At 37.1% G+C, this 57,671-nt stretch carries 51 protein-coding genes and 1 riboswitch; of the genes, 31 read left to right on the plus strand and 20 right to left on the minus strand.

Going from position 1 to position 57,671, the window contains the following annotated elements:
• Nucleotides 1–45 precede the first annotated feature (45 nt).
• Entirely contained in the window at nt 46–741 is a 696-nt protein-coding gene (locus ACEN4I_RS06990) for a transposase (protein WP_407102564.1), read from the minus strand.
• Between the two features lie 959 nt (nt 742–1,700).
• On the opposite strand from ACEN4I_RS06990, the gene ACEN4I_RS06995 reads away from it, so the two are divergent.
• The 8 genes from ACEN4I_RS06995 to ACEN4I_RS07030 all read left to right on the plus strand — a co-directional run bounded on the left by ACEN4I_RS06995 (nt 1,701) and on the right by ACEN4I_RS07030 (nt 10,466).
• Complete coding sequence (locus tag ACEN4I_RS06995; protein WP_407102565.1) at nt 1,701–2,642, plus strand: MsnO8 family LLM class oxidoreductase; 942 nt, start codon at nt 1,701–1,703, stop codon at nt 2,640–2,642.
• Nucleotides 2,643–2,698: 56 nt separating this feature from the next.
• Nucleotides 2,699–3,697, plus strand: coding sequence for an L-glyceraldehyde 3-phosphate reductase (mgrA, locus tag ACEN4I_RS07000; protein WP_407102603.1), 999 nt, complete (start codon nt 2,699–2,701; stop codon nt 3,695–3,697).
• 68 nt (nt 3,698–3,765) lie between these two features.
• Entirely contained in the window at nt 3,766–4,146 is a 381-nt protein-coding gene (locus ACEN4I_RS07005) for a VOC family protein (protein WP_407097551.1), read from the plus strand.
• A gap of 230 nt (nt 4,147–4,376) precedes the next feature.
• Nucleotides 4,377–4,754 (plus strand): VOC family protein, encoded by a 378-nt coding sequence (locus tag ACEN4I_RS07010; protein WP_407097550.1) that lies wholly within the window; start codon nt 4,377–4,379, stop codon nt 4,752–4,754.
• Between the two features lie 92 nt (nt 4,755–4,846).
• Complete coding sequence (locus ACEN4I_RS07015) at nt 4,847–6,454, plus strand: gamma-glutamyltransferase family protein (RefSeq protein WP_407102566.1); 1,608 nt, start codon at nt 4,847–4,849, stop codon at nt 6,452–6,454.
• Between the two features lie 229 nt (nt 6,455–6,683).
• Complete coding sequence (locus ACEN4I_RS07020) at nt 6,684–8,951, plus strand: alpha-galactosidase (protein WP_407102567.1); 2,268 nt, start codon at nt 6,684–6,686, stop codon at nt 8,949–8,951.
• Nucleotides 8,942–9,853, plus strand: coding sequence for an ROK family protein (locus ACEN4I_RS07025; protein WP_407102568.1), 912 nt, complete (start codon nt 8,942–8,944; stop codon nt 9,851–9,853). Before ACEN4I_RS07020 ends, ACEN4I_RS07025 begins: the two co-directional genes overlap by 10 nt.
• A complete protein-coding gene (locus ACEN4I_RS07030; protein ID WP_407102569.1) occupies nt 9,834–10,466 on the plus strand; it encodes an SGNH/GDSL hydrolase family protein in 633 nt (210 codons plus the stop codon). The genes ACEN4I_RS07025 and ACEN4I_RS07030 overlap by 20 nt, the downstream gene beginning before the upstream one ends.
• An 86-nt stretch (nt 10,467–10,552) precedes the next feature.
• Here ACEN4I_RS07030 and ACEN4I_RS07035 read toward each other — a convergent pair whose 3' ends face one another.
• Complete coding sequence (locus ACEN4I_RS07035) at nt 10,553–11,107, minus strand: ROK family protein (protein ID WP_407102604.1); 555 nt, start codon at nt 11,105–11,107, stop codon at nt 10,553–10,555.
• Between ACEN4I_RS07035 and ACEN4I_RS07040 the strand changes: the two genes are divergently transcribed.
• Nucleotides 10,997–11,986 carry a beta-galactosidase gene (locus ACEN4I_RS07040; RefSeq protein ID WP_407102570.1) on the plus strand — a complete coding sequence of 330 codons (990 nt, stop codon included), beginning with the start codon at nt 10,997–10,999 and terminating at the stop codon, nt 11,984–11,986. The genes ACEN4I_RS07035 and ACEN4I_RS07040 overlap by 111 nt on opposite strands.
• Before the next feature lie 1,395 nt (nt 11,987–13,381).
• Here the strand turns inward: ACEN4I_RS07040 and ACEN4I_RS07045 are convergent.
• Nucleotides 13,382–14,881 carry a M protein trans-acting positive regulator PRD domain-containing protein gene (locus ACEN4I_RS07045; RefSeq protein ID WP_407102571.1) on the minus strand — a complete coding sequence of 500 codons (1,500 nt, stop codon included), beginning with the start codon at nt 14,879–14,881 and terminating at the stop codon, nt 13,382–13,384.
• 178 nt (nt 14,882–15,059) lie between these two features.
• Nucleotides 15,060–15,818, minus strand: coding sequence for a GNAT family N-acetyltransferase (locus tag ACEN4I_RS07050; RefSeq protein ID WP_407097545.1), 759 nt, complete (start codon nt 15,816–15,818; stop codon nt 15,060–15,062).
• A gap of 379 nt (nt 15,819–16,197) precedes the next feature.
• On the opposite strand from ACEN4I_RS07050, the gene ACEN4I_RS07055 reads away from it, so the two are divergent.
• Both ACEN4I_RS07055 and ACEN4I_RS07060 read left to right on the plus strand, forming a co-directional pair.
• Nucleotides 16,198–17,499, plus strand: a complete 1,302-nt coding sequence (locus ACEN4I_RS07055; RefSeq protein WP_407102572.1) for an ectonucleotide pyrophosphatase/phosphodiesterase — start codon at nt 16,198–16,200, stop codon at nt 17,497–17,499.
• A 37-nt stretch (nt 17,500–17,536) separates the two neighbouring features.
• Nucleotides 17,537–18,748, plus strand: a complete 1,212-nt coding sequence (locus ACEN4I_RS07060; protein ID WP_407102605.1) for an MFS transporter — start codon at nt 17,537–17,539, stop codon at nt 18,746–18,748.
• Between the two features lie 157 nt (nt 18,749–18,905).
• Here ACEN4I_RS07060 and spxA read toward each other — a convergent pair whose 3' ends face one another.
• Together spxA and ACEN4I_RS07070 are read right to left on the minus strand one after the other, a co-directional pair.
• Nucleotides 18,906–19,313 carry a transcriptional regulator SpxA gene (spxA, locus tag ACEN4I_RS07065; RefSeq protein ID WP_407097543.1) on the minus strand — a complete coding sequence of 136 codons (408 nt, stop codon included), beginning with the start codon at nt 19,311–19,313 and terminating at the stop codon, nt 18,906–18,908.
• A 437-nt stretch (nt 19,314–19,750) separates the two neighbouring features.
• Nucleotides 19,751–20,296: a hypothetical protein gene (locus ACEN4I_RS07070; protein WP_407102573.1), complete on the minus strand. Its 546-nt coding sequence runs from the start codon at nt 20,294–20,296 to the stop codon at nt 19,751–19,753.
• 283 nt (nt 20,297–20,579) lie between these two features.
• Between ACEN4I_RS07070 and ACEN4I_RS07075 the strand changes: the two genes are divergently transcribed.
• From ACEN4I_RS07075 to ACEN4I_RS07095, 5 genes are all read left to right on the plus strand, one after another.
• Nucleotides 20,580–20,969 (plus strand): DUF6508 domain-containing protein, encoded by a 390-nt coding sequence (locus ACEN4I_RS07075; protein ID WP_407097541.1) that lies wholly within the window; start codon nt 20,580–20,582, stop codon nt 20,967–20,969.
• 83 nt (nt 20,970–21,052) lie between these two features.
• Nucleotides 21,053–21,361 carry a phasin family protein gene (locus ACEN4I_RS07080; protein ID WP_407102574.1) on the plus strand — a complete coding sequence of 103 codons (309 nt, stop codon included), beginning with the start codon at nt 21,053–21,055 and terminating at the stop codon, nt 21,359–21,361.
• A 10-nt stretch (nt 21,362–21,371) separates the two neighbouring features.
• Nucleotides 21,372–22,967 (plus strand): ABC1 kinase family protein, encoded by a 1,596-nt coding sequence (locus tag ACEN4I_RS07085; protein WP_407097539.1) that lies wholly within the window; start codon nt 21,372–21,374, stop codon nt 22,965–22,967.
• 182 nt (nt 22,968–23,149) lie between these two features.
• Complete coding sequence (locus ACEN4I_RS07090; protein ID WP_407102575.1) at nt 23,150–24,079, plus strand: RluA family pseudouridine synthase; 930 nt, start codon at nt 23,150–23,152, stop codon at nt 24,077–24,079.
• Nucleotides 24,080–24,144: 65 nt separating this feature from the next.
• Complete coding sequence (locus tag ACEN4I_RS07095; protein ID WP_407097537.1) at nt 24,145–25,122, plus strand: DUF1002 domain-containing protein; 978 nt, start codon at nt 24,145–24,147, stop codon at nt 25,120–25,122.
• Nucleotides 25,123–25,266: 144 nt separating this feature from the next.
• Here the strand turns inward: ACEN4I_RS07095 and ACEN4I_RS07100 are convergent, their stop codons facing one another.
• Entirely contained in the window at nt 25,267–25,821 is a 555-nt protein-coding gene (locus ACEN4I_RS07100) for an NADPH-dependent FMN reductase (protein ID WP_407097536.1), read from the minus strand.
• 245 nt (nt 25,822–26,066) lie between these two features.
• Between ACEN4I_RS07100 and ACEN4I_RS07105 the strand changes: the two genes are divergently transcribed.
• The 7 genes from ACEN4I_RS07105 (at nt 26,067) to ACEN4I_RS07135 (ending at nt 31,986) form a co-directional block, all read left to right on the plus strand.
• Nucleotides 26,067–26,768 carry a Crp/Fnr family transcriptional regulator gene (locus tag ACEN4I_RS07105; protein WP_407097535.1) on the plus strand — a complete coding sequence of 234 codons (702 nt, stop codon included), beginning with the start codon at nt 26,067–26,069 and terminating at the stop codon, nt 26,766–26,768.
• A gap of 68 nt (nt 26,769–26,836) precedes the next feature.
• Nucleotides 26,837–27,433 (plus strand): cob(I)yrinic acid a,c-diamide adenosyltransferase, encoded by a 597-nt coding sequence (locus tag ACEN4I_RS07110; RefSeq protein WP_407102577.1) that lies wholly within the window; start codon nt 26,837–26,839, stop codon nt 27,431–27,433.
• A riboswitch (adenosylcobalamin (AdoCbl) riboswitch) is annotated at nt 27,413–27,557 on the plus strand. It overlaps the preceding gene by 21 nt.
• Before the next feature lie 90 nt (nt 27,558–27,647).
• Complete coding sequence (locus tag ACEN4I_RS07115; protein WP_407102578.1) at nt 27,648–28,058, plus strand: DUF4430 domain-containing protein; 411 nt, start codon at nt 27,648–27,650, stop codon at nt 28,056–28,058.
• Nucleotides 28,048–28,581 (plus strand): ECF transporter S component, encoded by a 534-nt coding sequence (locus ACEN4I_RS07120; protein ID WP_407102579.1) that lies wholly within the window; start codon nt 28,048–28,050, stop codon nt 28,579–28,581. The genes ACEN4I_RS07115 and ACEN4I_RS07120 overlap by 11 nt, the downstream gene beginning before the upstream one ends.
• Before the next feature lie 237 nt (nt 28,582–28,818).
• Nucleotides 28,819–30,165 carry an extracellular solute-binding protein gene (locus ACEN4I_RS07125; RefSeq protein WP_407102580.1) on the plus strand — a complete coding sequence of 449 codons (1,347 nt, stop codon included), beginning with the start codon at nt 28,819–28,821 and terminating at the stop codon, nt 30,163–30,165.
• A 198-nt stretch (nt 30,166–30,363) separates the two neighbouring features.
• Nucleotides 30,364–31,149, plus strand: coding sequence for a carbohydrate ABC transporter permease (locus tag ACEN4I_RS07130; protein WP_407102581.1), 786 nt, complete (start codon nt 30,364–30,366; stop codon nt 31,147–31,149).
• 9 nt (nt 31,150–31,158) lie between these two features.
• Nucleotides 31,159–31,986 carry a carbohydrate ABC transporter permease gene (locus ACEN4I_RS07135; RefSeq protein WP_407127662.1) on the plus strand — a complete coding sequence of 276 codons (828 nt, stop codon included), beginning with the start codon at nt 31,159–31,161 and terminating at the stop codon, nt 31,984–31,986.
• A 58-nt stretch (nt 31,987–32,044) separates the two neighbouring features.
• Here ACEN4I_RS07135 and ACEN4I_RS07140 read toward each other — a convergent pair whose 3' ends face one another.
• From ACEN4I_RS07140 to ACEN4I_RS07150, 3 genes are read right to left on the minus strand one after another with little or no spacing between them, the layout of a single operon-like run.
• Nucleotides 32,045–32,692, minus strand: a complete 648-nt coding sequence (locus tag ACEN4I_RS07140; RefSeq protein ID WP_407102583.1) for a hypothetical protein — start codon at nt 32,690–32,692, stop codon at nt 32,045–32,047.
• On the minus strand, nt 32,692–33,681 hold the full coding sequence (gene floA / locus ACEN4I_RS07145; RefSeq protein WP_407097643.1) for a flotillin-like protein FloA: 990 nt from the start codon (nt 33,679–33,681) through the stop codon (nt 32,692–32,694). The genes ACEN4I_RS07140 and floA overlap by 1 nt, the downstream gene beginning before the upstream one ends.
• Nucleotides 33,674–34,285, minus strand: coding sequence for an NfeD family protein (locus ACEN4I_RS07150; protein ID WP_407097642.1), 612 nt, complete (start codon nt 34,283–34,285; stop codon nt 33,674–33,676). The genes floA and ACEN4I_RS07150 overlap by 8 nt, the downstream gene beginning before the upstream one ends.
• 349 nt (nt 34,286–34,634) lie before the next feature.
• On the opposite strand from ACEN4I_RS07150, the gene glgB reads away from it, so the two are divergent.
• The 5 genes from glgB to ACEN4I_RS07175 all read left to right on the plus strand — a co-directional run bounded on the left by glgB (nt 34,635) and on the right by ACEN4I_RS07175 (nt 42,957).
• A complete protein-coding gene (glgB, locus tag ACEN4I_RS07155; RefSeq protein WP_407097641.1) occupies nt 34,635–36,560 on the plus strand; it encodes a 1,4-alpha-glucan branching protein GlgB in 1,926 nt (641 codons plus the stop codon).
• A 106-nt stretch (nt 36,561–36,666) separates the two neighbouring features.
• Nucleotides 36,667–37,818, plus strand: coding sequence for a glucose-1-phosphate adenylyltransferase (locus ACEN4I_RS07160; protein ID WP_407097640.1), 1,152 nt, complete (start codon nt 36,667–36,669; stop codon nt 37,816–37,818).
• Nucleotides 37,802–38,971 carry a glucose-1-phosphate adenylyltransferase subunit GlgD gene (glgD, locus tag ACEN4I_RS07165; RefSeq protein WP_407102584.1) on the plus strand — a complete coding sequence of 390 codons (1,170 nt, stop codon included), beginning with the start codon at nt 37,802–37,804 and terminating at the stop codon, nt 38,969–38,971. Before ACEN4I_RS07160 ends, glgD begins: the two co-directional genes overlap by 17 nt.
• 2 nt (nt 38,972–38,973) lie before the next feature.
• The gene (gene glgA, locus ACEN4I_RS07170; protein WP_407102585.1) at nt 38,974–40,416 is read left to right on the plus strand and encodes a glycogen synthase GlgA; all 1,443 of its coding nucleotides are present in this window, start codon (nt 38,974–38,976) and stop codon (nt 40,414–40,416) included.
• 108 nt (nt 40,417–40,524) lie between these two features.
• Entirely contained in the window at nt 40,525–42,957 is a 2,433-nt protein-coding gene (locus tag ACEN4I_RS07175) for a glycogen/starch/alpha-glucan phosphorylase (RefSeq protein ID WP_407097637.1), read from the plus strand.
• 222 nt (nt 42,958–43,179) lie between these two features.
• Here the strand turns inward: ACEN4I_RS07175 and ACEN4I_RS07180 are convergent, their stop codons facing one another.
• The 3 genes from ACEN4I_RS07180 to ACEN4I_RS07190 all read right to left on the minus strand — a co-directional run bounded on the left by ACEN4I_RS07180 (nt 43,180) and on the right by ACEN4I_RS07190 (nt 45,150).
• Nucleotides 43,180–43,809: a DsbA family protein gene (locus ACEN4I_RS07180; RefSeq protein WP_407102586.1), complete on the minus strand. Its 630-nt coding sequence runs from the start codon at nt 43,807–43,809 to the stop codon at nt 43,180–43,182.
• A gap of 177 nt (nt 43,810–43,986) precedes the next feature.
• Entirely contained in the window at nt 43,987–44,682 is a 696-nt protein-coding gene (locus tag ACEN4I_RS07185) for a hydrolase (RefSeq protein ID WP_407097677.1), read from the minus strand.
• A 90-nt stretch (nt 44,683–44,772) separates the two neighbouring features.
• The gene (locus ACEN4I_RS07190; protein ID WP_407102587.1) at nt 44,773–45,150 is read right to left on the minus strand and encodes a DUF4828 domain-containing protein; all 378 of its coding nucleotides are present in this window, start codon (nt 45,148–45,150) and stop codon (nt 44,773–44,775) included.
• 220 nt (nt 45,151–45,370) lie between these two features.
• Between ACEN4I_RS07190 and ACEN4I_RS07195 the strand changes: the two genes are divergently transcribed.
• Complete coding sequence (locus ACEN4I_RS07195; protein ID WP_407097675.1) at nt 45,371–46,729, plus strand: aspartate kinase; 1,359 nt, start codon at nt 45,371–45,373, stop codon at nt 46,727–46,729.
• 60 nt (nt 46,730–46,789) lie between these two features.
• On the opposite strand, the gene ACEN4I_RS07200 is transcribed toward ACEN4I_RS07195, so the two are convergent.
• Together ACEN4I_RS07200 and ACEN4I_RS07205 are read right to left on the minus strand one after the other, a co-directional pair.
• Nucleotides 46,790–47,611 (minus strand): undecaprenyl-diphosphate phosphatase, encoded by an 822-nt coding sequence (locus ACEN4I_RS07200; protein WP_407097679.1) that lies wholly within the window; start codon nt 47,609–47,611, stop codon nt 46,790–46,792.
• A gap of 197 nt (nt 47,612–47,808) precedes the next feature.
• Entirely contained in the window at nt 47,809–48,996 is a 1,188-nt protein-coding gene (locus ACEN4I_RS07205; protein ID WP_407102588.1) for a polymer-forming cytoskeletal protein, read from the minus strand.
• An 836-nt stretch (nt 48,997–49,832) separates the two neighbouring features.
• Here ACEN4I_RS07205 and ACEN4I_RS07210 point away from each other — a divergent pair.
• Entirely contained in the window at nt 49,833–50,327 is a 495-nt protein-coding gene (locus tag ACEN4I_RS07210) for a hypothetical protein (RefSeq protein WP_407102589.1), read from the plus strand.
• Between the two features lie 33 nt (nt 50,328–50,360).
• Entirely contained in the window at nt 50,361–50,876 is a 516-nt protein-coding gene (locus tag ACEN4I_RS07215; protein WP_407097672.1) for a PTS glucose transporter subunit IIA, read from the plus strand.
• Nucleotides 50,877–50,937: 61 nt separating this feature from the next.
• Here ACEN4I_RS07215 and ACEN4I_RS07220 read toward each other — a convergent pair whose 3' ends face one another.
• The 5 genes from ACEN4I_RS07220 to ACEN4I_RS07240 form a co-directional block, all read right to left on the minus strand.
• Nucleotides 50,938–51,561 (minus strand): flavin reductase family protein, encoded by a 624-nt coding sequence (locus ACEN4I_RS07220; protein ID WP_407102590.1) that lies wholly within the window; start codon nt 51,559–51,561, stop codon nt 50,938–50,940.
• 465 nt (nt 51,562–52,026) lie between these two features.
• Nucleotides 52,027–53,019, minus strand: coding sequence for a ring-cleaving dioxygenase (locus tag ACEN4I_RS07225; RefSeq protein ID WP_407102591.1), 993 nt, complete (start codon nt 53,017–53,019; stop codon nt 52,027–52,029).
• Between the two features lies 1 nt (nt 53,020).
• Nucleotides 53,021–53,923: a VOC family protein gene (locus ACEN4I_RS07230; protein WP_407102592.1), complete on the minus strand. Its 903-nt coding sequence runs from the start codon at nt 53,921–53,923 to the stop codon at nt 53,021–53,023.
• 205 nt (nt 53,924–54,128) lie between these two features.
• Nucleotides 54,129–55,163, minus strand: a complete 1,035-nt coding sequence (locus tag ACEN4I_RS07235; protein ID WP_407102594.1) for a lactonase family protein — start codon at nt 55,161–55,163, stop codon at nt 54,129–54,131.
• Nucleotides 55,164–55,407: 244 nt separating this feature from the next.
• Entirely contained in the window at nt 55,408–57,516 is a 2,109-nt protein-coding gene (locus ACEN4I_RS07240; protein WP_407102595.1) for a CDP-glycerol glycerophosphotransferase family protein, read from the minus strand.
• Nucleotides 57,517–57,671 lie beyond the last annotated feature (155 nt).

Genomic DNA, 57,671 nt, shown 5'->3' on the forward strand with positions numbered 1-57,671 from the left:
CTTGATGGAGCTCAAACACGACAATGTATTGTGTCTCTTGACGACTTAGCGAAAATGGTCGTACCTTTGATTGAGCTCTAACAACTTTTTTTCAATATCTTTCTGCATTTCAAGATATTCATTTCGTACTTCAAGTTCTTTAATACGAAATTTCAACCGTTCAGTATCCGTTAATTCATTCTCTGGTTTATTTTGACCACGAAGATCTTTAAGTCCGTCGGACCCTTTAAGTTGGTATTTTTTAACCCATGAATAGATTTGTTGGTAAGATACACCATACTTTTCAATAGCCCCCTGATAGTCATTATCTCTGGCAATAGTAAATTGTGTGATTTCCAATCGTTCTTCAAATGTTGTTTTACGTCCTTTAGTCATAGTGGTCTTAGATCTCCCCATACTCGTTGATTTTAGTTCTTTTCCACTATTATATAGGTTAATCCATCGTTGTAGAACTGAAAAACTGGAAATATGATATTTTTTCACCGTACTATTCTTAGAGTAACCTCGAAAAACCACGTCTTCAACCGCCATTTTTTTCAGGTTTTTCGAGTACCTTTTCCACGTCTTCGATTCCACTAGTCCTTCAAAACCATCAGCTTTATATTTGCGGATCCATGTCTGAATTACAGAACCGTGAAGGTTCATTTCTTTACTGACAAATCTTAATGAAGAACAACCGTCAAGTATTGGTTTAATGATGGCTAATTTTTCGTCTGCGCTTAATTTAACTCGTTTAGACAATAAAAAACACTCCCTACAAAATAGTTTAGAAATTTTTGTTATTTCTAGTGTCTACTTTGTAGGGAGTGTATCAGAAGTTGTGTTCCCTTTAAGGTAAGATTATCTTCAAAAAGGAACGCAAATTAAAATTGCGTTCCTTTTTTGAATTAATTTTTAACTAACTGGCACGCAAATGGACTTTTGCTGCTTCAGCAGCAGTAGAAGTGTAAGGATCACTATTCCTTGTTTACGTGCGCTGTAGATAGAGTCATTCTATGTTACATAATAGGTAGCTGTTAACGCACAGCTGAGCGAGATAGTCGGATCACCTTAACCTTTCTTTTTGTAGTAAACTCCCAAAAGATTAATGACAATCCCCTCCTTTAAGTAGAATGAAATTGGATGAAGAAGCAAGTAGACCGCCTAATATAATTCGGAGGTTTATTGCGTTGAGCTGAAGCAGTCAAATAGAAAAGTTGAAACAGCTCATTTAAGCGATCAGTAAGGTTTGTCATTTAATCACTCCTTCATCTGATGTAAGTAGTGTTAAAAAAGCAGCCTTCAGCACATTAGCCAAAGACTGCAGTATGGTTTATCTTAAATATCTGTTGTTTCTGTTTACAGAGTCACGAACTCGCACTTGCACACGAACAGCTTTTCTTTTCATCATAGAAAAGCGAGCATGCAGGAAAAATACTGAGGTAAACAACATCATGAATCCTGAACTGAAAATTAGGGTATTTGCGTTCATTTCACTCATCCTCTCTCAACGACGCTTTGTCCTGCTGCACTTAAATGATAAATCAAGTGACTTTTATTACATCTTCATTATCGCTTATTGAATAGAATAGTTCAACAAATATACCCTTAGTTTCCTATTTTTTTAGAGCCTCTTGTAAGGGAAGGGAAAATAAAATGATATGTAAACGGATTCTTTAGTGCTATAATGAAATAGAATTTTAGTATGATGAGGTGGCTGAATGAAATACAGTGTTTTAGATTTTTCTACCAAAGAAACAACGGTCTCAACTAGAAAAAGCCTGAATGACAGAGTAAAACTGGCGAGACTTGCAGAGTCGTTAAATTACACCCGCTTTTGGATTTCGGAAAACGATTCTAATCCCGTCATAGTCGGAAGTACGCCGGAATTGGTCATGTCTCATTTAGCTCTTGCGACCAATGACATTCGTATTGGCTCTGCGGGAATTATGGTTCCTTATTACAATGGAGAAAAAATTGCGGATACTTTCAAAACGATGGCTATTGTAAGAAATAGTCGGATAGACGTTGGGATAGGACAAGTTGCTGGCAGCGGACAATGGTTTTCGAAAGCTTTAAATGAAAATAAGACAGAATTTTCCCGATTTGCAAATGAAATGAATGAACTCAAAAGATTGTTGGGCTCTTCCATTACAATGAAAGAAAAAAGTTCTTATGCAGCCTTGATGCAAACGGGGAGCCCGGAAATTTTCATTCTAAACAGTCATCCACAGAGTGTTGGCCTAACAGCAAATATAGGAGCGGGATTTTTTGCGGCTCATTATTTGAATCCGAGCATTGAATTGAAAGAGGCTGCCAAAAAATACAGAGAACAGTTTGTGAAAAGCGAATTAGTGGAAAAGGCGACAGTGATACTGGGAGTTTTCATTGCAATTGGAGAAAGTTCAGAGGAAAATGAACAATTGAAAAAGGAATTTGCTCAATGGAACCAATTGAATCAAGATTCATCCGTAATTTCTCCTCTTCAAGAAGCTATTATTGGTTCCGCGGAACAGGTAGTAGAAAAGGTGAGTCAAATGGCTGAAGAGTATCAGGCGGATGAAGTGATGTTGATCCCCAATATAGATAATAATGCACGTAGAGAAAAAACGATTCAATTGTTTGCCGATGCACTGTCGAAAAAAAGAAAGGCTTATTTTTAACGTACTTGTATAAAGAGATTGACAACAACACAATAGAATAAGGAGTGGGACATGTGATATATCAAGCAGCAGAAAATCGTTACGATAAGATGATTTACAATCGAGTAGGAAAGAGCGGGTTAAAATTACCGGCTATTTCATTGGGAATGTGGCACAACTTTGGTGATGTAGATTTATTTGATAAAAGCCAAGCGATTGTGCGGAGAGCTTTTGATTTAGGTATCACGCATTTTGATTTAGCGAATAATTATGGTCCGCCAGCAGGAAGTGCTGAAGAAAACTTTGGACGAATCTACGAAAAAGATTTAAAACCGTACCGTGATGAATTGATCATTTCCAGTAAAGCTGGTTATTACATGTGGCCAGGCCCATATGGAGAATTCGGCTCAAAGAAAAATGTGACGGCTAGTATAGATCAAAGTTTGAAACGGATGGGATTGGAGTATGTCGATATCTTTTATTCACACCGTCCTGATCCAGAAACACCTTTTGAAGAAACAGCTCAAGCATTGGATTTGATGGTCCGTCAAGGAAAAACATTATATGTAGGAATCTCCAACTACTCTGCTGAACAGACTGCTGAGATAACGAGTATTTTCAAAGAATTAAAGACACCGTTCATTATTCACCAGCCTTCTTACAACATGTATAACCGATGGATAGAAGAGGGGCTGCAAGATATTTTAACTGAAAATGGAACAGGTAGTATAGCGTATAGCCCGTTAGCGCAAGGATTATTAACAGATCGTTACTTAAATGGTGTTCCAGAAGACTCACGTGCTAGTCGGACATCAAGTCCATTTTTAAATACTGACCAGGTCCACAAAAAAATTACGCAATCGCAAGCATTGAATGAAGTTGCTAAACGTCGTGGACAAACGTTAGCAGAAATGGCCATTGCTTGGATCTTACGAGACGGCAAAGTAACCAGTGTCTTAGTGGGGGCAAGTCGCGTTTCGCAACTGGAAGATAATGTTAAGGCTCTAGATAATCTAACCTTTACTAAAGAGGAATTAAGTGAAATTGATGGTATTCTAGCAGAAAATAAAGGATAATTGAATGAGCAACCAAGTCTCCTCAGTCTAGTTGATTGAGGAGCCTTTTTACTAAGGAGGAAAAAAATATGCATTTTTCACACATTCATCATGTAGCGATCATTGCTTCTGATTATGAAGTATCCAAGCGTTTTTATACTGAATTACTGGGGTTGGAAATCATTCGCGAAAACTATCGAGCAGAAAGAGATTCTTACAAATTAGATCTCAAAATTGGAGATAGCGAAATCGAGTTGTTCTCTTTTCCAAATCCGCCCAAAAGATCCAGTGGTCCTGAAGCAACAGGACTCAGACATTTGTGTTTTTATATCGAAAATATTGAAGAAACAGTTGCAGAGCTGAATCAAAAAGGCATCGAAACAGAAGCGATTCGAGTAGATGAATTCACAGGCGGAAAATTTACTTTCTTTAGGGATCCAGATGGTTTGCCTTTAGAATTGCATGAGTAGTCTTTTTTTCTGTTACACTAAAAGAAATAACATCATGAAGGAGAGAGTCGTTTTTGGAGTTCAGTATTTTAGATTATGTTCCCAAAGATGAAGGCATGTCCGCTAGTGTTCGACTGTTGGTAGAAATGATAGTGCTAGGTTAAAGAGAACGCGTTTTTTGAATCTTTTCGTGAGTTACGTTAAAATAGAAAAAGAAACAATAAGATCACTGAATAGAGGAGAATGTTGAAATGGCTACTAAAATGATTCACACTTGTTACCGAGTACAAGATTTGGAAAAATCGGTAGAGTTCTATACAACTATTTTAGGCATGAAAGAAATGCGTCGCTTAGATTACCCTGAATTTAAGTTTACACTGGTTTACCTAGCATTTGAAGAAGGCGGCTATGAACTAGAATTAACGTATAATTACAGCGCTGAAGCGTACGACTTAGGAAACGGCTATGGACATATTGCCATCGGTGTAGACGATTTAAATGCTGTACATGAAGAATACAAAGCTAAAAATTGCGACATCACGGACATCAAAGGACTGTCTGATGGAGCAGCAACGTACTTCTTCATCATGGATCCAGACGGTTATAAAATTGAAGTTGTCCAAAATTAACGTTAAAAAATGAATTATACAAGAAAAGACAAATTCACTAGAGGTATGACTAGCCTCCAGTGAATTTCTCTTTTTACATAGGGGGATATTAAATGCAATTTGATTCAAGCTCGTTTCACTATTCATCTAGAAGAGAATTGGTTTATGGAAAAAAAGGCATGGTTTCGACGACACATCCGTTAGCTTCTCAAGCAGGATTAGAGATGTTGAAAAAAGGCGGAAACGCGATTGATGCGATTTTGGCTGCAGCAGCAACACTAACTGTCGTCGAACCTTCTGCAAATGGAATCGGTGGAGATAGTTTTGCCATTATTTGGTACAAAGGGGAAATGTATGGCTTGAATTCAAGTGGATCAGCTCCTGGCTTGATGCTGCACGAAACTTTAAAGCAAAAAGGAACGGAAATTGCTCGCTATGGTCTGGATCCAGTCACTGTACCCGGCGTTCCGAGCGGCTGGGCTGCTTTAGCAGAAAAATTCGGTAATCTCTCTTTAAGCGAGGTGTTGGAACCGGCAGCGGTGATTGCAGAGGAAGGACATCCTGTTACCAGTAAGATTGCTGAAGCGTGGGAGAGAACCTATCATATTTTCTCCAAACAGCTGGAAAAATATCCAGTGCTGCAAACGTGGTTTGAGACGTTTTGTCCGAATGGGCAACCCATCAAAGCCGGCGAAATGTGGTCTTCAAAAGGGCATGCTAAAACGCTGCGAGAAATAGGGGCTACGAATGCGGAAGCTTTTTATCAGGGGTGGATAGCGGATGAAATCGATGCTTTTTCTAAAAAGCACGAAGGCTATTTACGCAAAGAAGATTTAGCGAACCACCAAGTTGAATGGATAGAGCCTATTTCGACAAATTATAAAGGGTACGATGTTTGGGAGATGCCACCAAACGGACAAGGAATTGTAGTATTGATGGCTTTAAATATTTTAGAGCAATTGGAGTTAAAAGACAAAGAGAATCCAGATACCTATCACAAACAAATTGAAGCGATCAAGTTGGCATTTAGTGACGGCTTACGTTATATTGCAGATTCTAGAACAATGGAAACTAAAATTGAAGCCATGTTATCAAAAGAGTATGCCAAAAATCGAGCAGATTTAGTAAATGATACTGCCATTTTGCCAGAGCCGGGTAAATTTGATAACCCTGGTACGGTTTATTTAGCTGCGGCGGATGAGGAAGGAAATATGATTTCTTATATCCAAAGCAATTACGCTGGTTTCGGTTCGGGAGCCGTTGTGCCTGGTTTAGGAATCAGTTTGCACAATCGAGGCAACCAGTTCTCGTTGGATGAAAATCATCCCAATGTGTTGCTCCCTGGGAAAAGACCGTTTCATACCATTATTCCTGGATTTCTGACAAGAGATGGAGCAGCAATCGGACCATTTGGGGTCATGGGTGGAGGCATGCAGCCTCAAGCTCATCTGCAAGTGTTGAGCAGTATGATCGATTTTCAGTTGAATCCTCAAGATGCATTAGATGCTCCTCGTTGGCAATGGCTGGAAGAGAAGAAGATTCTAGTGGAACCTCACTTTCCTTATCCCGTGATTCAAGAATTGCTGAAGAGAGGCCACCAGGTACAAATCGCGACCAGCAGCGGTTCATTTGGAAGAGGTCAAGTCATTTTGCGACAGGAAAATGGCGTACTGGTCGGTGGAACAGAATCTAGAGCAGATGGGCATATCGCAGTTTGGTAGCGGAAAAAAGAGCAGCTTGTTTTGTACAAAAGAAGAAGTTAGAATCGAAAAGAACTTCTTCTTTTACTGTGCTGTTTAAGAAATGACTATTAGTCTATACATATTATCTAAAAATATATCTTTACTAAAAATTGGATGTGTAATATAATTTGGGCGAAAAGGGTCGCAAAAAAATGTAAGCGATTTATAAAATGGAGTTAAAAATAGTAGAAAAAGAGAGGTATTCTAATTGAAAGAATTTCAATTCATTCACATCAACGAAGCAGCAAACGAATTTCACTTGAGCAACCAAGCTGTCAGCTACATTTTTAGAGTAGATCCAACCACTCATCAATTGGAACAATTATACTTTGGTAAAAAAATTCAACACAGAAAATCCTTTTTCTATCTTGTTGAACGGGAAAACCGTCCAGCGAATAACTTGTATGAAGGGAATCATACCTCTTCTTTAGAACACATCAAACAAGAATACCCAAGCTTCGGAACGACCGATTTTAGATACCCGGCTCATCAAATTAAATGGCCGTCTGGAGATCAAGTTACTCATCTTGAATATGCATCTTACACAATATCAAAAGGAAAACCAACTTTAGAAGGTCTTCCAGCTACATATGTCGACAGTAAAGAAGAAGCCGAAACTCTCACCATTATCTTGAAAGATATTTATTCAGAATTAGAAGTGCAGTTGAACTACACCATCTTTTCTGCATTTTCTGCTATCACCAGAAGCGCTTGTTTTATTAATCGCGGAACAACAACAATCCAATTGGAAAATGCGATGAGTGCCAGCGTTGATTTTCCTGATGCTGACTTTGAATTGCTGCATTTGAATGGAGCTTGGGCCAGAGAAACGCATGTGGAGCGAAAAGCGCTTCATACAGGATTGCAATCTGTTTCCAGTGCACGTGGAGCCAGCAGTCATGCACATAATCCTTTTATGGCTTTAGTACGACCTGAGACGACCGAATTAAATGGGGAAGTCTACGGGTTCAGTTTGATCTACAGCGGCAATTTTACAGCTCAGGTAGAAGTCGATACGTATCATGTAACGAGAGCCATGTTGGGAATCAATCCTTTCCGATTCAACTGGCAATTAAATGAAGGCGATTTCTTCCAAACCCCTGAAGCAGTGTTAGTTTATTCTGATGCAGGTTTAAATGGCATGAGCCAGACTTATCACGAGTTATATCGGACACGTTTAGCGAGAGGCCGGTGGCGCGATAAAGAGCGGCCAATTCTGATTAATAACTGGGAAGCAACTTATTTTGATTTCAACGAGGAAAAGATCCTTGAAATTGCTCGAAATGGAGCTGAATTGGGCATGGAATTATTTGTGCTGGATGACGGTTGGTTCGGGAAACGTGATGATGATACCAGTTCATTAGGGGATTGGGTAGAAGACAAAACTAAATTGCCTAATGGAATCAAAGGATTGTCTGAAAAAATCCATCAATTGGGATTGAAGTTTGGATTATGGTTCGAACCCGAAATGGTGAGCAAAAATACACCTCTCCATGATGAACACTCAGACTGGGTCATTGGCGTTCCAGGGAAAAATATTTCTCACGGCAGAAACCAATTTGTTCTTGATTTTTCCAGACCTGAAGTGGTCGATTCAATCTTCCAGCAAATGGACGCAATCCTGCACGATGCGCAAGTTGATTACATCAAATGGGATATGAACCGCTATATTTCAGAAGCTTATTCAGACGCTTTGCCGCCAGAACAACAAGGAGAAGTTTATCATCGGTATATTCTAGGTGTATACGAGTTGTATGAGCGATTGATTACTAAATATCCGGATATTTTGTTTGAATCTTGTGCAGGCGGAGGAGCGCGTAATGATCCGGGTATGCTGTATTATGCGCCGCAAGCTTGGGCTAGTGATGATACAGATGCTGTAGAACGTTTGAAGATCCAATACGGAACTTCGATGGTGTATCCTTTGTCCAGTATCGGAAGCCATGTTTCGGCAGTCCCTAATCATCAAGTCGGACGAGTGACTTCAATGGATATAAGGTCAAACGTAGCTTATTTTGGGACATTTGGTTACGAAATGGACATCACAACATTGAGTGATGCTGATAAAGAATCTATTCGTCATCATATTCAATTCTTCAAAAAACATCGCGCATTAGTCCAACAAGGGACATTTTATCGTTTAGAGAGTCCATTTGACGGGAACACTGTTGCTTGGATGCTGGTTTCAAAAGACCAATCTGAAGCATTGGTAGGTTATTACCAAATTTTAGCGACGCCAAATCCAGCTTATGAACGCTTGAAATTAACAGGTTTGAATCCGGAAACAATGTATATTGTAGAGCCGATAAATCAAAGCCGGTATGGAGATGATTTGATGGCTGTCGGATTATTATTTGCAGATGATGTGACTAACGGTATAGAGCCTACTTGGAAATTCAATCGTCATGGCGACTTTACCAGCAATATGTTTTATTTGAAAAGTAACGATTCATTGGAGGACAAGAAATGGGAATAGCAGCTTTTGATATTGGAGGGACTTCTGTCAAGTATGGAATCTGGGAAAATGATGCGTTGAGTCATAAAGGCAGTTTTAAGTCGCCTCGTACTTGGGATGGAATGAAAGCAGAATTGCAGCGCGTAAAAGAAGAAATGGCTGAAAAATACGTTATTGATGGTGTAACGTTTAGTGCTCCAGGGGCGGTCAATCAAATTGGAAGAGTCATTGAGGGAGCCAGTGCATTACCGTATTTACACCACTTTCCAATTTATGAGGAATTGGAAGATTTGTTAGGGAACAAGGTAGCGATCGAAAATGATGCTAACTGTGCGGCTTTAGCAGAAGTGTGGCGAGGCTCCGCTAAAGGCTTGAAGAATGTATTAATGGTAGTGGTTGGAACTGGAATTGGAGGATCGGTGATCGTAGATGGTGAGGTTCAACATGGGGCTCATTTATTTGGCGGAGAATTCGGCTACACATTGTTAACGGAGACTCAAACATTCAGCCAGTTGGGGACGGCTGTAAAAATGGCTGGACGCTATGCAGAACGCAAGGGAATACCGAAAGCGGAGATCAGCGGGGAGGAAGTTTTTCAATTAGCAGAAGCTGGAGATGAAATAGCAATGGAAGAGACAGAAACATTTTATCGCTCTTTAGCCCGCGGCATATTCAATTTGCAGTACAGTTACGATCCGGACTTAGTATTGCTGGGAGGCGGAGTATCCAATAAACCGGATATTATCGATCAATTAAATAAACGATTTGAAGACATTTTAACTCAAGTTCAAATAGCACCTTTTATGCCTCAAGTAGAAACGTGCTTGTTTAAAAGTGATGCCAATTTAGTCGGTGCGGTGTACAATTATTTGCAAAAAACTACTGGAAAGATGGAGAGAACAGATGAAATTAAAGCAAACTGAGCGTATTTTATTTTTTGGAGATAGTATTACAGATGTCGGACGGGACCGTGATGATTTTCATGACTTAGGCAAAGGATACCCGTTGATGGTGGCAGGCAGGTTGCAAGCTGAATACCCTGCATTAAAGTTGTCCTTTTTAAACCGCGGTATCAGTGGCGACAAGGTAGCAGATTTGAAGAAACGATTAGAAGAAGACTGTATTTCGTTAAACCCAACAGTCGTATCGATTTTGATCGGAATAAACGATACGTGGCACCAAGAAGGATCGGCAGAATTTGGGTCAGCTGTACTAATGGAGCAATTCGAACAAGATTATCGAGAAGTATTGAGTGCCATCAAAGAAAAAACAGGTGCTCAAATTGTGGTAATGGAACCTTTTGTATTGCCTTATCCCGCAGACCGAGCAAGTTGGAGAGTGGACTTGGATCAACGAATTCAAATCACTCGTAAATTAGCTGAAGAATTCCAAGCAGATTTTGTAGCGTTGGATGGTCCGTTGAATGCTTACGGCATTAAACACAGTTTCCAATATTTAACAGGAGAAGACGGAGTTCATCCTACTGTTGCAGGCCATGGAGTGATAACCGAAAAATGGTTGGAAAACATAGAATAAACAGCAAAGTAATCAGTTAACGAAATACAAAAAGAAACCAAAGAGGGATTTCCTGCTTTGGTTTCTTTTTGTGTATGCTTTAAAAATCAATTTGTAAGAGAAACAGAATTTGGAATCAATGGAAATGTCGGCAAATGAAAAAATTGTTGGATGCTTAAAGCAGCTCCGCCTAAAAGAATCGCTTCTTCCCCCAACAATGAATTTTCAATAGGGGTTTTTAAACTAAATGAACTAACGATATTTTTTCTGATCAAAGGTAAAAGAGCAGGAATCTCGTTAATCAATGTAGAGTTCAAATACACTTTTTCTGGACCGTAACTTGCGATCGCGTTATTGATGCCGATACTGATATGAAAAGCAAACTCTTCGATCAATTGAACCGTTTCAGCGTCCCCAGATTTATAAAAGGCAATGAGATCAGCTAAAGAAAATGTCGGATCGTTTTTTAACTGCTGAAGAGCAGCAAGAACGGCTCGTTGAGAACTGTATTGTTCCAAACACCCCTTGTTTCCGCAAGGACAGTCTTTGCCATGAGGATAAAGGATCGTATGCCCAATTTCTCCACTGCGTCCATCTCGACCGTGATACAGCTCATTATTGATGATACCCGTGTTTTTCGTGAAGTGGCAGAATTGGGAAATGAACTAGCACATTTAGGCAATCAGTTGATTGGTGCTGAGACCAAAGCTAGAATAGGCATTATTTTTGATTGGGATAATTATTGGGCATTGGAATACACTAGTGGACCGACAGTTGATTTGTATTATGTGGATCAAATCCAGAGGTATTATGAAACGTTATACCATAATCAAGTGGCGGTAGATATTATTCCAGTAGATGCTGATTTTGAGCAATACGATATGATCTTAGCTCCTGTTCTTTATATGGTCAAAAAAGGAACAGCTGAGAAGTTGGAACAATTTGTAGCAAAGGGAGGAACGTTCCTGACGTCTTTCATGAGTGGAATTGTAGACCAAAGCGATAATGTCCATCTTGGAGGATATCCAGGACCATTAAGAAAGTTATTGGGAATTTGGGTGGAAGAAATCGATGCCTTGGCTCCTGAAAAGCGCAATACAGTTGAATTTGGGAGTAGAGATTGGAACAAACCGTCTTATGAATGTTCAATGTTGTGTGACTTGCTGCATTTAGAAGGGGCAGAGGCAATAGCTGAGTACAAGAGTGATTTTTATAAAGGCATGCCTGCAGTGACGAAAAACTCTTTTGGAAAAGGAGAAGCTTGGTATTTGGCAACACTTCCTGAAAAAGAGATGCTTCAAGAAATTATTGATCACTTATTGAAAGAAAAAAATATTGTTGGTTTCGGAGTTCAGCCTGAGGGAATTGAAATCACCAGCCGCGTGAAAGACGGCAAAGAATTTATTTTTGTGATGAACCACACGGATGAAGCACAAACTGTAGCAAATAATTTTGTAGGATATGAGGATATTTTGTCCTCAGCTGAAGGAACAGAAGAGTTGCTGCTGGAACCTTTTGGAGTGCGTATTTATACGAAATAAACAATAGGAGACAAGAACTGGTATCGGTTCTTGTCTCTTATTTTGGCTCTTCATCTTCTAGCGTTGGTAAAGAACTCTCCTGCGACCAATGAGAGTTAGAGTAAAATCTGATTTGTGGGAGTGATTTTTTATGTCAAAGTATAGTAAAGTGAAGAATAGGGTTTGAACATCAAGGAAAAAATTGCTATGATGAAAAATGGAGTTTGAACATCAAGGGGAAAATTGTCTTGATGAAGAATGTAGTTTAAACATCAAGGGGAAAATTACCATGATGAAAAATGGAGTTTGAACATCAAGAGAAAAATTGCCATGATGAAGAATGGAGTTTGAACATCAAGGAGAAAATTGTCTTGATGAAGAATGTAGTTTAAACATCAAGGGGAAAATTGCCTTGATGAAAAATGGAGTTTGAACATCAAGAGAAAAATTGCCATGATGAAGAATGGAGTTTGAACATCAAGGGTAAACCCGCCATGATGAAAAATGGAGTTTGAACATCAAGGGGAAAATTGCCTTGATGAAGAATGTAGTTTAAACATCAAGGGGAAAATTGCCTTGATGAAGAATGTAGTTTAAACATCAAGGGGAAAATTGCCATGATGAAAAATGGAGTTTGAACATCAAGAGAAAAATTGCCATGATGAAAAACGAAGATCTCTTTCACACTATTACTCTAGTAATTTCTCAATAGGATACATCTTAATTTTTACTTACCAACGTCAAATATTGCAGACACCCTATTTTCAGTTTTTTATGAATTGTTCGTACAAAGACTGAACCCGACCTCGGAAAAATTGCATTAAGAGATCTAAGAAAAAAGCGAGAATGAGGGTATTGATGACTAAACGTAGCATTAAAGACAAACCCGCCTATTGATACGTATAAGATATTTAGGACAATTCGGATTATTTGAAGGAAAAGCGTTCGTATGAGTTTTCTTCTATAATGAGGTGCTTAATGAACTCCTTATAGCTTAAACTGTTGCCAAATAGTAATCGGATACAACTTATTGCAGGAGATTTTATCTAAGGTGATAAGAAAACTAAGGACCAAACAGATTCATCAGGAACGAAAAAACAACTTGTAATTTTCCCCACCAGGTGGTATGATTCTATACATGCGATGAGTTGACCAGCAATCAGGTGATTTTGTCATTTCGCTGCGGCGACTAGTGATTGCTAAGAAATAGGCAGGGCACAAGTGCGTAAGCACACTGCGGGATGCAGGTGTTTGGATCCCTCTGTTTTGTGGAATTCATGGAACCTATTGAATGTAAATTCAATACTGTCGGAAAAGCTCGAGATATTGCTTCTTAGGAAGCGATTATCTCGAGCTTTTTTTGTTTTTTTATGTAACCGTTAGATTTTAAAAATGTAGATTTCCCATACGGCACAGCTATTCTTCTAATAGAACAGTATCTACTTTTCTGATTACATCAATAGCCAACTTAAGATCTCGCAAATTTTGTTCTGTAGGGATATTTTGGATGCAAAACACTTTTTTATCTAAAAGATAGTCAATAGAAGTGGTAGAAATCAAGATATCATAGTCCATATTTTTTAACAGCTTTAATGATAATCTAGGTTCCATATAAAGTTCTGAAACAACATCACCGCCATATTGAATGTTGATAAGGTCACGCAACATTTTTGCATGTTCTAAATCATACGTACTAATAATCAGTAATTTGGCTTTTCTGCGTTGCTTGTGTAACGCAACGAGTAAATTATTCCAGTGGATGACTAGGGTATATATTAATTCATCTATTGAATGACGACTGAAAATCAAATCCATTTCCTGTTGGTAATGACGAATCTGCTTTGTTGCTGAATGAATAAAAGTTGGAACATCTTTTTCAAGTGAACGGACAAAATATTCTTTTTGATCAAAAAGAATATAAGGTGTTTTTCGTATATGTTTATTTGGCCTCGAAACAATCTTCGAAAGGTTATAAAGATCAAGCAGAAGATGTTCTTTATTGGGGATGGGTACTTTAAATTGGTTGGAGAGGCTATCTAACATATCTGATAGTAGAGCGATTGACTTTTTTAACACTGGATCTGTTTCTGCTTCTTTGATGAGCTGGTCATATGTAAAAGCAAAACTATTCGTCAAAAATACAGCAAAAACTTGTTCAATAAACTCCGGCTGAAAAGAAATGTTCATTATATTTTCAAGAGGCTTCAAAATAAAACGAAATTTTGTTAAATCAGGGATATATTTTGCCAAGTTATTTGGTTTTATATCCATATAGTGTCCCTTTTGCGTTCGAATCAAACTAACAGCGATCCAGTGTTTTACACGTTCAAAATCTGAAAAATTCAAGGGAGTATGGATGAATTTAGCTGAGAGCACTATGAAATTCTCGAATATTTTTCTATCCATAGTAGGGTATGGCCAGTCAACATGAGTGCATTTCTCCATAAAATAGGAAATATAAAATGAACGTATAGTGGATTCTGGCCCCTCTAACCGGCAAGGATTCGTTAGGATTTTAAGGGGATAATCTTCAAACACGAGATTGATTTTTTTGATTGTCCTGGCTAGTGTAGAAGAACTGATGTATAAGAATTCAGCCATTTCATCAAGAGATTTTGTCTCATCATGAAATAAACTTTCAAGAAATAAAAAATGAGTACTCTCTTTTAAGATGAGACGATAAACCATTTCAATACTCATATTTGTAGGTAAAAATAAGCAAACCCCTCTGTAAGAAGTTTGAAGATAGTCTTTAGCTAACAATTCTTTTAAAGAGAGCACATCTTGTTTGAGTGTTTTCTCAGAGCAATGCAACGTCTTAGCAAGAACGGGGATCGGCATCCAATCTTCATTAGCATAAAGGGTTTCGAAAAGCTTCAGTTTTCGTTCTTCATATTTTTCTAAAATTTCACGCATGGGTATCCCTCCAAAGTTGTCGCTTACTATTGAAGATGCAGGTTGAATCAATGAGTCATTTATTATACCATTTGTTTTTATTTTTAATTACTGTATAAAAGAAACTAAGAAGATTAAAAAAATAGGAACGGTTCAAGTCAGCATCTTTTGGATATATCGTCTTGAACGAGTAATTTTTTTATTGAGGCGCAGAGAATTCTTTTAAGGCACCTACTTGATAACTTAAATAAGTATAATTTTGTTTTACATACATATCTTTTGGAGTATCTTCCGCGTCAGCAACTAAAATAACCGTCCGGGATCCTGCCATGTCCATGACAAAATGTTGGATTTCTGTGCCGATGCCTTGACGTTGGTAGTCCTCTAACACAAAAAAGTTATCTATTTCTACAGTATCTTCCCCTAACAGCAAATCAACTCCGCCAACAGCTTGCTGACCTAGATAGGCGATGACTTGCTGCACCTTTGGATCATCAAAATCTTGTTCATAGAGTTCTTGTTTTTGACGAGCAAAGGTTTCACTGATTTGAATATCTTGAGTGCGATTGAGCTGCTTGAACACTTCTAGAGTATCTTCTGTAACAAGTCCAACAGTAACAGCAGAGTTTCTTTTTGTAGCTAAGAAATCTTTCGGATCGATAGCGTATAATTCTAAAATTTCTATTCCGTAACCATTACTGGATAGGTAATCAATAATGGGCTCTGTAAATCCATAGTCTTCTGGCCAATAGAATTTCACATGGTCCATTTTCATATCTTCATGGAATTCCAACAGTATTTTTTCAATTAATCGGAATTCTTCTAAAGTGGGCTGGTACTTTAAACGCATAAAATTATAATCATACATGAATAGTGCATCGTGATTGTGGTACAGCTTATAAAATTCATTTTCTTCAATTAACGTTGTTTTTGAAGTGATGTTATCAAAAGTAATCATAGTAGACCCTCATCCATTTATATTTTGTTATGTTTAGTATACCGCCACATGAGAAGTAGATAAAGACATAATTAGACGGCACAAAAAAATAAAGACGAATTAACCGTCTTTATTCAATCAATAAAAAAAAGATTTATTGTGGATTAGTTGCTGCATCGATAACTTCTTGTGGAATTGTCATATCGTTCGTTTCATTCAATTACCGTATTCATGCTCAATGTTCATCACTGAATCATGACCTTCTTGAACGCCGGATAAATGACTGTTCAATTCTTCAATAATTGAAGTCTTTCCTTAACAGAAACAAAATAATTAGTCGCTTTCTTTAATAGAGAAGCTTATGGCATAATATAAGAAAACAGGTTAGTGGAGGGAAAATATGAAGAAACAACGAATGTACATCATTTCTTTAGATGCTTTTGGTGCAAATGACTTAACATACGCTAGAACATTGCCTAATTTTAAAATGCTGTTGGAAAGAAGCGCACTAGTGGAGAAAGTAGAAACGGTGTACCCTTCTTTAACTTATATGGCTCATACATCAATTATGACGGGAGTTTATCCCAATAAACATGGGATTACGAATAATACATATGTGCAACCTGGTCGTAAGTCTCCAGATTGGCACTGGTACGCAAAAGATATTCAAGTTCCAACCCTTTTTGATGCAGCACACGAAAAAGGTTATAAGACAGCCAGTTTTCTTTGGCCAGTAACAGGAAGAAGCAAATCGATCGATTACAATTTAACGGAGATTTTTCCGAATCGTCCTTGGCAGAATCAAGTCTTGGTCTCTCTCTATTCTTCTACGCCCAAATTTATTTTCGAGTTGGAGCGGAAATTTGGTCGGTTGAGAAACGGGATTCAGCAACCAGAACTGGATGAATTCTTAACTGCCAGTATACTAGAGACTATCGACACAAAGAACCCTGATTTAATGGCGATCCATTATGTTGAATTAGACAGCATGCGCCATCATTTCGGCGTACATTCCCCTGAAGCACAACAAGCGATTCGGAATATGGATAAGCATTTAGGGCAGATCATTGAAGTGATGAAGCGAAAAGATATTTTTGAAGAGACCGTCATAGCGATTTTAGGAGACCACTATCAGATAGACACCCATACAGTGATTCATTTAAACAGCTATTTCCAACAATTAGGTTGGATCAAGACGGGAGAAAAGAAACAGCTTCTCGATTGGGAGGTTATGGCTAAAGGAGCAGATGGAGCGACTTACATTTATACAAAACCAGGAACCGATTTAGAAAAAGTTAGTCAAGCACTTGAAGAGTTTCCAAAGGGAATCGAAACGATCTACACTCAAGCGCAAGCTGATCAATTGGGTGCCGACGGATCTTGCAGTTTTTTAGTCGAAGCCGAAAGAGGGTACTATTTTGTAGACGATCTGGGATCTTTAATTGAACCAACGGAAGGCAGCGACTACCATAGAGCAACACATGGGTTTTCACCTACTAAAGAGAGTTATGAAACCATGTTGTTTCTTTCAGGACCAGGAATCGATTCAACAGCACTAGTGCCATTTGCACGTTTAGTGGATGAAGGTCCTACTTTCTTATATGCGATGGGATATGAATTCAATCATCCTACAGATGGAAGAATATTAACTGAGTTGTTTCTAGAAGGGAAAGGGGAGGTTAATCGTGCAAGAAACCAGTAAGAAGTTTACGTTTACTAAGCCGGAAAAAAGCTGGATTATGCAGGACTGGGCAAATTCTGTTTATTCAATTATGGTCACAACAGCCGTTTTTCCTTTGTACTATAAAGCTATTGCGGAGGGAGCAGGTGTTTCAGAAGCTGATTCAACCGCTTATTTAGGTTATGCGAACGCCATTGCTACACTGATTGTCTCCCTTTTATCGCCTATTTTGGGGGCGCTGGCAGACTATAAAGGGTTTCGGAATCCTTTATTTACTTTTGGGACATTGTTGGGGATTCTATCCACATTAGGTTTTGTCTTTGCTCCAGAAGGTCAGTGGGGAGTGCTGCTCGTATTGTATGCTGTTTCTTCTATTGGTTTCAGTGCAGCAAATATTTTTTATGATGCTTCTATTATGGATGCTACCACATTAAATCGAATGGATCGAGTGAGTAGTGCAGGGTTTGGTTTTGGTTATATAGGTAGTTCGATTCCCTTTATTGTATTTATTCTATTCCAATTGACCGGCATATTACCGATTTCTCAAACAGCATTGATAAAAGGCGGATTTTTTATGACAGCTGTGTGGTGGTTTATGTTCACGATTCCGTATTGGAAAAATGTGGAGCAAAAACATTATATTGAAAGACAGCCTCATGTGGTGCGCAATAGTTTTAAACGACTATGGGACACATTTAAAAATATCAAAGAATATAAAAATGCTTTTCTATTTTTACTGGCTTATTTCTTTTATATCGACGGTGTAGGGACTATCATTAAAATGGCTACTGCAGTGGGTGCGGATATAGGGATTGCGGGTAATTCTTTGATTGTTATTTTATTGGTCGTTCAAATTGTAGCCTTTCCATTTTCAATCATATATGGAAGGCTGTCTAAAATATTGGGAAATAAAAAAATGCTTTATGTTGGGATTGCCACCTACATCTTTATTTGTATTTTTGCTTTAACATTAGATTCGTTAACTAAATTCATCATCCTGGCTGTTCTAGTTGGAACGGCTCAAGGTGGGGTACAAGCTCTAAGTCGTTCTATGTTTGGACAATTGATTCCAGGAGAAAAATCAAATGAATTTTTCGGTTTCTACAATATTTTCGGCAAATTCGCTGCAGTTATGGGGCCTTTCCTGATGGGGATAATCACCCAACATACGGGCAATTCTTTAAATGGTGTTTTTGCATTGATCATTCTCTTTATTATTGGAGGAGTACTGCTGTACTTTGTAAAAGATCCAAGAATCGCCCAAGAATAAAAGTACATGATAAACGTCTTTTCATTTATTGACACAATAGCCACTCAAAAGTTAGGTGTTTTTCACCTAATATTTGAGTGGCTGTTGTGGTAGTATGGGCTGACTTTTGCAGCGCGTCTAAAAAAAGTGCAAGGACGATTTATCCCCGCACTTTTGTTTAATTTGCTTCTAAAGCTAATTCTTGTTGTATGCGTTGGAATTCTACTTTACGGACGTCTCTTGGTAAGAAACAACGGATCTCATCTGAATTGTATCCCACCTGAAGTCGTCTTTCATCAGTTAAAATAGGTCTTCGTATAAGTTCCGGATTTTTATGTATCAAATCCAAAAGACATTCCAGCGACAATTCCTCAATATCAACCGTTAAATTTTGATAAGCATGGGAACGATAAGAAATAATTTCTTCTGTTCCTTCTTCGGTTAATCTTAAAATATTTTTTAATTCATCAATAGAAAGCGGACTGGCAATAATGTTTTTTTCAATATATGGAAGATGTTGTTCATCTAACCATGCTTTTGCTTTTCTACATGAAGTACAACTTGGGGTAACATAAAGATTAATCATATTTATCTCTCCTTTTACTATGTAGCAATTAGGGATAAAGCGATTTCACACTTAATGATAACTAGTTTATTAGAAAAAAGCAAGAAAAACGACTTTTTTATTTATTTTTTCTCATAATGAGTGTAGAAATGTTGACTTTCGATGGTTGTATAGGTAATGAAATTAGGTGAATAGATTGTGGTTGTTAGTGGATTTAAAAAATTAAGAGAAATACGGATTTGTTCTTAAGATGATGTTCAAGGGAAAGCTAAAAGGCGGTAGGGTGTATGGGAATAATAGTGATGGTTGTGGGATATGTCTAAGAGAAGGATGAACAGAAAAAATCGAAGATGCAACAAAAGGTGTCTTTATAAAGGTTAAGATCATTTTATCTTATTTAATACAAAAACACAATGGGGAAATCGTCATTGTGTTTTTGCTGAGTTAAGAACAATTATTTATTTCCAGACATCCAAGTATTTCTTTTTATATTTAGGTTCGTCAACCGATTCAATGAGTTCAAGAGAAAGATTCTTCAAGTTTTCATCAGATTGAACAAGGTATAGTTTTTTTAAATCCTCGATAATGTCAAATCTTGTTAAGGTATAGTTCTTTTCAACAACACAATCTCTAAAACGATTAGTTAAATATTGTAAAACAAGACCCTTTTGTTCTTTACCCGCTAAAGCAATTTTCCAAATGGATTGTAGGGCATGATGAGCAGTAACAAATTTTTCGTCATAAGTTACTTTCCACACATCAGAAAAATCTGTGAGCATACGATTTTCGGGATCACTAATGGCCAAACTAGCTAAAAACTGAGCCGCTCTGGATCTTCGATGATTGTTTTTATGCTTCAAATCACTTTTTAGATTCTCCCATACTTCGTAAGCCCAATCTACAGGTTCTTCAGTTATTTTGAGAATAGCGTGATAAACTGACAATTGTTTTTCTTTGTCAGTAGACGATAAGTCTTTAAAGTAAGATTGAATGGTTGTATCCATATTTGTTTCCTCCTCATAGAGATTAGAATGGTAGAGATGTATATAGAAGATAGATAGCGTTGTTTCTTCTCTTCTGTAGGATAACATGTTTTTCTTCCAGATTGATCACTAATTAAAAAAAGTTGATGTAATAGAATGAAAAAAGCAGAGTTGTTGTAATAGGAACCTAAAACTATAAGGAATAAGTGTATTTTTTTTACTTCGTTAAAATTCGCGTTATAATGAATGCAATGAAAATAACCCTATTTCATTGCATTCATTTAGAAGGAAAGGAAGTGTAGAGATGGCGGACACAGAATCGCTCTTTGAGTATCTTTCTTATTTTAAGGAGACCGATCAATTATTCGCAGAAGAGATTCCGCAAGAAGAAATAGAAGGGGAAGTCATCCCGGGTTTCATTAAATACGATAGCAGAATCATTGATTTTGCAAAGAAGTATAGAGACTTATCTCTAGAAAAAGGAGATTATACGGATTATATTCATGATTTTTTGGTCTCTGAGCCTTCTAGTGAAGAATGGGAAAATTTCATTGCACATGCAGACTTGGAAACCATTCAATCTTTCCTAACATATTTTATTCGAAAAGAGCATTTTAAAAACGGTAAAATGAAATGGGCTGTTGAAAATGGTGTGATGTATCAATTACTTTATCGTTTAAAAAATGTTCTTTAAAACGCTTTCTCAATTTAGTGATATAATATATCTAAAGAATTGATTCATTAAAAAGCAGTTCAATTTGAAAGGAGAAGATAGAGATGAATGATTTGAAAAAAATGATATTAGCAGGTATTGGCGGAGCTTCAATGTCTTATGACAAAGCAGAAGAAATGGTTGAAAAATTAGCCACTAGAGGTCAGATCACTGTTGATCAAGGAAAGAAATTGAGTGAAGAATTGATTCGCAAAGGCAAAGGGAAAATGAAAGACGACACTCTTGATAAAGATGAGATACAAGCAATCTTACTTCAAATGAATGTGGCTCAACGAAAAGACATTGAAGATTTAGAGTTAAAGATTGCTGCTCTAAATGCTCAAATGGATGAATTGATAGAGAATAACAAATAGGGGTGATTTTGTGCCTTCAAGTGGAGAAAGATTACGTGAAATAGTGAGCATTCTGGGCAAGTATGGTTTTGGTCATTTATACAATACGCGCGTGCGCTCACAAAAAAAAGAACAAGACCCTAAAAATTTACGAAAAGCATTTGAGGAACTGGGTCCCGGATTTATCAAAATCGGCCAAATTTTGTCTACCCGTAGAGATATTTTGCCGATGGAATACATTGCGGAGCTATCCAAACTGCAAGATGAAGCACCTTCTTTCCCATTTGAAGAAGCAAAGGCGATTTTTGTGGAAGAATTTGGTCAAGATATTGAAACAGTTTTTGAAACCATTGATGTAAAACCGTTAGCTAGTGCTTCGGTAGCTCAAGTCCATCGAGGAAAATTAAAAACCGGCGAAGAAGTTGTGCTGAAAGTTCAACGACCAGATATCGAGACCAGTCTGTTGCAGGACATTGAATTATTCATCCGCATCGTTGACCGGGCTCCAAATGTGTTCAAAGATTTCTTGGTGAATCCCAAAGAAGCCTTTGAAGAAATACGGCAGACATCTAAACGAGAGTTGGATTTTCGCAATGAAGCCAATGCTATCATGCAATTTCGGGAGTTGAACAAAGAAATTGCTTGTGTCAGTGTTCCAAAATTGTATTTACCGTACCATTCAAAACGTGTCATTGTGGAAGAATATATTGAAGGGTATAAAATTTTAGACTCTGAAGGGTTAACAGCAGCTGGGTATGTACAGGAAGATATTGCCCAAAAATTGTTGCTGTCATTTTTATCGCAAGTTTTTCGAGACGGTTTTTTCCATGCAGATCCTCACCCAGGTAATTTGATTATTAAAGAAGGCCAAATTTATTTTATTGATTTTGGGATCATGGGCTACCTTTCTGTTGAAAATAGAGAAAGTTTAAATCATTTGTTAAAAGCGATCGTCTTTAAAGACTTAAATCAGTTGATGAACACTCTTTTAAAAATGGGGGTACAACGGAAACGAATCGATCGTTCGCGTTTTTACGAAGATTTGAGTTATCTGGTTGAAACCTATTTAGCAGCTAATTTCAGCAGTATTCAATTTGGGACACTGATTGCAGATGTTTTAGATGTTACACGCAAACACGGATTATCTATGCCGAGTGAATTCACGTTATTGGTTCGCGCATTGACGGTATTGGAAGGACTGATAACAGAATTAGCTCCCAACTTGAATATCGTACAAATTGCAAAAGGGTATTTGATCGAAAGCGATAACTTTAAACTGTTTGAGCCCATAAGCAAAGAAAAATTATTATTATCTTCGCTGCAAATGACAAAAAGTCTAGTGGGTTTGCCTAATCAAATAAGCACATTGTTTGAGAATTTGAACAATGGTCGAACGAAAGTAAAATTAGACTTGATTAATATGGACGATAAATGGACCGGTTTAAACAAGATGGTTAACCGCGTTGTTTTTGCCCTTATTGTTTCTGCACTAATATTGGCGTCAGCATTGATTATCTTTGCAGCTGAAGGAACTGGCACATCGTGGTTAGGGATTATATTTTTCCTGGGAGCGGGTTTTTTAGGAATGTGGTTGCTGATTTCTATTATCCGATCAGAGAGGTTATGACAGGCTATTTGCCAGATGGATTTTATCTGGTCAATAGCTTGTTTTTGTCTTCTTTAAATTTGTGTTTAGTGTGATCGGAAAGTCATTTTCTAAAATGAACGGAATCAAAAGATGTCTTTTTGGATACCTCGCTAAACTCCCATAATTGTGTATAATAAAGAATGAGAGTGAGGAATTAAAAAATGAAAAAGACATCTAAGAACACAAAGAATATAAAGAACACAACAAAGAGCAAACAAACGCCAATGCAATTTGTCATTAAAGAAGAAAAAGAATTATTGGATTTTCTATTGGAGAACAAAGTGAAAAGCAGCCGAAACTCCATCAAATCTGTTTTGAGTAGAGGCCAAATAACGGTAGACGGTAAAACTGTGAAACAATTCAATTATCCTTTGAAGCCTGGTCAAACCGTTAAAATAGCGGACAATAAAACAGCTCAAATCCAAAGTGAATTGATGGGAATTTCTATTTTGCATGAAGATGAGGATATTATTGTGATCGATAAAGAAGCTGGCGTTTTATCTATTGCGGCTGGCCGTCAACAAGAAATGACAGCTCATAGACAATTAAAGATTTATGTCCAACAAAAAAATTCAGCTAACCGTATTTATGTTGTTCATCGTTTGGATAGAGACACTTCTGGAGTCATGATCTTTGCTAAAAGTGAAGAAATCAAACAAAGATTGCAAGACAATTGGAAGACGATGGTTAAAGAAAGAATCTACACTACGTTAGTTGAAGGAGAAGTCAAAGATGAAACAGGAACAATCGAATCTTGGCTGACGGAAAGTCCTAAATCGTATAAAGTTCATTCGAGCCCTAGAGACAATGGCGGGCAACATGCAGTTACTCACTACAAAAAAATTAAATCCAATGGTGTGACCAGTTTATTGGAAGTACAGCTAGAAACCGGAAGAAAAAATCAAATTCGCGTTCACATGTCTGACATTGGGCATCCTGTGGTAGGAGATAGAAAATATGGTTCTACTACAAATTATTTGAAACGGTTAGGATTGCATGCTACAACAATTGCTTTTCATCATCCAACTTCGAGAAAATTAGTCCGATTTACTTCACCGGTACCAAAAGTATTTAATACCAAAATAAAATAATCAGTCTAAAGTTGGAAGAAATAATTCCAGCAGTTCGCTAAACTAAACCAAGGAGGTTAGAAAACATGAAACATACATTAAAAAAACTTGGAATGGGTCTACTTGTAACCACGGGATTGATTAGTGGCACATTAGCCGCATCGGTTCCAGTACAAGCTGCTGAAACTGGTATAGATACAACAGTAGTTAATGAAAAATGGGGTAAGCCAACCTTTGTTTATGGTGGAGGTTTGTCTGAATCTGAAGTAGCAGAAACAGAAGAGTTGATTGGGATAGAGAACCCTGAAAATGTGGCTAGTGTCAATGTCACAGGAGAAGAATTAGTAGAGTATTTAGGATCCGGTTCTGCGAATACTTCCAGTTTGATTTCATCTGTATTAGTAGAAAAAGAAGATGAAGGACATGGAGTTGTAGTCAATATTCAAACACCTGAAAATATCACACAAATCACTCAAGAACAATATGCCAATGCAGCTATCACAGCAGGCGTTGCAGATGCCACGATCGTTGTTGCTAGTATTCGACCAGCTACAGGAGAAAGTGCGCTATCTGGTATTTATAAAGCTTTTGATGTCAACGGTGAAGATTTAGACCAAGAGCGCATGGAAGTAGCGCAAGATGAGTTGGAAACGACCAATGAGATTGCTCAAGAGAATGCAGAAAATGCGGACTTTGATACTTCCAAATTAGATCAAGCTATTATCGAAATTAAACAATCTCTAGCGGAATTAAAAGAACAACAAGGTGAGTTAGCTACAAAGGAAGACATTGAACGTATTATCAATGAAGCATTAGCTAACAACAATTTAGAAAATGTAGTTACACAAGAACAGATTGACCGCTTAATGAGTCTATTTGAAAAATATCAACAAACAGCAGCGATTGATTCAGAAGCTGTAAAAGAACAATTAAACAATTTATCAGAACTCGTTCAAAACAAGATTGGTGATTTTATGGATGATGCAGAGGCAAGCGGCATATTAGATCGAATCAGCAGCTTCTTTCAACAAATCTGGCAAGCTATTACGGGTCTATTTAACTAGAAAATAGGGAGATGTTTGTCATGGCTAGGGTTCGCAGATCTACTATAAGATGCGAAGTACTTTATCTTGACCATGTCTCGAGTAGAATAAAAAAGCTGTTTCGGTTTGAATCCGAAACAGCTTTTTTATCATTTTACAGACAGATTATAAGTTCACGTCAATTTTGATGAAGTTTTTGAAACGTCCAATGATTGCATTGATAAATTGAGCAGTCAATTCATCCGTCAATTTGCCGTTTTCGTCAAATTTTTCGTGAACAGCGCCAACAAATACATCATTACCACCAGCAGCTGGCATAACGTATGCAGCAACTCCTAATGTATCTAAGATATCACGTAAGTGAATTTGAGCTTTAACTGTTCCTAGGTTACCCATTGAAGCACCCATAATCAAAACTTTTTTGCCTTCCATTTCTCTGCCTGCACGAGAAACCCAGTCTAAAGCATTTTTCAATACTGCTGGAATAGAAGCATTGTATTCAGGAGTAGCAATAACTACTGCATCAGCATCTTTTACTAAAGCTTGGAAGTCACGAACTTCTTGACCTGGATCAGCTTCGATTTCTTCATTGAAGAAAGGCAAGTTGCCGATTTCTGCAACCTCGATACCTAATTCTGGATATGTTGTTGCTAAGTGGTTTACTAATTTTAAATTGTATGAATCTTTTCTTAAGCTACCTACTAATGCTACTGTTTTCACTAAAACGACCTCTTTCTTAAGCTGATTTAAGTACATTAATAATATACCATCATTGTATTACTTTTAACAAGAGTTAATACTATCCTAAAAGAAGAAAACATAATAAAAGTAATTAGAAAAGTTGGATGGATAAAAAATAAAACTTGATAAAGATCAAGTTTTAATCAAAAAAGGACGAGTATACTAACAGAGTAAAAGAAATGAGTTATACTAATCTTAAGTACATAGAAAAGAGGGACTCTATTATGAATTCAAATTGTCATGACCATTTGTTTGGAACTCACAAAGCTTGTATTCAATTAGTACCGATATTTAATCATTTAGAAGATGAACAAATGGATGAAATTATGCAAACTACTCAATCAGTATCATTTAAAAAAGGAAGTATGGTTTATCGCGCAGAGGAAGAATCCGATACATTATACATTGTAAATAAAGGGAGAATCCGTATTTATCGTTTGGCTGAATCTGGGAAGGAACAAGTGGTCCGTATTTTGGAACCAGGAGATTTTACTGGTGAAATGGCTTTGTTCAGTCCCGAAAACACGAAACACGAGTCCTATGCTGAAGCTATGGTGGATACAAAAATATGTCAGATCAGACGCTCTGATCTGCAGGAATACTTGTTGAAATATCCTTCCATTTCTTTAAAAATTTTAAATGAATTGTCCCAGCGATTGGAGAAGTCTGAAGAACAAACGACACGATTTGCTACCGAAAAAGTGGAAACCCGTCTTGCTTTATTCTTAGCAGAATGCCTTGATTCAGAAACGGATACCACGGAATTTGTCTTACCTATGACTAAAAAAGACTTAGCTTCTTATTTAGGAACGACTCCAGAAACCATCAGCCGTAAATTAAGCGATTTAGAGGATTCGGGTTTGATCAAGCAGAAACCGAAAAAGAAAATCCAAGTTTTAAATTTAGACGGATTGTTGTTAGTCTAAAAATTATTGATTTACTTTAATGGAATTCTGTTTTATAGTGAAATAGTAAACAAGGAAAGGAGAATAAGATGCAGATATATACGAAACGCGGCGATTTTGGAAATACCAATCTCATTGGCGGCCGAACGATTCCTAAGGATTCGATACGTGTAGAAAGCTACGGTACTATTGATGAGTTGAATTCATTAATGGGGTATATTGTTAGTCAACTGGATGATACTGACATTAAACAAGAACTCATCAAACTCCAATATGATTTATTCGACTGCGGAACAGATTTAGCTACTCCAGATGGACTGAAAGAATATAAAGTCCAAAAAGAACTAGTGGAGTGGATCGAATCGAGAATTGACATCTATGCAGAAGAACCACCTGCGATTGAAAAGTTTATTATCCCTGGCGGACACCCGGTTTCCAGTTTACTGCAAGTTGCACGAACAGTTACTCGAAGAGCGGAAAGAATCATTGTTGCATTAAGTAGAGAAACAACTATCAATCCAATTGTGCCGATTTTCATCAATCGTTTGTCCGACTATTTCTTTGCTATTGCTCGAGTGGTCAATCATCGTAAAGGAATTGAAGAACCGTTTTACGAAAGAGGAGGAGTCGTTTTTCATACAGATTTGAAAAAAGAGGCTATTCCTAAAACTAAATACAACTCTTGAAAAATGGAAGTTGGTGTAAATCCAACACGGTCCCGCCACTGTGAAAAGCGAACAGCTTTAAGTCAGGTCTTTTTTTCAATTGTTTATACACAATGAGGCTTCGAGGCAAAGCACTCTATTGTTCAATTAGAAGTTCTAATAAGACATTTGCGCCTTGTTGGGGCATTTTTTTTTTTGTCTTTAAAACTAATGGAATTTATCAGGAGGAATAAAAATGGTTAAATCATTCAAATTAATGCTTTTAGTATCATCAGCTGTTTTGGTCACTGCTTGTGGGAGTAACAATCAAGAAACTGAATCATCATCTGCAACATCTAGTGAAGTCAGCTCAGTTGAAACAGCTATTACTGTCTCATTTACCTTTGAAGAAGACGATAAGGAAATAGCTGATTTAGCACAAGAATTTGACATTGAAGAAGGCCAAACGGTATTGGAAGCTTTGAAAGAGAATTTTAAAGTGGTCGAAGAGGGTGGTTTAGTCAGTTCTATTGAAGAGCATGAGCAAGATGAGACAGAAAGCAAATACTGGTTGTACACAGTCAATGATGAACAACCAACTGTTGGAGCAGCCGATTATGTGCTCAAAGACGGAGATGAAGTGAAGTGGAGCTTGAATGGCTATTAAACGCTCTTCAAAAAGGTATCAAGTTCAACATATAGCGTTGTTGGGTATACTGACAACTTTATGCTATATCAGCCGCTTGCTGTTTCAGTTTTTGCCAAATGTACAACCTGTAACAGTCATCTTACTGCTGATTACTCTTACTTTAGGAACAAGGGATGGACTGATTGTAGCTATTTTGAGTATTTTGATATCAAATATTAACCTAGGTTTAGGTGTCTGGACAATAGCACAGATTGCCTCTTTTACCGTTATTATCTTGTTAACAGGATCTCTTACAATTCTAGTTCCTCGTATTCTGTTTGTAGGGATGATTCTTTACGCCGGATTGACTGGATATATCTATGGTTTTGTCATTTCAGCAGTACAAGCACCATTTTTTGGCATCCAAAATTTTTGGGCCTATTATCTAGCGGGTTTGCCGTTTGACACCATGCACGCATTAGGGAATAGTGGGTTCTATTTTATACTAGCTCCTATTTTGGTTCCTATTATGAACAAATTTCTAAAGAAGTATTATCGTTAAAATAGAAATAGGATGTTCTTTAAAGGAAGTTGAGGCGTCTCTATCTCAACTTCCTTTTTTACATTTTGTGAAATGAAATGAAAACTGAACAGGTTGAAAGACTAAATATCAACCGTATTAGTTGAAAACAATAAAGATGTAAAGATATACTTTGAATAAGAAATGAAAACGTTTTACTGATTTACAGATCGGTAAAACAAATTTCTAAACAATTATATTAAATTGGAGGAGAATAGGATGAAGAAAAAATTTGTCTTTTCTGGTTTAGCCATTCCTTTAGTGTTTGGTCTAGTAGCTTGCGGTAATAACGATAATGCCGAAGACACAGACGGAGCAAGTGGGCAGCAAGTCTTAAAGGTGAGTTATCCGTCTTGGTGGGAGGATTGGTTTGCGGACTTAGAAGCTGATTTTGAAGCCACGCATGACGATGTCGATGTGGAATTGATACCATTATTTGATGACACAACTACTCGCCAAGCATTAATGATGCAATCGGCAGAAACTTCCCCAGACGTAGCTGTAGAAGATACTTTTATCTTGAATTCAGATGTAAATGCTGGGTATTTGGAATCTATGGACGATGTGGTAAATGGATGGGAGGATTGGGATTTAATAGAAGAGACTGTTAAACAAGGGGTTACTGCTGAAGATGGACAAATTTATGGAGTCCCTTTTAGTACTGATGTCCAAGGTCTCTGGTACAACAAAAATATTTTTGAAGAAGCAGGTTTGCCTGTTCCATTTGAACCTGCATCTTGGGAAGAAATTTTAACGGCTGCTGAGACTATTAAAGGCAGTAATAGTGAAACCATACCGTTATTTATGTATTCTACCAAGGCAAATGGAGAAGCAACAGCAATGAGAACTTTCCAACAATTGTATTTTGGTACAGGATCTGAATTGTACAATTGGGATGAAGGAAAATGGGTCGTAGATGAACAGGCTTTATTAGACACGTTTACTTTTATTGATAACGTTTATCAGAATGACTTAGGACCAGAGTTAAGCGTAGCCTCAAATAGCCAGATTTCTACTGTATTAGCAGAAGATTTGATGATAAATGATGGAGTTGCCATGGTAATGGATGGTAATTGGGTAGCAGCAAGTTGGCGCGAAGGGAGAGCAACTCCTTGGCCTGAAGCTCTGGATACTTGGGATTTTGTGGCCTTTCCAACTCAAAATGGTGAAGATCCAGAATACACTTCTATGTCTGGAGGTTGGGCATTATCTATTCCATCTAATGCTCAAAATAAAGATTTAGCTGCTGAATTTATTAAAATGGCAGTTGATCAAGAACACCAAACCGACTATGTTCGCCAAACAGGAGATATGACAGTACGAACTGATGTGGCAGAGGATGAAGAATATTTAAACCAACCTATCAGTAATTATGAGGAAGCTGGAGAAATTTTATCTTATACTAACTTCCGTCCGGCAGTAGATGACTACCCAACTGTTTCAACTCATATTCAAGAAGTTGTGGAGTCGCTTGTATCAGGGAATGTTACTCCTGAAGAAGCTGTTCAAAGCTATATTGAAGGATTAGAACGGATTGTTGGTACGGATAATATTATAAATCAATAAATTCAAATAAGAGACCAATTTAACAAGTTGGTCTCTCATTTTTAAAGAAATAAATTAAAACGAGGAGGGAGTATAATGCAGAATGAAAATGCACTAAATAGAACAGCAAAAAGGAAAAATAATAACAAAAAGAGGCAAGCAATACTCTTTTTAACACCTTCTCTCCTATAATTAGTAGTGTTTTTTGTAGGACCTATCATGATGACTTTCTTCTTTTCTTTTACAAACTTTTCTTTAACAGGGGCAGCTGCACAGGATATTCAATTTGTAGGATTTCAAAATTTCAGCAATTTAATGAGAGACCCACGATTTGAACAATCGTTTTTTACTACCATTGTTTTCTTAGTATTATCAGGAATTATGGGTCAGCAGTTGTTTGGATTCCTATTAGCTTTTTTAATGAAAAATACAAATCGGACCTTTCGAAAAGTAGTCGGAAGTGTATTTATGGCAGGGTGGGTTACTCCAGAGTTGATTGTAGCAATCATGTTTGTTTCTTTCTTACATGATGGCGGAACATTGAACCAGATTTTAATGAGCTCGGGAATTGAACCTATATCTTGGTTATTCACTTTTCCTATGTTCTCAATAGTTGTAGCAAATATCTGGCAAGGTTCTGCATTGAGTATGCTGATGTTCCAATCTGCTTTAGATAATATTCCGGATAGTATAGAAGAAGCAGCAAAAATAGATGGAGCATCTGCTTGGCAAAGGCTATGGAAAATAACGATACCTATGATTAAAAATACGATTTTTACGAATCTAGTTATCATTACGCTAAGTACGATGGGGGTATTTACTTTAATTTACACTATGACAGGGGGTGGTCCTTCTGGAGCCACGTCTACACTTCCAGTCTTAATGTATGAACAAGCTTTTGTAAATTATCAATTAGGGTATGGAACAGCTATCTCATTAATTATTCTTTCTATAGGAATTATCCTTAGTTTGGTGTATATCAAATTATTAAAAACAGAAGAGTAGGAGGCAAAAATGATGAAACCGATAAAATTACGAAATATCATTCCATATATAATTTTACTCATTATTGCAGCAATGTTTATTTTACCGTTGTTTTGGATTATTTTTGCTTCTTTTGATGAGTCTGCTACACAAGTGTTAAAAGTTCCAGAAGAACTATCTTTAGCTAATTATTCAACTGTACTGACAGATTCAGGAAATCAAAGTGCTTTTATAAATGGCCTTTTCTTATCTGGAGGACAGACGATCTTAGTTGTTGTTTTATCCTTGTTAGCTAGCTATCCACTATCCAGATTTTCATTAAAGCACAAACAAAAATTATTGATGACAATCTTATTCATGACTTCGTTACCTATTACAGCAGTGATGGTACCTGTTTATCAGCTATTTGTTTTCTTTAATTGGGTAGACTCTCTTTGGGCAACTTTATTATTTTTAACCGCTTCAGGATTACCATTTGGCATATGGATGATGAAAAATTTTATGGATGGTGTACCAGTTGAACTAGAAGAATCGGCCTGGATAGATGGAGCCAGTTCATTTGATGGTCTACGAAAAGTGATTATTCCACTTATGAAACCGGGGATCTTTACAGTAGCCATATTTACTTTTATCGGAAGCTGGGGCAATTTCTTTGTACCTTATATCTTGTTGCAATCTCCTTCTAAATTACCTGCCTCAGTAACGTTGTACCAATTTTTTGGGCAGTATGGTTACGCTGCTTACGGACAACTTGCAGCATATTCAATTATATATATGTTACCAACTTTTATACTGTACTATTTCGCACAGAACCATATGTCTAAAGGATTTGCTTTAGGCGGAGCAGCAAAAGGCTGAAAAATCGTGCAAAAAAAGGACCGAAACATCGTTCCTTTTTTTGCACAATCGATTTTCCCTATCTAATAGGTCTTTTACTTCTTGGTTTATCAAGTATTTCTTTGTAAACCACCGCCTGAACGATATTTTTTTGCAAATGAGTTTTACCTATTTTAAGACTAGGTGCATATGCATCGCGCGAGACAGCTGTTTTTTTTAGTGATTTCTGCTTTGTGGTATGACCTTCAGGATGAAATTCAGTACCTTCGTAACTGGATGATCCTTCAAGACCTCTAGTACCTTCTAAACTGCCCATACCTTCCGAACTTCCAGAACCTTCGCGGCTATAATCACGTTGCCGTTTAGTAGCAGAAGGATTTCTTTTAGGATTAGGTTGGTTCACAGTAGTTCTTTTTTGAGTATTGGCTTGTTTCGAACTGGAAGAATCTAGTTCATTCAATGCTTCTTTAAACTCAGAAGCAAGTTCTCTCCAACTTTGTTGTTTATTTGCATTTCGATTAGCCGAAACTGACCTACTTGGAGTTCGAGGAGTGGTCGTTCTTCTGGCAACTTGTTGTTGGTTCCGGTTGCTGCCTGCTCTTGTTATATCTGAGCTTTTCTTTTGCCGAGTGTTTTTCGGTATCAGCGCACGGATAAAAAATATGAAAATGAATATACCGCTATAAACAAGGAGACCCAACATGATGAGAATGAATATAGAATTCATTATTCATCACTTTCTCTCTTAGAACTATCTGAAATAGAACTTCTCATATCTGTATCAGCATTGATATTTTTCATGTTGTAGTAATCCATAACGCCAAGATTTCCTGACTTCAAAGCATCTGCTAAGGCTAATGGAACTTGAGATTCGGCCTCCACAACTTTAGCGCGCATGCGTTGTGTTTCAGCTTGCATTTCTTGTTCTTCTGCAATAGCCATAGAGCGACGTTCTTCTGCTTTAGCTTGAGCAATATTTTTATCTGCTTGGGCTTGTTCTGTTTGCAATTGAGCACCAATGTTACGTCCAACATCAACGTCTGCGATATCGATCGATAGAATCTCAAAAGCAGTACCGGAGTCTAAACCTTTACTTAAGATAACTTTTGAAATACCGTCAGGGTTTTCTAGTACGGCACTGTGATTTATGGAACTACCTACAGTTGTAACGATACCTTCACCAACACGGGCAATAATCGTATCTTCACCGGCACCCCCAACTAACCGTTCGATGTTAGCACGAACCGTTACTTTAGCTTTTACACGAACTTCGATACCATTTTTAGCTACTGCAGCAATAAATGGAGTTTCAATAACTTTGGGATTTACGCTGACTTGAACAGCTTCAAAAACATTACGTCCTGCTAAGTCAATAGCCGCAGCTTGTTCAAATTTTAAAGGAATATTTGCTCTTTCAGCAGCGATCAAAGCGTCAATAACTTGGTTGATATCTCCACCAGCTAAATAATGAGCCTCCAAATCATTAATGTTCAATACTAACCCGGCTTTTGTAGCCTTGATCAGCGGGCGAACGATATGAGAAGGAGTAACACGTCTCAAACGCATTCCTACAAGAGTTCCAATACCTATTTTAACTCCTGAAAAGTATGCAGTTACCCATAAACCAACGGGTACAAATCGTAAAAATAAACTGATAATAACTATTACTATAACCGCAATTATAGCTATACCAATAAAACTACTCGTTTCATTCATTTTCTACCACTCTCCTAACTATAATTTTAGAACCTTCCACTTTAATAACTTCTACTAGAACATTTTCTTCAATTCTTTCATTTTGACTCAATACATCTAAAGTAATTTCCTCAAATAAAGCTTTTCCAGTGGGTCTTAAAGCAGTAAGTGTTTTACCGGTTTGTCCAAGTAAAGAAGAATAATCAATACTACTCAAAAAACCTCTCTCGGAAGTTAAGTCATTATTTAAAACCAACTTACTGAAATTATCAAAAGAATAGCCTTTCTTGGCCAATACAATCACTAAGCCAACGGATAAGAGAACAGCGATACTTAAATCTCGAATAGCTTGACCAAGATCTCCTAATGTTTGATACAAACCAAAAATAATCAACAGGATTCCTATAATACCCGCTATTCCAAAATCCGGTATAAAAACCTCAAAGGTTAATAGAGATATACCTAAAATAAAAATGATAATTGTGTACCATTCATCATTCTCATTCATAAAGAAATAAGCAGCAAAACTTAGCAGCGAGATAGCTCCACCTAGAGTTGAACGAGGGGTTATTGCTGCAATAACTAAGCCAAGAAATCCAATTGAAAGAAGTGCAATGTTTAACATAGATTTACCTCCTTTCGTAATGAGTTATTTTTCAAAACTAAGTGTTTCAAACAAAAATAATCATGAAAAAAGTTTATTAAAGAAAGTGTTCTTATGATTATTTTACCATTAAAGTATTCTAATAGACACCATTTAGACAAAAAGAATAAAAGAAAGTAAAAAAAGTTAAAAAGAATTATTTAAAAAGAAAAGGGTCTTTAAAAGCATTTTTAAAAACGAAATGGTATAGTTTGAATAAGATGAAAAGATCAAAAAAAAGTGGGTTTGTATTAAAAAAAGATGTCAAAAATTAGAATTCAATGATAAAATAAAACGAATAATTGTTTTTAACTAGAATGAGGTGGAGGAAATGGAAAAACAAATCATTAATTCATTCAACATGAAAAAATTTGAAGAAATGAGTTATCTGTTTAATACAGGGAATTATTATGACTGCTATTTAACTTTAGGAAGTCATAAAGAAGTTCAAAATGGAAAAGAGGGGTTTCGCTTTACTGTGTGGGCGCCCCATGCTGAGGCAGTTTCTTTAGTCAGTGATTGTACTGACTGGTTTGAAGGGAAAAGAATGGAAAAAGTAGGTCACACAGAAATGTGGTCTGTTTTTTGTGATAGCGCTAAGGAAGGACAACCCTACAAATACCGTATCCAACACCAAGATGGAACCGTCAAACTAAAAATCGATCCCCAAGCTCTTGAATACGAAGTACGGCCAAAAGATGCTTCAGTCATCAAAGAACTGCCACAGAAAAAATGGCGTGATGGGCTTTGGATGGCATCCAAAAAAAGATTCCCTGTTTACGAACGTCCATTGAATATTTACGAAGTACATATGAGCTCTTGGAAACGCCATGAGGATGGAACTTGGTATAGTATTCCAGAATTACAAAGGGAGCTTATTCCTTACGTAAAAGAGATGGGCTATACACATATTGAATTTTTACCTCTTATGGAGCACCCTCTTGACGCTTCTTGGGGGTACCAAGCGACCGGCTATTTTGCCCTTTCTTCAAAATTTGGAACATTAGAAGACATGCAAGATTTTGTTGAAGCTGCTCACTTAGCCAATATTGGTGTTCTTATGGATTGGGTACCGAGTCATTACAATAAAAATGATTATGGCATGGCTTATTTTGATGGCACACCGCAATATGAATATCAAAATTACCATCAAGCTCAAAACTACCGTTGGGGAACGTTGAACTTCGATTTGGGAAAACCACAAATCCATAGTTTCTTGATTTCAAATGCTTTGTTCTGGATTGAGCAACTTCATCTAGATGGACTACGAGTGGATGCTGTTTCCAACATGTTGTACTTGGATTACGATGAAGGAGAATGGATACCCAATGATGACGGAAGCAACCACAATCGAGAAGGCGTAAAATTTCTCCAAAAAATGAATACAGTTATCTTTGAACGTCATCCAGAAACATTAATGATTGCGGAAGAAAGTACTGCCTGGTCAAAAGTAACTAAACCTGTGGAGCAAGGTGGTTTAGGGTTTAATTACAAATGGAATATGGGCTGGATGAATGATACATTGAGATTTTTTGAAATGAATCCTGCACTTCGGAAACAGCATTTTAATTTACTGACATTTTCGTTTATGTACATGTTCAATGAGAATTATGTATTGCCTTTTTCACATGACGAAGTAGTTCATGGTAAAAAGTCATTGATGCACAAAATGTTTGGAGATCGGTACAATCAATTTGCCGGTCTTCGAACGTTGGAAGCTTTTCGGATGACACACCCAGGTAAAAAATTAGGGTTTATGGGAAATGAGTATGGTCAGTTCCTTGAATGGAAGTTTGATTCCAGCCTTGAATGGAACAGTTTGGATGACGCAGCGAACAATAAACATCTACAATTTAGCCGAACGTTAAATCAGATCTACAAAGAGAACAAAGCTTTATGGGAATTAGATCATGATCCTAAAGGAATAGAAATTTTAGACGCCGATAATGCTTCGGAATCGATTATGACTTACATTCGAAAAGGAAAAAAACCGCGAGATTTTCTTATTATAATATGCAATTTTGTACCTGTGGAACGGCAAAATTATCGAGTGGGAGTTCCGTTTGAAGGGCAATACGAAGAGCTGTTAAATACAGAAATGGAAGAGCTTGGGGGTACTTGGACCGAAACACAGGGAACATTAAAAACAGAGAAAAAACCCCATAATAATCAGGAATACTCTATTAATTTGATTGTTCCAGCTATGAGTGTGATTATTTTAAAGCCTAAAAGAATTTTTAAAGTACCAAAAGTATAAATATTCATTCTAATAGTCAAATTATTTTGTTTTATAGCTGTTTGAAGTTATTATAAAAAAGAGGAGGGTAGAGGAAGGTTACAGAAATTGTATCTTCCGTATAAAAATGAAAAATGAAATAGTCTCTATGATATTAGCTGGAGGACAAGGATCTCGTTTAGGAAAATTGACTAAAGAAATCGCCAAACCAGCCGTTCCATTTGGTGGGAAATACCGCATCATCGACTTTGCATTGAGCAACTGCGCAAACTCAGGAATTAAGAATGTTGGTGTTGTTACTCAATACCAACCGTTGGATTTAAATGCTCATGTAGGTAATGGAGAAGCGTGGGGGCTGAATACTCATAATGGAGGAGCTACCATTCTTCAACCTTATACCAATGTAGATGGAGAAAAATGGTTTAAGGGAACAGCTCATGCTATCTATCAAAACATTGGCTTTATAGACAGATACGATCCTGAATATTTATTGGTTTTATCTGGAGATCATATTTACAAAATGGATTACCAAAAAATGTTGGATTACCATAAAGAAAAAAAAGCTGCTTTAACAGTTGGTGTTATTCCTGTTGAGTGGGAAGAAGCTTCTCGATTTGGACTGATGAACACAGATAAGTCAGACAGGATTATTGAATTCCAAGAAAAACCTGACAATCCAAAAAGCAATCTGGCTTCAATGGGAATCTATATCTTTGATTGGCCTAAATTGAAAAAATATTTAATCGACAACCAAGCTAAAAATCGTCAAATGGAAGATTTCGGAATGCATGTTATTCCAGCTTATCTTCGAAATAGTGAAGATATTTATGCCTATGCGTTTAGAGATTATTGGAAAGATGTTGGAACAATTGAAAGTTTATGGGAAGCAAATATGGAGTTTCTCAACCCCGAACATGCCTTAAACATTCGAGATGAAAACTGGAGGATTTACTCTAATAATCCAGATTCTCCACCTCAATTCTTAACTGAAACTTCCAAAGTAACGAATTCAATGATAGTAGACGGCTGCTATATTGCTGGAGAAATAGAACATTCCATTTTGTCTCACAATGTCAAAGTTGGAAAAGGGTCAGTGATTAAAGACAGTTTTATTATGTCAAACGTAACTATTGGTGAAAATGTAGTCATTGATCATGCGATCATTGGTGAAAATGCCAAAGTACACGATGGCGGAAAATTGATTGGTAAGGATAAAGATATAGCTGTGTTAGGCTACTCTGAAGAGATTGGAGGACTTAAAGATGATGAGAAGAAATAGTTTTTGTGCAATCGTTAATTTAGTTGAAGACGGTAGTAGGTTAAAACCTTTAACGAATAAACGCCCTGTAGCAGCCTTGCCTTTTGCAAGCAGATACCGCTTAATCGATTTCCCATTTACTGCTTTGCATAATGCAGAAGCTACATCTGCAGCATTATTCATTTCTGGAAGTGGACATTCACTATACGATCATATTCGAAGCGGGTTTGAATGGGGTTTAGACTCTACTATTGGCGGAGGAGTATTTACCCACTCTCAAATGGATTTAAAAGAATCTGCGGCTCTAGAAGGCGATAAATTGACTTATTATGAAGACCAACGAAACTATGTAAAAAAATCCGCAGCTGAGTATGTGGTGATTACCGGCAGTAAAATGTTGTGCCACATTAATTTACAATCTATTTTACGCTACCATAAAGAAAATTCTGCAGACATGACCGTTGTTTACAAAAATATTCCGGCTGCAGAAGTACCTGTTGATACAGACCTGAAAAGTTACTCTCTTAATCCAGATACTGGAGTGATTGAATGCCTTAATTCTGTTAGTGAGATGATGGATAAAGGAAATGAAAAATTAGCTATCCAAACAGGTATCACTGTGATGAGTGTAGAAAAATTCTTATACTATTTGGATCTGCTTGAAGAAAGACAAGAAAGACACCATATGGGATTAATGCTGAACCTGGCTTTAGAACAAGGCAATAAAGTTTGTGGATTTGAATACACAGGATACTTAAAATATATCGATACTGTGTTGAGCTATTATGAAGCGAGCATGGATATGTTGGATGAAGACAACTACAATTCATTATTCTACCGTGATGAACCTGTCATTACACGAGCAAGAAATGGTGCACCAACTTATTATTCTCCTTCTAGCAAAGTTTCAAATGTTCAAATTGCAACAGACTGTTATATAGATGGTGAAGTGGAAAACACGATCATCTTCCGTAAAGTTCGTATCAAAGAAAATGCGGTAGTAAAAAACTCGATTATTATGCAAGGCAGTCAAATTGGTGAAGGAGCTCATTTGGAATACGTGATTTTAGATAAAAATGTCACTGTAGCTCCGGGAGTAAAATTAATCGGCACACCCGAACAACCTTTAGTAGTAGAAAAAGGCAGTGTACTGACTGAGAAGAAAGGGGCGTAAGCATGAAAGTATTATTTGCCGCTGCTGAATGTGCTCCTTTTTATAAAACAGGAGGATTAGGCGATGTTGCAGGTGCTTTGCCTAAAGAGTTGAAAAAAAAAGGAATTGACATACGTGTAGTGCTTCCTTTTTATACTTCTTTACCGCAGCAATACAAAGATCAATTAGAAGATGTTTGTCAATTCGAAGTAAAGGTAGGCTGGCGGAGTCAATTCTGCGGTATAAAGCAATTGGTTAAAGACGAGGTTACTTATTATTTTGTAGATAATCTGTATTACTTTGATCGCCCTGGAATCTATGGTTTTGATGATGATGGAGAACGTTTTGCATTCTTCTCTCAAGCTATCCTTGAGATGCTGGAAAAAATCGATTTCATTCCTGATGTGATTCATGTGAACGACTACCACACTGCAATGGTGCCTGTTTTGTTAAAAGACAAATACAATTGGATCGAAAGATATCAATCCATTAAAACAGTATTAACCATTCACAATTTACAATTCCAAGGTATTTATGACCAAGTAGTTTTATCAGATCTATTTGATATTGGCTACAATGCCTTTCATATGAATGGTCTAGAATTCTATGGAAACGTTAATTTCTTAAAAGGCGGTATTTATTACGCTGACTTAGTCACTACTGTGAGTCCCAGTTATGCTGATGAAATCCAAACGGAAGAATTCGGTATGGGATTAGATGGTGTTTTAAGAGACAATAAGAGTAAAATCGTGGGAATCTTAAATGGGATTGACTATGATGTGTTTAACCCTGAAGCAGATGAGCATGTTGCAGAACATTTCTCTGTGGATGATCCAAGTGGAAAAGCTATCAACAAAAGTGTATTGCAGGAAAAAGTGGGGTTGCCAGTCAAGAAAGATATTCCTGTAATGGCTATGGTAAGCCGTTTGACGGAGCAAAAAGGCGTTCATTTACTCATTGAAAAAATGGATGAATTGATGCAGCGAGAAGTTCAAATCATCCTCTTAGGTACAGGAGAAAGCCATCTTGAAGATGCTTGTAAACATTATAATTGGGCCTATCCTGAGAAATTTAAAGCGATCATCGACTTTGACGTTGAATTGGCTCAACTGATCTATGCTGGAAGCGATCTGTTTATTATGCCGTCTGCTTTCGAGCCGTGTGGACTTTCTCAACTAAATTCTTTGCGTTATGGAACGTTGCCGATCGTCCACGAAACAGGCGGATTAAAAGACACCGTGCAAGCCTACAACACATTTACGGGAGAAGGAACTGGATTCAGCTTCTCAGGCTATTCTAGCCAAATCATGTTGGAAACCATTGATCGTGCTTTACAAGTATATTTTGATTACCCAGATCAATGGAAAAAATTGGTACGACAAGCTATGAAAAAAGACTTCAGTTGGGAAAAATCTAGTCAATTGTATCAAGACAGTTATGACAGAATTACAGATCAAACAAATTAAATGAGCAGTATGAAGGATTAAAGGGCTAGACCAAATTTTTTTGGCCTGGCCCTTGTCGTAAAACGTGCTAAGTACATAGAATGGTTATACCTATGAGGAGGATTTGGAATGACATTACAAGTAGCAGAGTTTAAAAAAGACTATGAGAGATTGTTGAAAGGACTATATGGACTAGATGTAAAAGAAGCTTCTCCTATTCAGTTGTACAGTGCACTTGGAACTTTTGTCAAAGCCTATGCAGGGGAAAATTGGACGCAAACCAAAATAGAGTACGAAAAAAAACAGGTCAAACAATTGTATTATTTTTCAATGGAATTTTTACCGGGAAGAATGTTGAAAAGTAATTTACTGAATTTAGGGATCTTAGATACCATTCGCAACGGTATTGAAGAAATCGGTCTGGATTTTCAATCAATAGTGGAAGCAGAAGAAGATCCTGCGCTGGGAAACGGAGGATTAGGCCGATTAGCTTCCTGCTTTATGGACTCTATCGCTTCTTTAGGTATTCCTGGTGCTGGGAGCGGTATTCGGTATAAGTACGGCTTGTTCCAACAGCGATTTATTGATGGACATCAAGTTGAAGTTCCTGATAATTGGCTGCGAAATGGAAACGTATGGGAAGTCCGAAAAGAAAATAAAACCATCAATGTCCGATTTGGAGGTCAGGTTTATTTAACGGAAGAGGAAGGACGATTTGTACCGATCTACGACAATACCCGAAATATTTTAGCCGTTCCGTACGATACTGCTATGATTGGTTATCAAAATAATTTGGTCAACAATATGCGATTATGGTCAGCTGAAATCCCTCCAGAAGATTACGTTCACTATTCTAGTATCACCGCTCAACGAGAAGTGAATCAATTGACGGAAGTCTTGTATCCAGATGATTCCAATTATGAAGGCAGGATTTTACGGTTGAGACAAGAGTATTTCTTGTGTTCAGCAGGCGTTCAAAGTATTGTTCGTTATTACAAAAAATTACATTTGCCAATGATCCACATTGCAGATAGAGTTGCTATCCATATCAATGATACACATCCAGCTTTATGTATTCCTGAATTCATTCGCATTATGATTGATGAAGAAGGATTGAGTTGGGAACAAGCTTGGGAGATAGGGAAGAAAGTGATGAGCTACACCAATCATACGATCATGCAAGAAGCAATGGAAAAGTGGCCCATCGAAATGTTGCAAGCTGAGATCCCAAGAGTGTATCAAGTGATCGAAGAGATCAATCGCCGACATATTGAAAAGAAATTGCCTATCTATGGGGAAGAATTGACTTATCAAACAGCTATTATCAAAGACGGTGTGGTGAATATGGCGCATTTGGCTATTATTGGAAGCCACAGTGTTAACGGAGTTGCACAACTGCATACAAATATTTTGAAAAATGATGTATTGAAACACTTCTTCGAAATGTATCCCATTAAATTTAACAATAAAACGAATGGTATCACTCAAAGACGGTGGTTGCAAATAGCTAATGAGGACCTGACGAAATTTATTGATGACAGAATCGGTACAGAATGGAAAAAGAAACCATCAGAATTAAAGATATTGAAAGGGTATGCCAATAATGTGGCTTCTTTGAGAGAATTAGCAGAAGTAAAATTGAAAAATAAACAGCGATTTGCGCAGTATGTAGAAAGCAAAATGGGCTTAATTATTGATCCAAATGCTCTATTTGATGTTCAAATCAAACGATTGCATGCTTATAAACGTCAACTGTTAAATGTGTTGCACATTCTTTCCAGATATCTAGATATCAAAGAAAACCCAGAATTGGATATTCAACCAAGAGTTTTTATTTTTGGAGCTAAAGCAGCACCAAGTTATTTGTATGCTAAACAAATCATCAAAGTGATCAATGCTGTTGCTGAGTTAGTAAATAATGACCCAGACATTGGAAATAAATTGAAAGTAGTATTTGTAGAAAATTATGGTGTTACGTTAGCTGAATTGATTATTCCAGCTGCAGAAGTAAGCGAACAAATTTCTTTAGCCAGTAAAGAAGCCTCAGGAACAAGTAATATGAAATTAATGCTCAACGGTGCATTAACTGTAGCTACACTAGATGGAGCTAACGTAGAAATACGAGATTATGTTGGAGAAGACAATATATTCTTGTTCGGCCTAACTTCAGATGAGGTGTATGACTATTATGAAAATGGAACGTATTCTTCACGCACAATTTATGACTCTAGTCCAAAACTGAGAAAAGTATTAAACACTTTGATTGATGGGACTATTCCAGACATTAAAGAAGAAGGAAGAGTGATTTTTGATTCCCTAGTGAAATACAATGACGAGTATTTTGTACTGAAAGATTTTGAGGAGTATATTACCGTGCAACATCAAGTAGATGAACTGTATCAAGATAAACAATTGTGGAATCAAAAATCATTATTGAATATAGCGAATTCCGGTCCCTTCTCAGCGGACTTTACGATTATGCGTTATGCAGAGGAAATTTGGAAAATAGATTCTGAAATGCCGCAAAATGAACAAACCATTCACCTCAATGAACCAATTTAAAAAGAGCGTGGAGCAAAACGCTTAGATTTTCGTGAGGTTCACTTTTCTCTTTTAGTTGGTTGAACTTTCCCAACAAAAAGAGAAAGTGAAACTACAGGAAGTCTGTTTTGCGCAACGTATTTATAAAGAGCATGAAACAAAACATTTAGACTGTAAGACTCAAAATGCAGTATAGGTCCCAAATGATGGAATCTATACTGCATATTTTCATTGGTTTATCCGTTAAGCATTTTCTGCTTGTATCTCTGTTAAGACTTGCTTAAAGGTATCTATCGGTTGTGCTCCACTAATACCGTATTTTCCATCAATCACAAAGAAAGGCACGCCTTGGACACCGATTTGTTGGGCGGCAGTTACGTCTTGTTGCACAGCGTCTAAATAATCCTCTGAATGAAGAATTTTCGCAGCAACTTCTTTATCTAAGCCGACTTTTTCAGCTAACTCCACCAATGTAGGGTCATCATTTAACCATTCTCCATTGATAAAATAAGCTTCCTTTGCGACTTCCATGAATTCAGTACCTTTACCTTGTGTTTTAGCATACTGGAATAGGCGATGAGGTTTTACCGTGTTCCCGTGTTGAATTTTTTCATAGTGATAATCCAAGCCGGCATTTGTGGCCATTGTAGTCACCTGTTGGATCATATCGTCAGCTTGTGAAGAGCTCATACCCTTGATTTCTGCAAAATATTCTTGCATAGGGCCTTCGTATTTTTCAGGAGCCGTTGGATCCAACTCATAACTATGGTATTCAAAAGTGATATCTTCCATACCTTTTGTTGCTTCTTCAATGTGTCGTTTACCTATGTAACAAAAAGGGCAAACAAAATCTGACCAAATATCTATTTTCATTGTATATTCTCCTTTTAACTTACTATTTACAAGTCGATCATCTCTATCCTACAGGAAGGTGGGATTTATTTCAATGATTTTTCTAAATGAGGATGGTTTAGTAAAACTAATAAGGAATAAAAAAACAACAACGTAAGTTTCTGACTTGCCAGAAATGCGTTGCTGCAGTGAAAGGTTTTATTCTTCAATGTATTTATTTTCTTCTTGTTTACGGTATTTATCCATTTTACGTTTAAATAATTCTCCATTAGAAGGCGGAGTGTACGTAATTGCGTTAGCGCCAGCTTCAATAGTTTCTAAAATACTTTCGTCAGTTGGACCACCAGTTGCAATAATAGGAACATTCGGATAATTTTTGCGAATGCTGCGGACGATGGAAGCCGTTTTTGAACCTCCACTGACATTAAGGATATCTGCTCCAGCATCCAATTTTTCTTGGATATCTGTAAATTCAGAAACAATAGTGATCACGATTGGGATATCGATCACGGTGTTGATCTGTGTAATAGTTTCCAGCGGTGTAGGAGCATTAACGACGACACTGATGGCTCCTAAAGATTCTGCAAAAAGACTAATGTTTGCAGATCTGAGTCCATGTGTCAAACCGCCACCTACTCCAGCTATAACGGGTATAGATGCTACGGAAGAGATAGCTTGTATGATAGCAGGGTAAGGTGTGAAAGGATAAACTGCTATTACAGCATCCGCATCAGTATTGCAGATAATAGAAATATCTGTTGTAAAAATAAAGGATTTCAGTTTTCTTCCATTAATATTGATGCCGCTGCATTTAGTGATTACTGAAGGAACATCAACTGTATCATGTCTTAATTCAGTAATAACGGAAGGAATATTGTCTTTGTATCGGGCCATACTTTGTTGCCTCCTTTTTGTCTAACGAATTCCTTTTAATTAAAACCGATTTTAACTAAAAGAGCAATAAAAAAAAACAAAATGTTAAGTCTAGTTGAGGGAGGTTAAAGACAAAGTATAGGTTTTGTCATCGGCAGAATCAAACAATGTGATTGAATTTTTATCGATTGGTTGAATAATCAGCTCATATCCATAATGATCTGTAAAAGTTAATTTTTTTTGATCTAATAAAGTTAACGAGCCTTTTACAGGTTTTTCATTTATAAATAATCGAGCTTGATCATCAATTTTAAGAGTTTTAGTTTCTGGATACAAAGAATCATCAAACGTCCATGTCCCGGCAAACCTGGAGATGGCAGAAGTTTTATGAAATCGAGTTTTTTTGTTTTTCTTACGCAGAGTTTCTCGTGCAACTCCTGCAACAAAAGAAACACCTAATAGATATGTAAATGCTTTGCGCCGACTCATTAAAAAATCTCCTTTTGTCTATAAATAATTATCCCAACAGTAGAATGAACTTGTCATTTCATGGTACTATAATAAACAAATTCCAAGTTTCCATCTTTGTTTATATTATAATCTTTTTTTTCAAGAAGATATAGGGACTTCAGACGGATTTATGAGGAATATCCTAATTGTAATCATTTCTTAAACTATTCAAATTAAATTAAATAAAGGTTGTGAAATAATGAATGTAGTTAAATTTGGGGGCAGTTCATTAGCATCAGCTCAACAATTAAAAAAAGTAGTTCAGATCGTAAAAGAGAATAAAGCGCGTAAAATCGTCGTCGTATCCGCACCAGGAAAACGATTTCCACAAGATGAAAAAGTGACTGATTTGCTGATTTCCATAGCTGAAAAATCATTATTAAATCAAGATTTTTCTGATGAAATGAACAAAGTTGTACATCGTTACCAGGAAATAGCAGAAGATCTTCATCTTGATAAAAAGGTTATTGAAATGATTCGAATGAATCTGAATGAGCTGACAGCTGGAGATAAAACAACTCCTGACTATTATATCGATGCTTTTAAAGCAAGCGGGGAAGACAATAACGCTAAATTAGTCGCAGCTTATTTGAATCAAGAAGGATTGCTATCTAGTTATATCAATCCACAAGAAGCAGGATTGCTTGTAACAGATGAGCCGAACAATGCACGTATTCTTCCAGAAAGCTATGATGCATTGGAAAAGTTGCGTAACAGAACTGAAGTACTTGTTTTTCCTGGCTTTTTTGGGTACACCAAAGAAGGTCAAATTTGTACCTTTTCAAGAGGTGGATCAGACATCACAGGAGCCATATTAGCCAACGGAGTAGGGGCGGAATTGTACGAAAATTTTACGGATGTGGATGCTATCTTTGCGGCCAATCCGTCTGTCGTCAAAAACCCTTATCCAGTATCTGAATTGACGTACCGCGAAATGCGCGAATTGTCTTATGCAGGTTTTTCCGTATTACATGATGAGGCACTTGAACCAGCCTTTAAAAAAGGAATCCCAGTGGTGATAAAGAATACCAATAATCCTGAGGCTCCAGGAACGAAAATCGTCAAAGAACATACAAAAGAACATGCTCCTTTAATTGGAATTGCCAGCTCAAGTGGATTTATAAACATTTATATTGAGAAGTATTTGATGAACCGTGAAATTGGTTTTGGGCGTAAAGTTTTACAGTTATTGGAATCATATGGATTAAGTTATGAACATACCCCCTCTGGAATCGACAACTTGACAGTCATTTTACGAGAAAACCAAATGACCCCTGAGATTGAAAAAAAGTTGATTAGTGCATTAACAGAAGAGCTGTCTGTGGATAGTGTAAATATAGAGAGAGGTGTTGCATTGATTATGTTAGTTGGCGAGGGAATGCGTAATCAAATCGGAACGATGGCGATAGCAGCACAAGCTTTGAAAGACGAGCACATTAATATCGATATGGTCAATCAAGGAGCATCAGAAAATAGTGTCATGTTTGGCATACAGAAAAAAGATGAGGATAAAGCTGTAGAAGCTCTCTACCATGCTTTCTTTGATGAGGTCAAATAGGCAGCAAAAAAAGGGTTGAGATTTTTATAATCTCAACCCTTTTTTTAATTGACTAGTCTATTATGCAAAAAGCATGAAATAACCTAAGACTAAAATACCTAAGACAATACGATACCAACCAAAGGCTTTAAAGTCATTATTTTTAATGTATTTCAATAAGAACTTAATGGCGATAATAGAAACGAAAAAGGCAACGATCATACCTGTTAATAATATCGCTACTTCAGAACCAGTAAAGTTAAATCCAAAGCCCAAAAGTTTCAATAAGCTGGCCCCAAACATAATTGGAATAGACATAAAGAATGAATACTCAGTGGCTACAAAACGAGACGTTCCCAGTAAAATAGCTCCTAAGATAGTCGCTCCTGAACGAGACGTTCCTGGAATCAAAGAAAGTACTTGGAACATTCCTATTAAGAAGGCTGTTTTATAGGTTAAATCAGCAAAAGTTTTCGTCGATGGTACTCGATCTTTATTGCGGTTCTCGATCACTATAAACAGTATTCCATAAACAATCAGCATAATTGCTACGGTTTGATAATTAAATAAATGTTCCGTCAACCAATCATCAAATAAAAATCCCAAAACTGCAGCTGGAATGACCCCAACCACTACTTTATACCAAATAGACATCGTATCTTTTTTCTCTTGCGCAGATTTGCTAGGAGCAAATGGGTTCAATTTATGAAAAAAGATAAGAACAACTGCTAATATAGCTCCTAATTGAATCACAACTAAAAACATTTCCATAAACGCAGCAGAAGCATTAAGCTTGATAAATTCATCCACTAAAATCATATGACCTGTACTACTAATGGGCAACCATTCTGTAATACCTTCGACAATACCTAAAAATACGGCTTTTAAAAGTTCGACTAGAATACTAATCTACTCCTTTCCATTCAAAAAAATTGCATAGCAAGGATTAGTATAACGAATTTTAAAAAAGTAATCCATAAAATCACAGAAAATTAATATTTTTTAAGTCGTTTTGACATAAAACTAGGAATAGTAAAAAGCTGGGATCACCTAATCCCAGCTTTTAGTTAGTCCAGCTTCAAAAAGGAGCCATTGATTCATTAAAGTTCATTTGACGAAGAGAGTTTACGATTTGAAAGGACCAGGGCACCTAATCCGGTTAAAATAACGATTAACCCGATGATGAAACGGATAAAAGGCACCAATCCAATGAGTTCTAAAAGAAGTACGCCAAGGAGAATAAGCCAAATCTCGTTTTTTAACTTGTGCCATTTGAAAGTATTCACTAACCAAAATCCTATGAAAACAGCTGTAACGATGTGAGAAAGGTACACTAATATGGTGTAAGTGACAATAAGGATGAGTCCGAATGGTATTCCAATAATAGTCCACATAGACAAAATGGCGGCTATAGGAGTTAGGATCATTGTTACTAAGCCGATAGCAATTGTTTTAAGTGGGGCTGTAGAAATGGATTGGATAGAGTGCATCCAGAAATTTGGACGCCATAGTTTGATCATAAACCAGACGATTAAAGTACTGAGGACACTCCAAAGAAACCCAATCAGGATCTTTACTGCTCTTGCCATTGGACGAGTAGAGCGGTTAGACATTGTTTGAGTGGATTCTTCCCAATCAGTCGTTCCATTGATTGTTGCAGTTGAATTTACAACGGCTGCATTAGGGCTTTCATAATGCAGATTTCCATCGATCACTGCAGATGACTGTAAAGTTAATTGTTGGATATCTAAATAAGCATTTCCAGCTACAGATCCATTTAAGGTAAAGCGCTGCCCCCCTCCATATAAGTGACGAGAAATCGTCCCTTCCTGCATTAGCGATGCTGCTGCAACAAAAAGATCTCTTACAATCTGAGCTTGAGAATCTATAATAATGTTTGCGCCCACTAGAAAAACATCCTGTCTGCTTTGAGCGGTGATAGTGATATTTTGACCAGTAGCATAAATATTGCCGGTTACTTCACCATTGATAAAAATAGTTTGAGCTACGACAAATAGCGAACCATTAATCGTTCCATTGATATGGACTTCTTCACCCACAGCAAAGGTCGTCCCTTCTACAGTACCATCAATTTGGACATCATCACCAGAGAAGAAACCAGGACCATCTAATGTTTCACTTTGATCTAATAGTTCAGTTGAATTCCCTGCACCATTCATATTTTGCGCTAACACATGTAAAGAGAAAAAAGGAAGGGTTATAAAAATCAGAGACAGTAGATAAAACAGACGCAAGGAAATCTGGCGAGAATACCTGCTCTTTTTCATGTTACACCTCCAATTGAATCTAACAATTATCGATCGGTTGGTAGTGAGTGATCCTGTTTCCTGTAGGTGGGGTAGTTAAAGAGAAAAAAAGGAATTAAAGAGAGAAAAGACACGGATGCCTGAGCTGTATTTGGGTTGTAAGCCTTACTTTTCACCACTATATTACCACCATTTTAAAAAAAGGAAAAACAACAGGTTTGCATGTTACATCGCCCTCAAAACTTTGCGCAATTACTGACCACGTCATACACATGAAAAAAAATAAATAAAAAATAAGATTACGAATCCTCTCGTCTCTGGTCTGCTAAAAGAAAAATGCGGAGGCGGGCGACATGAACGTGATTTTCCATCTGTTGAGTGAAGGGGAAGACTTCGGTCTTCATTATGAGAAAGAACTGCTTTCTTTGAACTACCCGAAATACTTAGACACGCTTTTTAAGCTGTGACTCGTTTGATACCCGTGATATTTCTAGAGGAATAGGGGTTGCTTGTAGCCATGTAAAGGATGAAATGTGAATTACGGAGCATGGGCGCTTCAGCACTTACGATTCCGTTTGAAGCTTGAAAGTCTGGAGACTACAGGCTCCAGACGGTCCCATGGCTTTCCACAAGCAAACCCGTCCATTCCGGAGGAAAATTCACCCCATAGAACCGCCCCTACTTATTAAGAGAGCGTTTAAAAAAAAGAACACAATTTTTGGGAGCAAGTACTTTTCATGCATATGACGTGATTACTACTGACAAGAAGACATTGATAAGAAACCGGTTTTTTGCTATACTGTATATTGTTGGAAGCACTTAAATACTTAATTTTGAAGAAAACTGGTGAGAGTAAGATGTTTGAAACAAAAGAAGTTGTTCCTGATAAACGAAAGAAATGGCTCTATAATTTATTGATGATCTATTTGATTGCTGGACCAGTAATTTACTTTGGATCTTTGCTGCTGCTCAATATTGGAAGCGGGCAAAGTTATGAAGAACTGCTCAGTGAAAATTTAGGAGTTGCACTTACTATACTGAAGTTAGCCATCAATTTGATTTTAGCTTATGTGTTGTACGCTACACAGATTTCTGAACGTAAAAAAGGTGGAGTCGCAGACAGTGTATTAAAATTGACTATGCCTCAACAGTTCATAACAGGTAATATCATCGGTGTGATTCTCTCTTTTTTAGCTTTCAATGAACTAACCGATAATCCTTTGATCACAGAGGACGAGGTGAGAGCAAAAAAACCTATCAGAGATGAAAATAAAAAAGGCGTAATCATTCTCTTGATTGTACTAAATGTGTTATCATTAGGTATAGCATATGCCAGTTGGCGCATGAGTTAAAATGCATTATAAAAAAAGAAAGCAGGGATTTACATGGGATTATTTGATTTCTTAAAAGGTAAAGATAACAGTTCAAAACAAGAAACGAAAGAAGCAAAAGTTTACGCACCAGTAAATGGAAAATTAATATCCATTGAAGAAGTGGCTGATCCAGTATTCTCACAAAAAATGATGGGAGACGGATTTGCAGTTATCCCAACTGATGGAGATATTTATTCTCCTGTTGACGGTAAAGTAATGAGCGTTTTTCCTACGAAACATGCTGTTGGAATCGCCATGGAAAACGGAGTTGAAGTTCTAGTTCACATGGGATTAGATACAGTGGAATTAGATGGGAAACCATTTACAACTACAGTAACAGAAGGACAAGAAGTAACAAGCAGCACTAAAATTTCTACTGTCGATTTACAAGCCTTAGCAGCTGCAGAGAAAGATAGTGCTATGGTAGTTGTCTTTACGAACATGGATCAAGTAAATGCTTTTGATATGATCGACTCAGGTGCAACAGTTTCTGCATCAGGAGATATCGGTTCTGTAACGGCAAAATAAATCATCTGAATCACAAAAAAAGGAAGGCAGTGAGTTATAAAAACTCATTGTCTTCCTTTTTTTATTGTAATGGGCGCTCTAATTGGAATTCTTCATCTAAAGTAGCGTAATTGCTTCCAGCCAGTCGTGCAACAGGATTCAATTTGTCTGTCAGAATGTAATGATTTGAAGTATCCACTACTGTTTCATCAAAGAAAAAGTCAGTGACGCGAATGATAAATAAGTCAGATATCACTGAACCTTCTTCGTCAGTCACCGGCACATATTGATGCACTTTACCTTCAAAACGGATTTTAGCTTCTTTGATGGCGGGCACACTGACGGTTTTACTATCTATTAATGTTAAATTTGTTCGATTGATTTCACTTTCATGAGGCAACAGCGGAGCAGAAGTTTTATTCATTTCTTCTACCAAGGGCAAATCAACAATGTGGATTACGGCTTCTTTCCGTTGCAGCATGTTGCGCGCCGAATCTTTGATCTCGCCATCTTTTCTTAAAATAGTTACTGTGATCAAAGGCAAATCATTTGATGCAGCACTAAAGAAACTGAATGGCGCAGCATTAACTACCGTTCCGTCCTTGGATAAAGAGGTTACCCAGGCGATAGGACGTGGGATGATACTGCCGCTGATAAACTTGTATTGTTGTTTTTTAGTTAATTCGTCAGAATTGTAATGAATCAAAGTATCACTTCCTTTTCATTTTCATGTGTGAATAGAGAGAGGAGTAAAATTCCTCGCAGATGGAAATACAAAAAATAAATATTCGTCCACTTTACCGTGAAAGAGGACGAATACTTACTGAACTTTTGGTACTGTGGACGGATCTTTCGCTTCAGCAAAAGATTATTTGTTGAAAATAGAATAGACTTTCTGTCGGAGCTAAGCGAGACACTCCACACACTTTAGTAGAACTACAAGGCCTAGCAATTTTGCAAAAAAAGATAAAATTTGATTGGGGTAAAAAGAACCCCATTCAAATTTTCCTATTTTCTTGTCGTGTCTACCAAGCGACCTCCGCATCCTTCAGTCCAGTTGCGTGCCTCAGCTCCTCGGATAAAATCATTCAACTTTCAGAGGACAAAAAGCGTCCTCTAAAAGTTAAATAGATTTTTCTGTCGGAGCTAAGCGAGGCACTCCACTTCCTTTTTAATTAAAGTATTCTTTTTCGAATGTTTTGGTGCTTCTTACTGTGTCGATTGGGCGTACTAGTTTTTCGATTTCTTCGCGGTTGTTTCTGAATTTAGGAGGTAATGCTAATGTTTCTCCTAAAATTTCTAATGATTCTTCATCATCCACGAATCCTGGTTCGTCAGTCGCTAATTCGAATAGAACTCCAGGGTAGATATTTGTATACGTTGATTCAAAGTAGAAGCGGTCTACATAACCTGAATTTGGCAAGTTGAAACTTTGCATACGTTCTGTCCAAGCGTCTAACATGTCGCGGTCTTTTACACGGAAGGCCACGTGATGAACGCTACCGTAACCTTGTTGAGCGCGGGGTAGAATCGTACTTGGTTCTACAATGATTTGAGCGCCATTGCCGCCGAATTCGCCAACTTCAAGCTGGTGGTATTGTCCTTCTTGAGCGATTTCTTTAAAGAACATTACTTTTTCAAGAACTTCTTTCATATAGGTAAAGTTAGAAACTCTAAAGAAGATAGGACCTAACCCGGTAATTCCGTATTCATTTGGAACAGGGCCTTTTTGCCAAGGAGTTCCTGAACCGATTCCGTTGTCGTTTTCATCAGAAATCAATGAATATTGTTGTTCATCAAAATCTTCAAACCATAAAACTTTCACGCCAAACATTTCTTTGATTTCATCGTATTTCACATTGTAATGATCGAAACGTTTTACCCAGTAATCTAAAGCTTCATCGCTGGGGACACGTAAAGATGTGCGGGAAATAGTATCTGTACCTTTAGAGCCTTTTGGAATTCCTGGGAAATCGAAAAAGGTCATATCTGTACCTGCAGTACCTTTATCGTCTGCAAAAAATAAGTGATACGTTTGAATATCGTCTTGATTGACTGTTTTTTTCACTAAACGCATACCTAATACGTTTGTAAAAAATGCATAGTTTTTTTCGGCGCTACTTGTAATAGCTGTGACGTGATGGATGCCATGAAATTGTTCCATGTTAAAATTCCTCCAATTGAGCTTCGATTTCAGCTCGTTTATTTTCTAAAAAGCTTGGTAAAGCTAGTGTTGTTGCTAATGATTCAAGGGATTCATCTATTGTAAATCCTGGTCCTTTAGTGGCGATTTCAATTCTTAGACCATTTGGATCGGTGACATATAAGCTCTTGAAATAGTCTCGATCTAGATACAATTCAATCGGTAAATTCATATCTAAGGCTTTTTGATGTAATGTCTCCAAATCTTCAACGGTGTTTACACTATAAGCAATGTGATCCATTGACCCATGTCCCAAACGCGACTTGTTGGTACTGCTAGAAGCTTCTACAGTTGTTGTGAATTGATTGGAAGGATTATAGACATAATTACATCCGCCTTCTCGTTGTAACCCTAAGAAGGAAGTCAAAAAGTCTAAAGTTGCTTCAGGATTTACTACACGAATCAAAACTTCACTTAATCCGATGATCTGCATTTCTCTAGGGATAGAAGAATGAGAAACAGCATTATCAGCAGTAATCACACTTTCGGATTCTCTCAAGGCAAGAGGCATACCATCCTCATCTTTAAAGAAGAGAGAGGCCTTATCGAATGAGTGCTCAATAGATACTTCATGTTTTGCCAAACGATCTTTCCAGAAGGATAAACTGCCTTTTGGTATGTCTAATGTGATAGTGGAAAAATAATTGTCTTCGTTATAAGCTCTTCCAGAATTCTTAAGTTCAAAAAAGGTTAACTGAGTACCGGGATTAGCGTTGTAATCTCCGTAGAATAAATGTCTCATAGCTGTATTTTGTTGATTAACGGTATTTTTTACAAATCGCAAGCCTAATAAATCTACATAGAATGCATGATTTTTTTTGGATGATTTGGTAATCGCTGAGATATGATGAATGCCAGTAATCAAGATAATTCTCCTTTCAAAAACACAATCGAACTTAACGACAAATGAAGTATAGCATAATCAAAAACATACTTACAATAAATAAGTTTAAATTAGAGATATTCTATTTAGTAATGTTCAAAAAATGTTCATATATTAAAGGGGAATATACAAAGAAAAGAACTAATCAAGCTTTTCAGCAAAATTAGTTCTTTTTAAGGTTATTCCTTTAAGCAAATGTTACGCCAACAACTTCAGGAGCGTAAATGTCTTTTTCAAGCAACGTTAATTTACCAGTTTCGCTGTTTCGTTCAAATAAAGTCAAGTTGTCAGAATCTTGATGTCCGACGACTACGAATTGATTGGTTGGGTCTAAATTAAAATCACGCGGCGTTTTTCCTTCTGTAGGAACATACTCTACGATTTCCAAAGTGCCGTCATTTGGCGACACAGCAAAAACAGCAATAGAATCATGTCCACGATTCGAAGCATACACAAATTTTCCATCGTTAGAAATACGGATAGCTGCTCCCCATTTGAATTCTTCTCGATCTTCAGGAACACTGGAGATTGTTTGAATATGTTCAAAAGACCCATTTGAACTATCGTAATCCAATACGACTACTTCACTGCTCAATTCTCCAAATACATAAGCTTTAGTGCCATCTTGAGAGAAGATGATGTGACGCGGACCAGTACCAGGCTTGGTATGATAGCGGCTGACTTCTGTTAATTCACCTTCGTCACTGATTGAGTAAGTGTAGATCTCATCTGTTCCTAAATCACAAGCAACAACGAATTTTTTATCCGGTGTTAGATCGATAAAATGAGCATGAGGACCATCTTGATTTTCGTGAACACCAGAACCTTCATGCTGAACTCTGTCTGCCAGAGAAATAGAGCCATCTTTGGATGTGCGGTAAACGGATAACGTTCCGTTTCCGTAATGCGCGGCATAAACCAATGAACGTTCTTTATCATATGAAACGTAGCAAGGAGATGCAGTATCGTCAGTAGCAGCGGATACTCTTTCTAGAATACCATCGTTTGCAACTTTGAACATACCGACACCATTTCCGCTATCTTCTCTTAAAATTCCATATAAATATGAATTGTCATCATTTAAAGCAAGATAAGTTGGGTTTCCAGCCTCTGCCAACAACTTCAACTGTCCTAATGTTTTAGTTTCTGTATCTAAGATGATTTCATAGATCCCTTTACTTTCCTTTTTTGTATAAGTACCTAAATAAATGGTTTCTTTCATTGATAATCCTCCTATTAACTTACATTTCACATACAAAATCAGTATAGCATAAAACTAAGAAAACGGAATCAAAAACAGTTTAAGAAATCAGAACGTGGAGAAAACAGTCTGATTTTCGTAGACGACACTTTTCCCATTTAGCTGAGTGTCTTTTTCCACCTGTAATGATCGGTTCTGTAAGCATAATTTCAACAAAATACCCAAAAACTGAAATTTCGATTTCAGTTTTTGGGTATTCTTCGTTTTACTGTAATAATTCAGTGACAGCCTTGAAGATGCGTTCGCTAGAATGTGTATCTGGGTAATACAGCAAAGCATCTGCTTTTTGACGGTTTTTACGAGATTGTTTGAAATCCTGTTCTGCAAGCTGCTGCATCAAATAAAGCAAGCTGTTTTGTGAAGTAGCTATTTCTCCAGGCAATTCATTCAAATAAGCTTGACGCAGAAAAGCCGACTCTGTATTTTTTTTGAACGGTAATTCTGGTTGATAAAATAAGACTGGAATACCAATAAAACTAGCATCAAAAGCGAGTGGATGTTGATCTGTAATAAAGATCCTGCTTGATTTCAATAAGTCCAAGGTATCCATTTGACTTTGCAAAACAACCTCGCAATTCAACTGTTGAAATTTACCCGTAAAATCTTTCATAGCATCTGGCAGTGCGATGACAGGAGTAAGATAGTGTCTGTCAACAAAATCCATAAACTCAGATTGTTGTACTAGAGTAAGCAGAGCTGCAGCTGTTTCGCCTATAAGTTCTTTTTGACCGTATTTTCCAATGGGAAATTCTTGTGGGCAAATCACTACATTAGAAGCTATCTCTAAAGAAGAGCTTTTGCTTAACAATGCGTCAAACCGAGCTAACCCAGTTAATCGAATACTATTTTCTGGATAACCGAGTGTCTGTTGCAAATAGCGTTCCTCTATTTTGGAACTGGCTAAAACTAAGTCTGTTCGGAAATTTTTAGTGCTGTATCCTAAAGTTTCACTGACATCTTCTAGACCAAGGACATTTTTTTGTAAAAGTACTTTTTTAGCACGAATAAAATCTAGCTGCAATGGGCTGCGTGAAGGATACAAGTCATAAGGAGAGTCTGTAAATAATAAGACCTGTGCCGCCAACAATGTGTCAATGTAGGCTTTAGATTTAAATTCTATTAAATGCTCAGCATCGTAAGCATAAGCTTTTTCATAATCTGGAGAGTGGATGTCCAGTACATAGTACACCGCTTGATCAGGATGATTTTCTCTCAGATAGCAGAAGAACGCCCAGCCGTTATTTTTAGCTTGCATTGGTTTTTCACCAATCACCCAAATGTTTTTCTTTTGATTGATTGGCGACTTGACTAATGAGAGCGGCGCTATTTCCTTATAGTAAGCGTAAATATCTTTCTTGTATTTGGTGAAAGCGAAAGATAAGGCTTGCTGAGAGCCTTGGAGTTTTAGTGCCCAGATAAAAGTAGTTCTGCCATAAGAGATGGCGAGATCTTTGTAAATATTTTTAGGAAGAGTGACGCCTTGAGTGGTCAGCGGAATGCTCACTGGGCTGTAAAGACCGTTTAGATACAACTCAAGATAAAGATCGAAGTCTTCATCGTCAAATTTTTCAATCAACAGCTTTCGTACAAAAGTTTGCATATTTAGAGAAAAAGAGTACTGGTAATGATTTAAATGAGTGCTTTTTTCTTGTTTTTCTAAAGTGTGATTAGTTGAAAAGGGGTATTCTTTCCCAGAACGTTTTCCAACTAAAACAACACCTACCTGATTGAGCGTAAAAGCTTTTAAAGCCAGCTTTCCAGTAACAGCAAATTCTGTTTTAGCTAATTTGATGATGTCCAATTCATGATGAGCAAAATATTGACTGCTCGGAACAGGGATATTTAATGCGATGCTAAAGACTTCATCTGTTTCTGTGAAGTACGGAATAAAGACTTGTTTTCGATAGATCGTTTGGCTTAGTCCAAAAGCATCAAATTGATCAAAAAGGGACAAAGCTAAAGGAAAGTCTTGTTCAAATCTTTCTTCGTCAACTTTCCAGCTTAAGGTAAAATAAAAACGAATAGTTTCATTCATAGCTGATTCACTGACCGGAGCCAATAGTTCTGCTAAGGGAAGCAGCAGACGATAAGTATTCTGTTGGGTTTTTGTTGCTTCATATACAACTGTTTTATCAGACGAATTGTAATGAGCGGAAAAATTTTCAAATGCATAGGTTAATTTATTCGAAAGAGACATAGTAATTTCATAAGCTTCTTCTTCTGTACGAACAGAAAAAGTAGGGTGTTTGATGTTTTGAAAAATCGGTAAATTTTTGGATTGGTTTGTTTCGTGCTGCGGATTATCTTGAGACATCTTTATACCTCCAGTAACTCAAATATTCTTCACTTTATCATACCAGTCTAGATTAATAGTTACAAACGGATTCATGCAAGTTTAAGGGTTAAATTTGAAAGAATAAAGATTTATACAGAAATTAAAAAAATAATACAGCTTCTTTAGTAAAGAAG

The sequence above is a fragment of the Desemzia sp. FAM 23990 genome, assembly GCF_045528485.1.
Classification (GTDB): domain Bacteria; phylum Bacillota; class Bacilli; order Lactobacillales; family Carnobacteriaceae; genus Desemzia.

Coding starts and splice junctions, on each gene's coding strand:
- ACEN4I_RS06995 (WP_407102565.1), top strand. CDS start 1,701: ATGAAATACAGTGTTTTAGATTTTTCTACCAAAGAAACAACGGTCTCA.
- ACEN4I_RS07005 (WP_407097551.1), top strand. CDS start 3,766: ATGCATTTTTCACACATTCATCATGTAGCGATCATTGCTTCTGATTAT.
- ACEN4I_RS07010 (WP_407097550.1), top strand. CDS start 4,377: ATGGCTACTAAAATGATTCACACTTGTTACCGAGTACAAGATTTGGAA.
- ACEN4I_RS07015 (WP_407102566.1), top strand. CDS start 4,847: ATGCAATTTGATTCAAGCTCGTTTCACTATTCATCTAGAAGAGAATTG.
- ACEN4I_RS07025 (WP_407102568.1), top strand. CDS start 8,942: ATGGGAATAGCAGCTTTTGATATTGGAGGGACTTCTGTCAAGTATGGA.
- ACEN4I_RS07030 (WP_407102569.1), top strand. CDS start 9,834: ATGAAATTAAAGCAAACTGAGCGTATTTTATTTTTTGGAGATAGTATT.
- ACEN4I_RS07040 (WP_407102570.1), top strand. CDS start 10,997: ATGAGGATAAAGGATCGTATGCCCAATTTCTCCACTGCGTCCATCTCG.
- ACEN4I_RS07045 (WP_407102571.1), bottom strand. CDS start 14,881: ATGCGTGAAATTTTAGAAAAATATGAAGAACGAAAACTGAAGCTTTTC.
- ACEN4I_RS07050 (WP_407097545.1), bottom strand. CDS start 15,818: ATGATTACTTTTGATAACATCACTTCAAAAACAACGTTAATTGAAGAA.
- ACEN4I_RS07055 (WP_407102572.1), top strand. CDS start 16,198: ATGAAGAAACAACGAATGTACATCATTTCTTTAGATGCTTTTGGTGCA.
- ACEN4I_RS07060 (WP_407102605.1), top strand. CDS start 17,537: ATGCAGGACTGGGCAAATTCTGTTTATTCAATTATGGTCACAACAGCC.
- spxA (WP_407097543.1), bottom strand. CDS start 19,313: ATGATTAATCTTTATGTTACCCCAAGTTGTACTTCATGTAGAAAAGCA.
- ACEN4I_RS07070 (WP_407102573.1), bottom strand. CDS start 20,296: ATGGATACAACCATTCAATCTTACTTTAAAGACTTATCGTCTACTGAC.
- ACEN4I_RS07075 (WP_407097541.1), top strand. CDS start 20,580: ATGGCGGACACAGAATCGCTCTTTGAGTATCTTTCTTATTTTAAGGAG.
- ACEN4I_RS07080 (WP_407102574.1), top strand. CDS start 21,053: ATGAATGATTTGAAAAAAATGATATTAGCAGGTATTGGCGGAGCTTCA.
- ACEN4I_RS07090 (WP_407102575.1), top strand. CDS start 23,150: ATGAAAAAGACATCTAAGAACACAAAGAATATAAAGAACACAACAAAG.
- ACEN4I_RS07095 (WP_407097537.1), top strand. CDS start 24,145: ATGAAACATACATTAAAAAAACTTGGAATGGGTCTACTTGTAACCACG.
- ACEN4I_RS07105 (WP_407097535.1), top strand. CDS start 26,067: ATGAATTCAAATTGTCATGACCATTTGTTTGGAACTCACAAAGCTTGT.
- ACEN4I_RS07110 (WP_407102577.1), top strand. CDS start 26,837: ATGCAGATATATACGAAACGCGGCGATTTTGGAAATACCAATCTCATT.
- ACEN4I_RS07115 (WP_407102578.1), top strand. CDS start 27,648: ATGGTTAAATCATTCAAATTAATGCTTTTAGTATCATCAGCTGTTTTG.
- ACEN4I_RS07120 (WP_407102579.1), top strand. CDS start 28,048: ATGGCTATTAAACGCTCTTCAAAAAGGTATCAAGTTCAACATATAGCG.
- ACEN4I_RS07125 (WP_407102580.1), top strand. CDS start 28,819: ATGAAGAAAAAATTTGTCTTTTCTGGTTTAGCCATTCCTTTAGTGTTT.
- ACEN4I_RS07130 (WP_407102581.1), top strand. CDS start 30,364: ATGATGACTTTCTTCTTTTCTTTTACAAACTTTTCTTTAACAGGGGCA.
- ACEN4I_RS07135 (WP_407127662.1), top strand. CDS start 31,159: ATGATGAAACCGATAAAATTACGAAATATCATTCCATATATAATTTTA.
- ACEN4I_RS07140 (WP_407102583.1), bottom strand. CDS start 32,692: ATGAATTCTATATTCATTCTCATCATGTTGGGTCTCCTTGTTTATAGC.
- floA (WP_407097643.1), bottom strand. CDS start 33,681: ATGAATGAAACGAGTAGTTTTATTGGTATAGCTATAATTGCGGTTATA.
- ACEN4I_RS07150 (WP_407097642.1), bottom strand. CDS start 34,285: ATGTTAAACATTGCACTTCTTTCAATTGGATTTCTTGGCTTAGTTATT.
- glgB (WP_407097641.1), top strand. CDS start 34,635: ATGGAAAAACAAATCATTAATTCATTCAACATGAAAAAATTTGAAGAA.
- ACEN4I_RS07160 (WP_407097640.1), top strand. CDS start 36,667: ATGAAAAATGAAATAGTCTCTATGATATTAGCTGGAGGACAAGGATCT.
- glgD (WP_407102584.1), top strand. CDS start 37,802: ATGATGAGAAGAAATAGTTTTTGTGCAATCGTTAATTTAGTTGAAGAC.
- glgA (WP_407102585.1), top strand. CDS start 38,974: ATGAAAGTATTATTTGCCGCTGCTGAATGTGCTCCTTTTTATAAAACA.
- ACEN4I_RS07175 (WP_407097637.1), top strand. CDS start 40,525: ATGACATTACAAGTAGCAGAGTTTAAAAAAGACTATGAGAGATTGTTG.
- ACEN4I_RS07180 (WP_407102586.1), bottom strand. CDS start 43,809: ATGAAAATAGATATTTGGTCAGATTTTGTTTGCCCTTTTTGTTACATA.
- ACEN4I_RS07185 (WP_407097677.1), bottom strand. CDS start 44,682: ATGGCCCGATACAAAGACAATATTCCTTCCGTTATTACTGAATTAAGA.
- ACEN4I_RS07190 (WP_407102587.1), bottom strand. CDS start 45,150: ATGAGTCGGCGCAAAGCATTTACATATCTATTAGGTGTTTCTTTTGTT.
- ACEN4I_RS07195 (WP_407097675.1), top strand. CDS start 45,371: ATGAATGTAGTTAAATTTGGGGGCAGTTCATTAGCATCAGCTCAACAA.
- ACEN4I_RS07205 (WP_407102588.1), bottom strand. CDS start 48,996: ATGAAAAAGAGCAGGTATTCTCGCCAGATTTCCTTGCGTCTGTTTTAT.
- ACEN4I_RS07210 (WP_407102589.1), top strand. CDS start 49,833: ATGTTTGAAACAAAAGAAGTTGTTCCTGATAAACGAAAGAAATGGCTC.
- ACEN4I_RS07215 (WP_407097672.1), top strand. CDS start 50,361: ATGGGATTATTTGATTTCTTAAAAGGTAAAGATAACAGTTCAAAACAA.
- ACEN4I_RS07225 (WP_407102591.1), bottom strand. CDS start 53,019: ATGGAACAATTTCATGGCATCCATCACGTCACAGCTATTACAAGTAGC.
- ACEN4I_RS07235 (WP_407102594.1), bottom strand. CDS start 55,163: ATGAAAGAAACCATTTATTTAGGTACTTATACAAAAAAGGAAAGTAAA.
- ACEN4I_RS07240 (WP_407102595.1), bottom strand. CDS start 57,516: ATGTCTCAAGATAATCCGCAGCACGAAACAAACCAATCCAAAAATTTA.